Annotated in this window: 51 protein-coding genes and 2 pseudogenes (2 of these 53 running past the window's edge); 37 read left to right on the forward strand and 16 right to left on the reverse strand. The window is 72.5% G+C overall.

Translation table 11 applies throughout. From position 1 onward, the window contains the following. Positions 1-889 carry the 3' portion of a 1-phosphofructokinase family hexose kinase gene (locus ACZ6JS_RS23005; RefSeq protein ID WP_469300434.1) on the forward strand. 134 nt of this gene lie to the left of the window's left edge, so 889 of the gene's 1,023 nt are visible here — the last part of the coding sequence; the start codon falls outside the window, past its left edge; it ends in the stop codon at positions 887-889. 167 nt (positions 890-1,056) lie between these two features. Further along, positions 1,057-1,500, forward strand: coding sequence for an OsmC family protein (locus ACZ6JS_RS23010; protein WP_469300436.1), 444 nt, complete (start codon positions 1,057-1,059; stop codon positions 1,498-1,500). 93 nt (positions 1,501-1,593) lie between these two features. Here the strand turns inward: ACZ6JS_RS23010 and ACZ6JS_RS23015 are convergent, their stop codons facing one another. Then, positions 1,594-2,469, reverse strand: a complete 876-nt coding sequence (locus ACZ6JS_RS23015; RefSeq protein ID WP_469300437.1) for a universal stress protein — start codon at positions 2,467-2,469, stop codon at positions 1,594-1,596. A 248-nt stretch (positions 2,470-2,717) separates the two neighbouring features. Between ACZ6JS_RS23015 and ACZ6JS_RS23020 the strand changes: the two genes are divergently transcribed. Further along, positions 2,718-5,087 carry a phosphoketolase family protein gene (locus ACZ6JS_RS23020; RefSeq protein WP_469300439.1) on the forward strand — a complete coding sequence of 790 codons (2,370 nt, stop codon included), beginning with the start codon at positions 2,718-2,720 and terminating at the stop codon, positions 5,085-5,087. Between the two features lie 227 nt (positions 5,088-5,314). On the opposite strand, the gene ACZ6JS_RS23025 is transcribed toward ACZ6JS_RS23020, so the two are convergent. Beyond that, on the reverse strand, positions 5,315-5,773 hold the full coding sequence (locus ACZ6JS_RS23025) for an Imm21 family immunity protein (RefSeq protein ID WP_469300440.1): 459 nt from the start codon (positions 5,771-5,773) through the stop codon (positions 5,315-5,317). Positions 5,774-6,123: 350 nt separating this feature from the next. On the opposite strand from ACZ6JS_RS23025, the gene ACZ6JS_RS23030 reads away from it, so the two are divergent. Beyond that, entirely contained in the window at positions 6,124-6,318 is a 195-nt protein-coding gene (locus ACZ6JS_RS23030; protein ID WP_469300442.1) for a hypothetical protein, read from the forward strand. Between the two features lie 544 nt (positions 6,319-6,862). Here the strand turns inward: ACZ6JS_RS23030 and ACZ6JS_RS23035 are convergent. The 4 genes and pseudogenes from ACZ6JS_RS23035 to ACZ6JS_RS23050 all read right to left on the reverse strand — a co-directional run. Beyond that, positions 6,863-7,789, reverse strand: a complete 927-nt coding sequence (locus tag ACZ6JS_RS23035; RefSeq protein ID WP_469300444.1) for a universal stress protein — start codon at positions 7,787-7,789, stop codon at positions 6,863-6,865. Positions 7,790-7,969: 180 nt separating this feature from the next. Continuing rightward, on the reverse strand, positions 7,970-8,749 hold the full coding sequence (locus ACZ6JS_RS23040; RefSeq protein ID WP_469300445.1) for a sigma 54 modulation/S30EA ribosomal C-terminal domain-containing protein: 780 nt from the start codon (positions 8,747-8,749) through the stop codon (positions 7,970-7,972). Between the two features lie 222 nt (positions 8,750-8,971). Continuing rightward, entirely contained in the window at positions 8,972-9,676 is a 705-nt protein-coding gene (locus tag ACZ6JS_RS23045; RefSeq protein ID WP_469300546.1) for a CBS domain-containing protein, read from the reverse strand. A 125-nt stretch (positions 9,677-9,801) separates the two neighbouring features. Further along, positions 9,802-9,957, reverse strand: a pseudogene (locus ACZ6JS_RS23050) (zinc-dependent alcohol dehydrogenase); the annotation flags it as partial. Positions 9,958-10,161: 204 nt separating this feature from the next. Here ACZ6JS_RS23050 and gap point away from each other — a divergent pair. The 3 genes from gap (at position 10,162) to ACZ6JS_RS23065 (ending at position 15,934) form a co-directional block, all read left to right on the forward strand. Then, positions 10,162-11,190 carry a type I glyceraldehyde-3-phosphate dehydrogenase gene (gene gap, locus ACZ6JS_RS23055; RefSeq protein WP_469300447.1) on the forward strand — a complete coding sequence of 343 codons (1,029 nt, stop codon included), beginning with the start codon at positions 10,162-10,164 and terminating at the stop codon, positions 11,188-11,190. Positions 11,191-11,480: 290 nt separating this feature from the next. Further along, on the forward strand, positions 11,481-14,141 hold the full coding sequence (adhE, locus tag ACZ6JS_RS23060) for a bifunctional acetaldehyde-CoA/alcohol dehydrogenase (protein ID WP_469300448.1): 2,661 nt from the start codon (positions 11,481-11,483) through the stop codon (positions 14,139-14,141). Between the two features lie 68 nt (positions 14,142-14,209). Further along, a complete protein-coding gene (locus ACZ6JS_RS23065; RefSeq protein ID WP_469300449.1) occupies positions 14,210-15,934 on the forward strand; it encodes a sensor histidine kinase in 1,725 nt (574 codons plus the stop codon). A gap of 168 nt (positions 15,935-16,102) precedes the next feature. Here the strand turns inward: ACZ6JS_RS23065 and ACZ6JS_RS23070 are convergent, their stop codons facing one another. Then, the gene (locus tag ACZ6JS_RS23070; protein WP_469300451.1) at positions 16,103-16,567 is read right to left on the reverse strand and encodes a pyridoxamine 5'-phosphate oxidase family protein; all 465 of its coding nucleotides are present in this window, start codon (positions 16,565-16,567) and stop codon (positions 16,103-16,105) included. 374 nt (positions 16,568-16,941) lie between these two features. Here ACZ6JS_RS23070 and ACZ6JS_RS23075 point away from each other — a divergent pair, with 374 nt between their 5' ends. Further along, positions 16,942-17,667: a response regulator gene (locus ACZ6JS_RS23075; protein WP_469300453.1), complete on the forward strand. Its 726-nt coding sequence runs from the start codon at positions 16,942-16,944 to the stop codon at positions 17,665-17,667. Between the two features lie 237 nt (positions 17,668-17,904). Here the strand turns inward: ACZ6JS_RS23075 and ACZ6JS_RS23080 are convergent, their stop codons facing one another. Then, positions 17,905-18,774: a universal stress protein gene (locus tag ACZ6JS_RS23080; protein WP_469300455.1), complete on the reverse strand. Its 870-nt coding sequence runs from the start codon at positions 18,772-18,774 to the stop codon at positions 17,905-17,907. Between the two features lie 353 nt (positions 18,775-19,127). Between ACZ6JS_RS23080 and ACZ6JS_RS23085 the strand changes: the two genes are divergently transcribed. The 4 genes from ACZ6JS_RS23085 to ACZ6JS_RS23100 all read left to right on the forward strand — a co-directional run bounded on the left by ACZ6JS_RS23085 (position 19,128) and on the right by ACZ6JS_RS23100 (position 24,073). Further along, positions 19,128-19,991 carry a universal stress protein gene (locus ACZ6JS_RS23085; RefSeq protein ID WP_469300456.1) on the forward strand — a complete coding sequence of 288 codons (864 nt, stop codon included), beginning with the start codon at positions 19,128-19,130 and terminating at the stop codon, positions 19,989-19,991. 272 nt (positions 19,992-20,263) lie between these two features. After that, on the forward strand, positions 20,264-22,531 hold the full coding sequence (pflB, locus tag ACZ6JS_RS23090) for a formate C-acetyltransferase (protein WP_469300458.1): 2,268 nt from the start codon (positions 20,264-20,266) through the stop codon (positions 22,529-22,531). Next, positions 22,528-23,256, forward strand: coding sequence for a pyruvate formate-lyase-activating protein (gene pflA, locus ACZ6JS_RS23095; protein WP_469300459.1), 729 nt, complete (start codon positions 22,528-22,530; stop codon positions 23,254-23,256). Before pflB ends, pflA begins: the two co-directional genes overlap by 4 nt. A 232-nt stretch (positions 23,257-23,488) precedes the next feature. Beyond that, complete coding sequence (locus tag ACZ6JS_RS23100) at positions 23,489-24,073, forward strand: DUF5133 domain-containing protein (protein WP_469300461.1); 585 nt, start codon at positions 23,489-23,491, stop codon at positions 24,071-24,073. Between the two features lie 59 nt (positions 24,074-24,132). Here the strand turns inward: ACZ6JS_RS23100 and ACZ6JS_RS23105 are convergent, their stop codons facing one another. Further along, positions 24,133-24,537 (reverse strand): ATP-binding protein, encoded by a 405-nt coding sequence (locus ACZ6JS_RS23105; RefSeq protein ID WP_469300463.1) that lies wholly within the window; start codon positions 24,535-24,537, stop codon positions 24,133-24,135. Positions 24,538-24,668: 131 nt separating this feature from the next. On the opposite strand from ACZ6JS_RS23105, the gene ACZ6JS_RS23110 reads away from it, so the two are divergent. Beyond that, positions 24,669-24,971, forward strand: coding sequence for a hypothetical protein (locus ACZ6JS_RS23110; RefSeq protein ID WP_469300464.1), 303 nt, complete (start codon positions 24,669-24,671; stop codon positions 24,969-24,971). A gap of 309 nt (positions 24,972-25,280) precedes the next feature. Next, positions 25,281-26,501 (forward strand): PP2C family protein-serine/threonine phosphatase, encoded by a 1,221-nt coding sequence (locus tag ACZ6JS_RS23115; protein WP_469300466.1) that lies wholly within the window; start codon positions 25,281-25,283, stop codon positions 26,499-26,501. Between the two features lie 274 nt (positions 26,502-26,775). On the opposite strand, the gene ACZ6JS_RS23120 is transcribed toward ACZ6JS_RS23115, so the two are convergent. Next, positions 26,776-27,189 carry a CBS domain-containing protein gene (locus ACZ6JS_RS23120; protein WP_469300467.1) on the reverse strand — a complete coding sequence of 138 codons (414 nt, stop codon included), beginning with the start codon at positions 27,187-27,189 and terminating at the stop codon, positions 26,776-26,778. A gap of 296 nt (positions 27,190-27,485) precedes the next feature. Between ACZ6JS_RS23120 and ACZ6JS_RS23125 the strand changes: the two genes are divergently transcribed. The 16 genes and pseudogenes from ACZ6JS_RS23125 to rfaE2 all read left to right on the forward strand — a co-directional run bounded on the left by ACZ6JS_RS23125 (position 27,486) and on the right by rfaE2 (position 43,782). After that, a complete protein-coding gene (locus ACZ6JS_RS23125) occupies positions 27,486-28,115 on the forward strand; it encodes a DNA polymerase ligase N-terminal domain-containing protein (protein ID WP_469300470.1) in 630 nt (209 codons plus the stop codon). A 418-nt stretch (positions 28,116-28,533) separates the two neighbouring features. Beyond that, on the forward strand, positions 28,534-29,478 hold the full coding sequence (gene ligD / locus ACZ6JS_RS23130; RefSeq protein ID WP_469300472.1) for a non-homologous end-joining DNA ligase: 945 nt from the start codon (positions 28,534-28,536) through the stop codon (positions 29,476-29,478). Next, positions 29,475-30,122 carry an endonuclease gene (locus ACZ6JS_RS23135; RefSeq protein ID WP_469300473.1) on the forward strand — a complete coding sequence of 216 codons (648 nt, stop codon included), beginning with the start codon at positions 29,475-29,477 and terminating at the stop codon, positions 30,120-30,122. Before ligD ends, ACZ6JS_RS23135 begins: the two co-directional genes overlap by 4 nt. A 122-nt stretch (positions 30,123-30,244) precedes the next feature. Then, a pseudogene (locus tag ACZ6JS_RS23140) lies at positions 30,245-30,385 on the forward strand (DNA topoisomerase IB); the annotation flags it as partial. A 303-nt stretch (positions 30,386-30,688) separates the two neighbouring features. Then, a complete protein-coding gene (locus ACZ6JS_RS23145) occupies positions 30,689-31,435 on the forward strand; it encodes an SDR family oxidoreductase (RefSeq protein WP_469300548.1) in 747 nt (248 codons plus the stop codon). A 15-nt stretch (positions 31,436-31,450) separates the two neighbouring features. Further along, positions 31,451-32,260, forward strand: a complete 810-nt coding sequence (locus ACZ6JS_RS23150) for an SDR family oxidoreductase (RefSeq protein WP_469300475.1) — start codon at positions 31,451-31,453, stop codon at positions 32,258-32,260. Positions 32,261-32,550: 290 nt separating this feature from the next. Then, positions 32,551-33,522 carry a lactonase family protein gene (locus ACZ6JS_RS23155; protein ID WP_469300477.1) on the forward strand — a complete coding sequence of 324 codons (972 nt, stop codon included), beginning with the start codon at positions 32,551-32,553 and terminating at the stop codon, positions 33,520-33,522. Positions 33,523-33,807: 285 nt separating this feature from the next. Further along, positions 33,808-34,770, forward strand: coding sequence for an NAD-dependent epimerase/dehydratase family protein (locus ACZ6JS_RS23160; RefSeq protein ID WP_469300478.1), 963 nt, complete (start codon positions 33,808-33,810; stop codon positions 34,768-34,770). A gap of 80 nt (positions 34,771-34,850) precedes the next feature. Further along, positions 34,851-36,506, forward strand: coding sequence for a carbamoyltransferase family protein (locus ACZ6JS_RS23165; RefSeq protein WP_469300480.1), 1,656 nt, complete (start codon positions 34,851-34,853; stop codon positions 36,504-36,506). Between the two features lie 5 nt (positions 36,507-36,511). Beyond that, a complete protein-coding gene (locus ACZ6JS_RS23170) occupies positions 36,512-37,588 on the forward strand; it encodes a glycosyltransferase family 2 protein (protein ID WP_469300482.1) in 1,077 nt (358 codons plus the stop codon). Beyond that, positions 37,585-38,304: a D-glycero-alpha-D-manno-heptose-1,7-bisphosphate 7-phosphatase gene (locus ACZ6JS_RS23175; protein WP_469300484.1), complete on the forward strand. Its 720-nt coding sequence runs from the start codon at positions 37,585-37,587 to the stop codon at positions 38,302-38,304. The genes ACZ6JS_RS23170 and ACZ6JS_RS23175 overlap by 4 nt, the downstream gene beginning before the upstream one ends. Continuing rightward, complete coding sequence (locus ACZ6JS_RS23180) at positions 38,301-39,380, forward strand: glycosyltransferase family 9 protein (RefSeq protein ID WP_469300486.1); 1,080 nt, start codon at positions 38,301-38,303, stop codon at positions 39,378-39,380. Before ACZ6JS_RS23175 ends, ACZ6JS_RS23180 begins: the two co-directional genes overlap by 4 nt. Then, the gene (locus ACZ6JS_RS23185; protein WP_469300487.1) at positions 39,377-40,339 is read left to right on the forward strand and encodes a glycosyltransferase; all 963 of its coding nucleotides are present in this window, start codon (positions 39,377-39,379) and stop codon (positions 40,337-40,339) included. The genes ACZ6JS_RS23180 and ACZ6JS_RS23185 overlap by 4 nt, the downstream gene beginning before the upstream one ends. Continuing rightward, entirely contained in the window at positions 40,336-41,604 is a 1,269-nt protein-coding gene (locus tag ACZ6JS_RS23190; protein WP_469300488.1) for a glycosyltransferase, read from the forward strand. The genes ACZ6JS_RS23185 and ACZ6JS_RS23190 overlap by 4 nt, the downstream gene beginning before the upstream one ends. A gap of 136 nt (positions 41,605-41,740) precedes the next feature. Next, complete coding sequence (locus ACZ6JS_RS23195) at positions 41,741-42,388, forward strand: D-sedoheptulose-7-phosphate isomerase (RefSeq protein WP_469300550.1); 648 nt, start codon at positions 41,741-41,743, stop codon at positions 42,386-42,388. After that, positions 42,385-43,782, forward strand: a complete 1,398-nt coding sequence (rfaE2, locus tag ACZ6JS_RS23200) for a D-glycero-beta-D-manno-heptose 1-phosphate adenylyltransferase (RefSeq protein WP_469300490.1) — start codon at positions 42,385-42,387, stop codon at positions 43,780-43,782. The genes ACZ6JS_RS23195 and rfaE2 overlap by 4 nt, the downstream gene beginning before the upstream one ends. Before the next feature lie 68 nt (positions 43,783-43,850). Here the strand turns inward: rfaE2 and ACZ6JS_RS23205 are convergent, their stop codons facing one another. Continuing rightward, positions 43,851-45,119 (reverse strand): MFS transporter, encoded by a 1,269-nt coding sequence (locus ACZ6JS_RS23205; RefSeq protein ID WP_469300552.1) that lies wholly within the window; start codon positions 45,117-45,119, stop codon positions 43,851-43,853. 541 nt (positions 45,120-45,660) lie between these two features. On the opposite strand from ACZ6JS_RS23205, the gene ACZ6JS_RS23210 reads away from it, so the two are divergent. From ACZ6JS_RS23210 to ACZ6JS_RS23225, 4 genes are all read left to right on the forward strand, one after another. Further along, positions 45,661-46,680: a glycosyltransferase family 9 protein gene (locus tag ACZ6JS_RS23210; RefSeq protein ID WP_469300491.1), complete on the forward strand. Its 1,020-nt coding sequence runs from the start codon at positions 45,661-45,663 to the stop codon at positions 46,678-46,680. Between the two features lie 77 nt (positions 46,681-46,757). Further along, a complete protein-coding gene (locus tag ACZ6JS_RS23215; RefSeq protein ID WP_469300493.1) occupies positions 46,758-47,612 on the forward strand; it encodes an SDR family NAD(P)-dependent oxidoreductase in 855 nt (284 codons plus the stop codon). Positions 47,613-47,734: 122 nt separating this feature from the next. Beyond that, a complete protein-coding gene (locus ACZ6JS_RS23220; RefSeq protein WP_469300494.1) occupies positions 47,735-48,064 on the forward strand; it encodes a plasmid stabilization protein in 330 nt (109 codons plus the stop codon). 229 nt (positions 48,065-48,293) lie between these two features. Then, on the forward strand, positions 48,294-48,425 hold the full coding sequence (locus tag ACZ6JS_RS23225; RefSeq protein ID WP_469300495.1) for a hypothetical protein: 132 nt from the start codon (positions 48,294-48,296) through the stop codon (positions 48,423-48,425). Between the two features lie 190 nt (positions 48,426-48,615). Here ACZ6JS_RS23225 and ACZ6JS_RS23230 read toward each other — a convergent pair whose 3' ends face one another. Both ACZ6JS_RS23230 and ACZ6JS_RS23235 read right to left on the reverse strand, forming a co-directional pair. Further along, complete coding sequence (locus ACZ6JS_RS23230; RefSeq protein WP_469300497.1) at positions 48,616-49,029, reverse strand: CBS domain-containing protein; 414 nt, start codon at positions 49,027-49,029, stop codon at positions 48,616-48,618. A gap of 785 nt (positions 49,030-49,814) precedes the next feature. Then, a complete protein-coding gene (locus ACZ6JS_RS23235) occupies positions 49,815-50,891 on the reverse strand; it encodes an alcohol dehydrogenase catalytic domain-containing protein (RefSeq protein ID WP_469300499.1) in 1,077 nt (358 codons plus the stop codon). A 708-nt stretch (positions 50,892-51,599) separates the two neighbouring features. Between ACZ6JS_RS23235 and ACZ6JS_RS23240 the strand changes: the two genes are divergently transcribed. After that, positions 51,600-52,088, forward strand: a complete 489-nt coding sequence (locus ACZ6JS_RS23240) for an MBL fold metallo-hydrolase RNA specificity domain-containing protein (RefSeq protein ID WP_469300553.1) — start codon at positions 51,600-51,602, stop codon at positions 52,086-52,088. 153 nt (positions 52,089-52,241) lie between these two features. Here the strand turns inward: ACZ6JS_RS23240 and ACZ6JS_RS23245 are convergent, their stop codons facing one another. Beyond that, positions 52,242-52,574: a helix-turn-helix transcriptional regulator gene (locus tag ACZ6JS_RS23245; protein ID WP_469300500.1), complete on the reverse strand. Its 333-nt coding sequence runs from the start codon at positions 52,572-52,574 to the stop codon at positions 52,242-52,244. A gap of 127 nt (positions 52,575-52,701) precedes the next feature. On the opposite strand from ACZ6JS_RS23245, the gene ACZ6JS_RS23250 reads away from it, so the two are divergent. Beyond that, positions 52,702-53,241 carry a universal stress protein gene (locus ACZ6JS_RS23250; RefSeq protein WP_469300503.1) on the forward strand — a complete coding sequence of 180 codons (540 nt, stop codon included), beginning with the start codon at positions 52,702-52,704 and terminating at the stop codon, positions 53,239-53,241. Positions 53,242-53,256: 15 nt separating this feature from the next. Further along, a complete protein-coding gene (locus tag ACZ6JS_RS23255; protein WP_469300505.1) occupies positions 53,257-54,315 on the forward strand; it encodes a TerC family protein in 1,059 nt (352 codons plus the stop codon). Positions 54,316-54,472: 157 nt separating this feature from the next. On the opposite strand, the gene ACZ6JS_RS23260 is transcribed toward ACZ6JS_RS23255, so the two are convergent. Further along, complete coding sequence (locus tag ACZ6JS_RS23260) at positions 54,473-54,952, reverse strand: hypothetical protein (RefSeq protein ID WP_469300507.1); 480 nt, start codon at positions 54,950-54,952, stop codon at positions 54,473-54,475. An 860-nt stretch (positions 54,953-55,812) separates the two neighbouring features. After that, a protein-coding gene (locus ACZ6JS_RS23265; protein WP_469300508.1) for a PP2C family protein-serine/threonine phosphatase crosses the window boundary here: on the reverse strand, positions 55,813-56,816 show its 3' portion. 325 nt of this gene lie beyond the right edge of the window; 1,004 of the gene's 1,329 nt are visible here — the last part of the coding sequence; the start codon falls outside the window, past its right edge — the gene reads right to left on this strand; it ends in the stop codon at positions 55,813-55,815.

Here is a 56,816-nt window from a genome sequence, read left to right on the forward strand (position 1 = left end):
CGAACACCTGGAGGGCATCGGCAAGAACCGCGCGCGGATCAGGTCGGTGGCCGTCGGCGGCGGGGGGATCAACGTCGCCCGTCACGCCGTGCGGTTCGGAGGGCGGGCCACCGCCGTCCACACCGCCGGAGGCGAGGTCGGCCTGCGCCTCAACCGGCTGCTGGACGAAGAGGGCATCGACCACGTCGCCGTCGGCATCGGCGACGACACCCGCGAAGCACTCGTGCTGTTCGAGACCGGACCGCACCGCAGTTACCACATCGTGCCGCCGGGCCCGCGACTGAACGAACGCGAGGGACAGCGGTGCCTGGAAGCACTGGAGCGGTTCACCGGCAGTTGCCCGTACGTCGTGGCCAGCGGCAGCCTGCCGGGCGGCTTGCCTGACGACTACTTCGCGACCGTCGCCCGCCGCGTCAAGGAAGCCGGATCCCGACTGATCCTGGACACCTCCGGACCGGCTCTGCGAGCGGCGCTCGCGGCGGGCGTGTTCCTGTTCCGGTGCAACCGGACAGAGGCCGAGAGCCTGACCGGCCGCACCGTCGCCGGCTTCGACGACGCCCGCGCCCTCAACACGCACCTGCTCGCCACCGGGTCCGCCGAGATCGCGGTCACCACCCTCGGCGCGCTGGGCGCCCTGTGCTCCACCGCCGACGGCCACACCGAGCTCTACGCGCCGCCACTGCCCGGCGCGGCTTTGAGCGATGCCGGGGCGGGAGACAGCATGGTCGCCGCCCTCGCCACGGAACTGGCCTCCGGCAACGATCCCGTCAGCGCCTGCGCCCTGGGCGTGGCCACGGCCGCCGCGGCGATGCTCACCCCGAGCACCGAGCCCTTCGACGTGGACGTGGCGCGGTCCCTGCGCCCGCTGGTGAGGACGACCCGTGGCTGAAGGGCTCCGCGCCGCATCCGCGTCCTGCCGGGTGCGCATCCGGCGTCACGTTGCGGCTGCGAAGGGGTGAGGCCGCCCCGGGCCGGACAGCTGCCCGAAGAGCCCATGCCCGCGGCAGATGCATCGCCCACCATGACAGTGACGCACGGAAACCGGAGGTATCCGCCATGCCCGCCCCAACAGGAAAGACCGGTACGCGGCTGCAGGGAGAAGTGCACCGGCTCCATGTCGTCCACGTCGAAGGTGACGTCTACGCGGTCGACGTGCGCGGACACCAGCTTCGCGTCGACCAGCCCGCGGACGCGGGCGGCACCGACACCGCCCCCACGCCGACCGAGCTGTTCGCAGCGTCCCTGGCCACGTGCGTCGCCTTCTACGCGGGGCGCTACCTGCGGCGCCACGGCCTGCCGTGCGAAGGTCTGGGCGTGCGGGCGGAATTCGTCATGGCCACCGACCGGCCCGCCCGGGTGGCCACGGTGCGCCTCGCGATCGTTGCGCCCCCGCAGCTGCCCGAAGGGCGCCGCGCGGGCCTCCTCGCCGTCGCCTCTCACTGCACCGTGCACAACACGCTGCAGCGACTCCCGGAGATCGCGATCGAGCTCACGCCGTGATCACCTCGTGAATCTGGTCAGGTGGGTGAAGGTACCGAAAGGGGCCCGGGCCGTCCTGCGGGATGCGCCCGGTCCCCACCGCCCGGCGGCGGTTCAGCGGTGCGGCACGACGGCGACGGGGCAGGCCGAGTGGTGCAGGACGGCATGGGCCACCGATCCGGTACGCGGCCCCAGTGCCGACTCCCGGATCCGACGGCCGACGACGAGCAGTCGGGCGTCCGACGCGGCGGACAGCAGGACACGGCCGGCGCTGCCCTGCTCCACGTGCGCGACGACGTCCACCTCGGGATACTTCGCCTTCCACGGCTCCAGCGCCTGCTCCAGCGCGGCCTTCTCGAACGGCTCCAGCCCGCCGAGCTGCTCGGCGATCCACATCGACCCGGGGCTGTAGGCGTAGACCGGAGGCAGGCTCCAGGCGCGTACCACGCGCAGTGGCGCCCTGTGGGCCGCGGCCGCCTCGAAGGCGAAGCGCAGTACGTCGGCGGATTCCTCCGCGCCGCCCTGCTGGCCGACGACCACCTCGCCCTCGGCGGCCCCCGACGCAGCCGTGCCGGGCCGGGCACGGACGGAGACGACGGGGCACTCGGCGCAGGCGATCACTTCCTGTCCGCAGGAGCCCAGCAGGAAACCGGTGAGAGCGCTGTGTCCGCGCGTGCCGAGCACCAGCATCTCCGCTCCCTCGGCAGCGCGCAGCAGGGCGGGCACGGGGACGTCCGGCAGTACGTCCGCGGTGATCGCCAGCCCCGGGTGGCGACGGGCGAGCTCCGTTCCCGTCTCGTCCAGGACCTCCTGGGCCCGGCGCGCCCCGATGCCGCGGTCCCGCACGACCGGGACGGCCAGTGGCTGCCACAGCCAAGCGTGCACCAGGTGCACGTGCAGGTCGCGGCGCACGGCTTCGTCGGCGGCCCAGTCGGCCGCGGCCCGGCTCTCGGGGGAGCCGTCCACACCGACGACGAGGGTGCGCTTCACGGTGCTGTCCTCCGTACTGATGCGCGAGGCATCGGGGTTATTGGCCGGAACGGGTGGCGCCGGCCGGGGGAGGACCGGGCGCCACCGGGGTTCACCTTCCTCGGGCGGGGCAGGTGCGCGAAAGGGCCGACGGTCCCTCGCCGAGGGCCGGTCCTCCCCTCGCGGGCGGGCACGGGCGGCGCGCACCGTGTCGGTATCGGCTCAGTCGACGAACGTCCCTCGCCCTCGCCCTCACCCCAGGAGCGGACATGACCGCGTTGACCGCGCACTCCGTCTCGGAGCTGGACGCCCACTGGCGCGCCGCCAACTACCTGGCGGTGGGCCAGATCTACCTGATGGCCAATCCCCTGCTGACCGAACCGCTCAGGCCGGAGCACATCAAGCCGCGGCTGCTCGGCCACTGGGGCACCTCACCCGGTCTGAACCTGGTGCACACGCACCTCAACCGGATGATCAAAGAGCGTCCGCTGGAGGCCCTGTGCGTCTGGGGCCCTGGGCACGGCGGCCCCGCCGTGCTGGCCAACTCCTGGCTGGAGGGCACGTACAGCGAGAGCTATCCGGAGGTGACGCGTGACGCGGCCGGCATGGCGGAGCTGTTCCGGCAGTTCTCCTTCCCCGGCGGCGTGCCCAGCCATGTGGCCCCGGAGACGCCCGGCTCCATCCACGAGGGCGGGGAGCTCGGGTACGCCCTCGCCCACGCCTACGGAGCCGCCTTCGACCATCCCGGCCTACTGGTCGCCTGCGTCATCGGCGACGGCGAGGCGGAGACCGGGCCACTGGCCGCGTCCTGGCACGCGAACAAGTTCCTGGACCCGGTCCACGACGGCGCCGTCCTGCCGATCCTGCACCTCAACGGCTACAAGATCGCCAACCCGACGGTGCTGTCCCGGATCCCCGAGGCCGAGCTCGACGCGCTGCTGCGCGGCTACGGCCACGAGCCGCTGTACGTCACCGGCAGCGACCCCGCCCAGGTGCACCAGGCCATGGCGCGCGCGATGGACCACGCCCTGGACCGCATCGCCGCCATCCAGCGCGGGGCGCGGGCGGCGGGCACCGGCGCCGGTCGGGAGTACCCCCGTTGGCCGGTGATCGTGCTGCGCACCCCGAAGGGCTGGACGGGGCCCGCAAGCGTCGACGGCGACCCGGTCGAGGGCACGTGGCGTTCCCACCAGGTCCCGCTCGCCGGGGTGCGCGAGAACCCGGCGCACCTGGAACAGCTGGAGGACTGGCTCCGTTCGTACCGGCCGGAGGAACTCTTCGACGCGGAGGGCCGCCCGGTGCCGCAAGTCCTGGCCTGTGTCCCGGAGGGCGACCGCCGGCTGGGCGCCGTACCGTACGCGAACGGGGGCCGACTGCTGCGGCCGCTCCCCCTGCCCGCGCTCGAGGCGCATGCCGTCCCGGTCGACAAGCCGGGGCGCACGCTGCACGAACCGACCCGCGTCCTCGGGCACTTCCTCGCGCAGATCATGCAGGACACGGCCGGACGGAGGGACTTCCGGGTCGTCGGACCGGACGAGACCGCCTCCAACCGGCTGGACGACCTGTACGAGGCCACCGGCAAGGCGTGGCAGGGCATCACCGAAGCCACCGACCGGAACCTGTCGCGCGACGGCCGGGTCATGGAGATCCTTTCCGAACACGTCTGCCAGGGCTGGCTGGAGGGCTACCTCCTCACCGGCCGCCACGGCCTGTTCTCCACCTACGAGGCCTTCGCGCACATCGTCGGCTCCATGGCCGGCCAGCACATCAAGTGGCTGAAGACCTCGCGCGAACTGGCCTGGCGCGCGCCGATCGCCTCCCTCAACTACCTGCTCACCTCGCACGTCTGGCGTCAGGACAACAACGGCTTCTCCCACCAGGACCCCGGCTTCGTCGACCACGTCCTGAACAAGAGCCCCGAGGTCGTCCGGGTCTACCTGCCGCCGGACGCCAACACCCTGCTCGCCGTGGCCGACCACGCCCTGCGCAGCCGCGACCGGGTCAACGTGATCGTCGCCGGCAAGCAGCCCTGCTTCGACTGGCTCGCGATGGACGAGGCCCGCACGCACGTGGCGCGCGGAGCCGGCACGTGGCCGTGGGCCGGCAGCGACGACGGCGCACGCGAGCCGGACGTCGTCCTCGCGTGCGCCGGGGACGTCCCCACCATGGAAGTGCTGGCCGCCGCGGCCCTGCTCCGCGAGCACCTCCCCTCGCTGGCCGTGCGCGTCGTCAACGTCGTCGACATCGCCCGCCTGATGCCCCACGAGGAACACCCGCACGGCATGACGGACACCGAGTACGACGCCCTGTTCACCACCGACAGGCCGGTGATCTTCGCCTACCACGGCTACCCGTGGCTGATCCACCGCCTCGCCTACCGGCGCAGCGGCCACTCCCGCCTGCACGTGCGCGGGTACAAGGAGTCCGGCACGACCACGACGCCGTTCGACATGGTGGTCCGCAACGACATGGACCGGTACCGGCTGGTCATGGACGTCATCGACCGCGTCCCGGGCCTCACGGGCCGCGCCGAGGGGCTGCGCCGGTCGATGGCCGACCAGCGCATCCGCCATCATGACTGGATCCGCGAACACGGCACGGACCTTCCGGAGGTCACGAACTGGTCCTGGCCCTGCTGACCCCGCACCGGCGGCGCAGGTCAGGGGTTGGTCGGCCCCGCCCCGGCCCACGGCAGCATCCGGTCCCCGAGCCGACGACGGTTCACCGTCTGCCCGGCAGACCCCCGGGTCGGCACGGACGGTCCTCCCTGGAGCAGGATCTGACGGAACGTCCACCCCGTGCGACGCCGCCGAGCGGCTCACCGCCGCAGCGTGATCACCCATCACCCGCGTCGGACGGGAGGGGTTCAGATCGCGATCAGCCGCTCCAGCAAGAACTCTCCCATGGAGGGACTGATGAGCAGTGACTGCACCCGGTAGCGCCCATGGGGAAGATCCACTCGGAGCGCATCGTCCTCACCGACTTCGGCACCACTCACTCCGGAGTCCAGAAGAAGGTAGTGGCCGCCCAAGGTGATCTCGAAGGCGTCCTGCCACTCGTCCGAGTCCATGGCCTGCTCCACCGCGTCTTCCAGACCGGCCTCGTCATCGCAGCCGACCCATCGGACAAAGGTCATGGTCCTGTCCAGATAGGCCACCGGAAGTCCTTCCCCTCCCAGCGTGAGCACTTCCCCGTGGTCCGGCAGCACGACCTTCCCCACATACGCCTGGAAGACCTCGTCCGCCTCGGTGCCGCTCCAGGCCTTCAGGTACGAGGCCGGACACAGCGCGTAGTAGCCGAAGTCGGTCCCGTCGAGCCATTCCACTTACGGCCACCCCAGATCTGCGTATCGATGTCGGACAACCCGCAGCACGATAGACGCAGGCCGCTTGACACCCATGAGGCATCCCATCCCGCCGCCTCGCCCCCCGTCCACACCCCGCGCCCCACGCCCACGGCACCGCTGCCCGAGCTGAATCCCGTCCCGACGTCCCGGGCCGGCAGGCCGATTCCCGGCCTCGCCGGCCCCTCCCTGTGTCTACCGTGTCTGCGCGGTGCGGGCCCCATGGCCGCCCCGGACGGGCCATCAGGCCCCTGCGCGCCGCCCCACCGCTCCGCGACATTGAGATCCGGCAGGGGCAGGGAGCCCATCAGCCGTTCAAGGAGGTGTGCCGCATGCCCGGACTGCTGGCCATCGGAGCCATCACGTCGATCGGCCTCGGCGCGATTCTGGTATTCGCCGTCGACTGGCAATGGGACGGCGCCGACCGGCCACTGGTGGGGCTGATCATGATGGCGGTCGGAATGCTCGCCCTGGTCACCGCCACGAACATGTACCCCCACGACTCCGGTTCCGGGAAGAAACCGTGAGCCCGCGGGGCCGGTTCCGGACAGCAGCGTGATGTGCAACCACCGGGGCTGTGAGCGCTGCGGTGTCGGCCGGTCTGCCGCTGTCGGGCACGGACGGCCCTGCCCGGTTCCTGTTACGGGTCAGGTCGCATCGAGCCTCGCCCGCATCACGGCGGTCTCGGCGGTCTGTGAGGTGATGACGGTGTCGACAAGCGTCCTGGCGGGCCGTAGGGGCCTTGCCCCCAGCAGCCCGATCACGATGCCGAGGGCCGGGAGGGGAGCCGCAGCCAGGACGGCGGTCCTGGAGGGTGCACGGGGCCGGCCCCCGCCTCTGCGGCCCGGGCGGCATCTGCAGGCGGCACGGCTGCGCTTCCCTGCGTCCGTGGACGCCGCGGGCTCGGCGCGCGAGCGGGGCAGCACCGAGAACGTCAACCCCCGGGCCAGGGCCCGACCACCGCACCGGCAAAAGGCCGGGGCCCGGTGCGGCCGCTCCCCCGGAGGGAAGCCGCCGCACCAGGCCCCGGCAAACGCGGTCCAGCGCTGCCCTGCCGACTCCGATCAGGGGTCAGAGATGCGGCACCACCGCCACAGGCGCCGCAGCATGGTGCAGCACCGCGTGCGTGACCGGGCCGATGTGCGTACCGATCGCCGAGCGGCGTACCCGCCGTCCCACGACCACCAGCGAGGCGTCCTTCGAGGCGTCCACGAGGTGATCGGCCGCCCGGCCCACCACGCACTGCTCCTTGACGTCGACCTCCGGGAACTTGCCCCGCCACGGCCGCAGTGCGTCGGTGAGTGTGCTCGCTTCCCGCAGGCCCATCGCGACGCCGTGTCCGGGGTCGACGGCTTGGGGGTCGTATCCGAATACGATCGGGGTGTCCCACCCGTGGACGACTCTCAGCGCGGCCCCGCGTGCGGCGGCAGCGGAGAAGGCGTACTCGATCAGCTCGTCGCACGGCCTGGCGAGATCGAGGCCCAGCACCACGTCGCGGTACCGCGCCGGGCGGGCCGCGCCGTCCCCGGGCTGCCTTTCGTCCTCGCCCCGCTCGCCGGCCCGCACGACGACGACCGGACGCTCGGCGTGCGCGATGACGGACAACGACACCGACCCGGCCAGGAAGCCACGCACGGTACCCAGCCCTCGTGAACCCAGCACCAGGACTTCGCCCTTGTCCGCCGCGGAGAGCAGCACCTCGACCGGACGGCCGAAGACCTGCTCGACGCTGACGCGCAGGCCGGGGTGGCCTTCGCGCAGCCGGTCGGCCACGTCACGCGGGATGCGGTCCGCCCGGTGCCGGGTGACGGCCGTATCGACGGGCGCGATGTCCGCACCCGTGAAAGGGGCGTGCGCGAAGCCCGGCGACCAGTCCTGCCAGGCATGGGCGACGTGCAGGGGCAGACCGCGCAGGAGCGCCTCCCGGGCAGCCCACTCCGCAGCTGCCTGCGACTCGGCCGAGCCGTCGACAGCGGCGATGACGGTACGCAGTGACATGGAGAACCTCCAGGTGAAGTGACGTGTTCGTGGGGGAAGTCGGCCGCGGCGCGAGGCGAAGGCCGGGCCCTCGGCCGGGGCACGGCACCGGTCACGCGTCGGCATCCTGCTGCGGCCGGCAGTGGGCAGCCGAGGGCAGGGGCGGGTGGTCGGGAGGGTTGCGTCCAGCCGGGACGAGCTCTACCGGGCCGGGGTGATCAGCCCGTAGTGGCCGTCGTGGCGGTGGTGGAGCACGCTGCCCCGACCGGTAGCCGCGTCGCGGAAGAAGACGAACGGCAGCCCCGTGAAGTCCAGTCTCTGAACGGCCTCGGGCACCGTGCTCCGGGGCACGGGAACCGAGCTCACGCTCAGCAGCCCCTCTCCCTCCCGCTCCTGGCCCACGGGTCCCAACGAGGCCAGGCGGTGGCGGCCGGTGCGGGCGTCTCGGTAGACCACGCTGTCATATCCGGACGCCAGGTCCGTGAAGAGCCAGAAGTCCAGGTCCATCGAGTCCAGGTCGATCACGGCGTCCTCGGGCGTCTGACCGGCCGGGTTGAACAACTCCTGTCGCACGATGCGGCGCTCCTCGGCCGGCAGGTGCGGACGCCGTCCGTGCCCGGTGCCGTCCCGCCACGCCTCCCGGGCGCCGAAGAGCCCGCGCGGACCGCGGCCCCGTGCCCGGGCCAGCCGCGCGGCCAGACGCTCCTGCAGAAGGTCGACCGCCTCGAACATGGTGCTCGCGACCACGTGGGCGCGTACCAGTCGGCCATTCACGTCGACCACGGCCTGGGCCGCGGCGGGGCGAGCCCCCGAACCACCGGCTGCCTGGGTGAGCTTCACCTGGGCGGCCAGCACCGGCTCGCTCACATGGCCGAGGGTCGCGAGCAGCTTCTCCCGTGCGTAGCTGTCGGCGCCACGGGGCAGCTGTCCTCGGCTCCGTACTTGGACGTGGACTGCCTGGCTGGTCCTGAGACCGCTCATGGGAACTCCTCCTTGGTCTCTCTCAGCCTGTCCGGCGCCGACCGTCCCCGACAGAGCCGTCCGGCCCGCCCCCGCGGTGCGACCGGTACCCCGCGCCGCCCGTCGATCCGGGACGTACGGGCGTCCGCAGAAGGCCGTTCGGCCCGACCCGCGGACAGGGGCAGCGCAGGGACGGGGCCCGGGGATGCGGCGGGGCGCACCCCGACCGCGCCGGCCCAACCGCTACGCCCCGCTGCGCGGTAGGTACGCGGCGTCGTACCGGTCCGGCACCGCCCGGCTGACCACGCCGACGACGCCGTCGACCCGCCATGCCTCCCGTACCAGCGCCGTGGTGCTGATCGCAGGTCCGGTGGCGCCCTCGATGGTGACGATCCCGTCCGAGACATCGATGCTCAGGTCGACGGCGTCGTCAGCGGGTGTGTGGAGGCGGACGGCGTCGGCCACGTCTTCGCGGATCTCCTCGTCCGTGCGCAGGAAGACGCGCAGGAGGTCCCGGCGTGTGGTGATGCCGATGAGACGGTCTTCCTCGTCCACCACGGGCAGCCGGTCGATGTGGCGGCGTTCCATGATGCGTGCCGCGTCGACCACGCGCTGTTCGGGATGCACGGTGACCGCAGGGCTGGACATCAGCCCGCCCGCCGTCAGGGCGGGTGGCACGGTGGGGTGGGCGCGGGCGACCCGCCACAGGGTCCGTAGCACGCGGCCCCGGCCGGAGCCGGTCCTGCCGCGCGCCGCCTGTCGCCGGGTCAGGTCGGTCTGCGAGACCACGCCCATGACCTTGTCGTCGTCGTCCACCACCGGCAGACCGCTGATGTGGTGGGCCGTGAGCAGGCGGGCCAGCTCCTTGAAGGGGGTGTCCGGGTACGCCCGGACCACTTCGCCGGTCATCACTTCGCCCACGGTCCGGTGCTTCACCACGGTTCTCATCTCCATTCGCTCGCGCGGTTCTCGGACGTCGCCCCGACAGCCCCTTCGTTGCCGGCGCGCCTCGTATCCTCACGTCGCGACCGTCGGACGCCGAGGCGGCCCACCCGCGGGCGACGCGGGGCGCTTCACATGTCGAAGACGATGCCGGCCTCGACCCGGCCCTGAAGGACCTCGTCCGTGCACTCGTTGAGCGACGACAGGGGCCGGGTCTCGTGGACCACCCGGGTACGGCCGGCGGCGTGCAGCCGGAACACCTCGGCCAGGTCACCGTCGCTTCCCACAGTGGTGCGGGGCGCAGGGAAGGGGCAGAACCGGTCAGCACCTGTACGGCGGGCCGTTCGGCCCGCGAACTGCCGGGCCGCTCGGCGGGCCGGCGACGAGGGCCCAACGGCCCTGGGACGCCACCGTTCGACCCCTGCCGCGGCCATGCGGGAGGCCGCACGCTGGCGCCACCTGCATCGGCACCCCTCGGGAGGGCGGCGGACATGACCGTACGCACGGCAATCAACGGCTTCGGGCGCATCGGGCGCAACTACCTGCGCTGCGCCATGGAACGCGCGGAGGCGGCAAGCGGTACCCCGGTGGAGGTGGTGGCCGTCAACGACCTCGCCCCTCCGGCGACGCTGGCCCACCTGCTCACCTACGACTCCACCCACGGCCGGCTGGGCCGCACCGTCGAGCACGACGACGAGTCCATCACGGTGGACGGGCACCGCATCGCCGTCACCTCCGAGCGCGACCCGGCCGACCTGCGCTGGGACGCACTGGGCGTGGACGTGGTCATCGAGGCCACCGGCCGTTTCCGCACGAGGGAGGAAGCCGGCCGGCACATGAGGGCGGGTGCGCGCAAGGTCCTGCTGTCGGTCCCGGGCAAGGGCGTGGACGCCACCGTCGTCATGGGTGTCAACGAGGACACCTACGACCCGCGGCTCCACCACGTGATCTCCAACGCGTCCTGCACCACCAACTGCGTGGCGCCGATGGTGAAGGTCCTCAACGAGCGTTTCGGGATCGTCAAGGGCCTGATGACCACCATCCACGGCTACACCAATGACCAGGTCGTGCTCGACGGCCCGCACAAGGACCTGCGCCGGGGCCGTACGGCCGCGGTGAACATCATCCCGACCAGCACCGGTGCCGCCCGAGCCGTCGGCCTGGTTCTGCCCGAACTGGCGGGCACCCTGGACGGCATCGCCGTGCGCGTGCCGGTCGAGGACGGCTCGCTGACCGACCTCAGCCTGGTCCTCGAACGGCCGGTGACGGCGCAGGACGTCAACGACGCGTTCCGCGAGGCCGCCGACGGGCCCCTCAAGGGCGTCCTGCGGGTCAGTGACGCCCCGATCGTCTCGCGCGACATCGTCGGCGACCCCGCCTCGTGCATCGTGGACGCCCCGTTGACCCAGGCGCACGGGAACCTGGTCAAGGTCTTCGGCTGGTACGACAACGAGTGGGGCTACACCAACCGCCTCCTCGACCTGACCCAGTACGTCGCGGCCCTTCTGGACCCCCGATGAGCACGGGGCGCCCGGCCGACCGATGAGAGGAAGGGGCCACGGTGCGCGTCAGGAGGGTGCGGCTGCGGCCGGGGCGCCGCAGTGCGCAGGGGCCGGCCGGGAACGGTCCCGGGTCGCCCCCGCGCGGGACGGCAGGTACGCGTGAACCACGAGTGGCGGAGACCATCGGGCCCCTCACCGGGACCTTCGGGACCTTCGCCGCGGTCGTCTCCGGCTCCAGGCTGGAACCTGACACAACGAGCGGCCACCGCCGGTGACCGGCCGATCCACCCGCATCCAGGGAGCCATCCATGACACAGGTGACCAGTGACCGCCGCGAAACCTCCGACGGGGACGTCCCCTCCGACACGCGGATCGCCGTGGACCGACTCGTCGACAACGCTTCCAAGGCCCTCGCAGACTTCGAGTCCCTCACCCAGGAGCAGGTCGACCACATCGTCGCCAAGGCGTCCGTCGCCGCTCTGGACCAGCACACCGCCCTGGCACGGCTGGCGGTGGAGGAGACCGGTCGCGGGGTCTTCGAGGACAAGGCCGCGAAGAACATGTTCGCCTGCGAGCACGTCACCCACAGCATGGCCCGTACCAGGACGGTCGGCGTCATCGCGCGCGACGACATCGAGGGCCTCGTCGAGATCGCCGAACCGGTCGGCGTGCTCTGCGCGATCACCCCGGTCACCAACCCGACGTCCACCACCGTCTTCAAGGCTCTTCTGGCGCTCAAGACCCGCAACCCCGTCGTGTTCGCCTTCCACCCCTGCGCACAGGCCTGCAGCGCCGATGCCGCCCGGATCGTGCGGGACGCCGCCGTCGCCGCCGGAGCACCCGAGCACTGCGTGCAGTGGATCGAGACGCCCTCCCTCGAGGCCACCGGCCTCCTCATGCACCACCCGGGCGTGGCCCTGATTCTCGCGACCGGCGGGAACAGCATGGTCAAGGCCGCCTACTCGGCCGGCAAGCCCGCCGTCGGCGTCGGCGCCGGCAACGTCCCCGCCTATGTGCACCACAGTGCGGATCTGCGCCGGGCGGTCAACGACCTGGTGCTGTCCAAGTCCTTCGACAACGGCATGATCTGCGCCTCCGAACAGGCCGTCATCCTCGACACCGAGATCTATGACGAGGCCCTCGCCGAGTTCCGGCGCCTGCACGCCCACGTCGCGACCGCCGAGGAGAAGCGCAAGCTGGAGACCTACCTCTTCCCGCCGGACCCGTCCGGCCGGCAGGGCCGGGTGAACCCGGCGGCCGTGGGCCAGAGCCCCGACCGGATCGCCGAGCGGGCCGGTTTCGCCGTCCCTGCCGAGACGTCCGTCATCCTGGCCGAGGCAAGCCGTGTGGGACCCGACGAGCCGCTGACTCGGGAGAAGCTCTGCCCGGTCCTCACCGTCCTGCGGGCCGGCTCGACCGACGAGGGCTTCGACCTCGCTGCCGACATGGTCGACTTCCACGGCCAGGGCCACACCGCGGTGATCCACACAGGTGACCCGGCCCTCGCCGAACGCTACGGCCGCCGCATGAAGACCGTGCGGGTCATCGTCAACTCCCCCTCCTCCCAGGGTGCGATCGGGGGCATCTACAACCGTCTGCTGCCCTCCCTCACCCTGGGCTGCGGCTCCTGGGGCAGCACCTCGGTCTCCGACAACGTCTCCGCCGCCCAACTGCTCAACATCAAGCGGGTCACCACCCGGCAGAACAACCTGCAGTGGTTCAAGGTCCCGCCGAAGATCTACTTCGAGCCGCAGGCCATCCGCTACCTCGCCTCGATGCCCGACGTGCACCGCGTCACCGTGGTCACCGACGCCACCATGACCCGGCTCGGCTACGTCGACCGCGTCAGCCGCGTCCTGCAGCAGCGCGAGCACCCCGTCACCCTCCAGGTCATCGACGACGTCGAACCCGAGCCGAGCATCGCCTCCGTACAGCGCGGCGCCGCCCTCATGCGCGACTTCCGCCCGGACACCATCATCGCCCTGGGCGGCGGATCTCCCATGGACGCGGCGAAGGTGATGTGGCTGCTGTACGAGCAGCCGGACGTCGACTTCGCCGACATGCGCCAGAAGTTCTCCGACATCCGCAAGCGCGCCTTCCGCTTCCCGGTGCTCGGTGAGCGGGCGCGCCTGGTCTGCGTGCCCACCACCTCGGGCACCGGCGCCGAGGTCACCCCCTTCGCGGTGATCTCCGACCCGGCCACCGGCAAGAAGTACCCGCTCGCCGACTACGCCCTCACCCCGAGCGTCGCCATCGTCGACCCGGCGCTGACCGCCGACCTGCCCTCCGCGCTCGCCGCCGACAGCGGCTTCGACGCCCTCACCCACGCCACCGAGGCGTATGTGTCGGTCTATGCCAACGACTTCACCGACGGCCCGGCTCTGCACGCCATCAAGCTGGTCTTCGCGAACCTCGAGGCCGCGGTCGGCGGTCAGGGCGCCCAGCGGACCCTGGCCCGCGAGAAGATGCACAACGCCGGCACCATCGCCGGCATGGCCTTCGGAAACGCCTTCCTCGGCATCGTCCACGCCATGTCCCACACCCTGGGCGCCACCTTCGACATCGCCCACGGCCGGACCAACGCGATCCTCCTTCCGCACGTGATCCGCTACAACGGTTGCGTCCCCACCAAGCTGACGGGCTGGCCCAAGTACGAGAGCTACCGGGCGCCCGAACGCTTCCTGGACATCGCCCGAGCCCTCGGCCTGCCCGCCTCCACCCCCGCCGAAGGCGTCGCCGCCTACGCCGCCGCCGTGGAACGCCTGCGCGACGCCGTCGGTATCGAGCCGTCCTTCCGCGCCCTGGGCATCGACGAGACGGCTTTCATCACGGCTCTTCCCGGGCAGGCGCTGAACGCCTACGAGGACCAGTGCGCCCCGGCCAACCCGCGCATGCCGATGCTCGACGACATGGAGGACATCATGCGCGCGGCGTACTACGCCGGTCCCCGGCCACAGCCGTTGATCTGATCCTCCGACCACCCGCACGGCCGTTAGGCTGTTCCCGGTACGGGCGGGTGATCGACGGAGGAGGCCCAGTGGGCGTGCAGGAGCCGCTGTCGCGGATGCCTCAGATGCGGCTCGACGAGCTGCTGGAGGAGCTGCAGGCGCGTATCAACGCCGCGCGCGGCACCCGGGACCGGGTGCACAGCCTGCTGGAGGCGGTTGTGTCGGTCGGTCGCGAGCTGGACCTCTCTCAAGTGCTGCGGCGCATCGTGGAGGCCGCCGCCCTGCTCGTCGACGCCCAGTACGGGGCCCTCGGAGTGATCGGCCCCGACGGCAAGACCCTGTCGCAGTTCCTCACCGTAGGACTGACGGAGAAGGAGATCGCCGGGATCGGGCACCTGCCGGCCGGGCACGGCATCCTCGGCGAGCTCATCCGCCGCCCCGAACCGCTCCGCCTGACCGATCTCGGCGCCCATGAGGCGTCCTACGGCTTCCCCTCGGACCACCCGCCCATGCGCACCTTCCTCGGCGTGCCCATCCGCGTGCGCGACGAGGTCTTCGGCAACCTCTACCTCACCGACAAGCACGGGGGGCAGGACTTCGACGCCGAGGACGAATCGGTGATCTCCACCCTGTCCGTCGCCGCAGGTGTGGCCATCGACAACGCCCGGCTCTACGAAGCCTCGCAGCGCCAGCACCGCTGGCTGCAGGCCAACGCGGAGATCACCAACAGCCTGCTCTCGGGCAGCCCGCGACTGGCGGTCCTGGAACTCATCGCCCGTCGCGCCCAGGAGATCACGGGGGCAGCCCTCGCCGACGTGTCCGTGCCCGTGGCCGGGACGGACGACCTCGTCGTCGAGCTGGCCATCGGCGCCGACGTCGAGACGCGCCGAGGCCTGGTGGTACCGGTCGAAGGCACCCTTTCCGGCGCCGCCTACAAAGCCGGCGCGCGCGTGACCACCGTCGGCCTCGCCGAGGACGACCGGTACAGCGCCGGGACCCGCCGCTTCGACGGCCTGGGCCCGGCGGTCGCCGTACCCCTGGGCAGCGCGGCCAAGGACACCCGGGGCGTGCTGCTGCTGGCCCGCCACCGGGGAGAGCCGGTCTTCACCGAAGCCGAGCTGGAGCCGCTGCTGGCGTTCGCGGGACAGGCCGCGCTCGCCCTGGAGCTCGCCGAACGCCGCAGCGACGCCGAGCACCTCGCACTCCTGGAGGACCGCGACCGCATCGCCCGCGACCTGCACGACCTGGCCATCCAGCGATTGTTCGCGACCGGCATGACCCTGCAGAGCGCGGCACGACTCGTCCAGCACGAGGGCGCCGCCGAGCGGGTCTCGCGCGCCGTGGCGGACCTCGACGAAACCATCAAGATCATCCGCTCCACGATCTTCGGCCTGCGTGCCCGCGAGGAGGACACCGGGCCGAGCCTGCGCGCACAGGTGGCCCGCACCGTGGGCGAGACGGCGACCACCCTCGGTTTCCCGCCCCGCTTGAGCATGGAGGGCCTGCTCGACACGGACGTCCCCCCGCAGGTTGCCGATCACGTCACGGCTGCCCTGACCGAGCTGCTCAGCAACGCCGCCCGCCACGCACACGCCACGCGGGTCGAGGTCGCCCTGCAGGCCACCTCCGACGAAGTCGTCCTCACCGTGACGGACAACGGCCGTGGAATCCCCGCCGACGGCAGGCGCAGCGGCCTGAGCAATCTCGAGGAGCGGGCCCGCAGCGTGGGCGGCACCCTGAGGATCGGGCGTCCGGCCGAGGGCGGCAGTCGGCTGGTGTGGCGCGCGCCCCTCCCCTCCGGCTCCGCGGAGTGACCGCCGGCCTTGCGGGCGGCGCACATCCGGATCCGGTCCGGTGTGCAGGGCGGGACGATGCCGTGGCCGCGGCCCGGCCCGGCGTGCCGGGGGCGGCCGTGGGGGCAGGAGCCCGCGGTCGCGCCGGCAGTGGCACGGCCGTCGTCCGTCACCGGCGGCAGGGCAGCCCTACACGCTGAGCTGCAAGCCCGTCACCAGGTCCGGCCGGATACTCAGTGCGGAGTTGAGGGCAGGGTGCTGCACCCACGGGCGCAGACGGGCTGCGAAGCGCGCGAGTTCCCGCTCGTCGGTGACCAGGTGGGCGTATCCGGTGACCACCACGCTCCAGCCGATGTGGGTCTCGGGGTCGATGGCGTCCGCCTGGTAGGCCACCACGACACCCGTGGCCTGGGTGGGCGCGACGATGGTGGCGAGCGTGGCGCCGTCGTGCAGCTGGACGATGATGTCCTCGCCGTCCATGAGGTGGTTGACCGGGCGGATGGCCGGCAGGGCCTGGTGCGTGAAGACGATGCGCCCGAGGGAGACGCTGCCGAGCAGCCGCAGGGCCTCGGCGCGGTCGAGCTGACCCATCCGCCGGGGCGCCACCGCCTCACCGTGGTCCTCCACCGTGGTGTGCGTGGCTTCGTCCTTCATCGTGCCCACCTTCTGCTCCAGCTTCGTCCTGGGCGACTTCGCTGCCTCCGTCCAGCGTCTCCCGTTGCACGCAGCCCGAGTAGGGCCGAACGGACCTTTCGGCCTGCCGGATCCGCCACCGCCGCAGGCCGGATCTCCGGTTGGTGCGACGCCGGAGCGGTCCCGGGAGGGGACGTCCGCCCGGCGGAGCAGCAGTGCGCGCCCGGTCCGCCGTGCGAGGTGGTCCACTGCGCCTCCCTGCGCGTGCGGTCCCCATGTGCGCTCCGAGGCCGGGATATGAGGGCCATCCGGCCCTGGGCGAAGGTCCCGCTCCCGCGGCACGATGCACGGGGAGCCCTTTCGGGGCGGAGAATTCGGCGAACACGGAGCGTGCGATGACAGACAGCAGCGGCGGCCTCACCGAGAAGGAACCGGTCCGGGTCTTCCTTCTCGACGACCACGAGGTGGTGCGCCGCGGTGTGCACGATCTGCTGGACGCCGAGCCCGACCTGACCGTGGTCGGCGAGGCCGGCACGGCCGAGCAGGCCCTGGTGCGGGTGCCGGCGCTGCGCCCCCAGGTCGCCGTCCTCGACGTGCGTCTGCCCGACGGGGACGGCGTGAGCGTCTGCCGGGAGCTGCGCTCCCGCATGCCCGACCTGGCCTGCCTGATGCTGACGTCGTTCGACGACGAAGAGGCGCTGCTCGACGCGATCATGGCCGGTGCCTCCGGATACGTCCTCAAGCAGATCACCGGCACCGACCTGGTCACCGCCGTCCGCACCGTCGCCTCCGGCCAGTCCATGCTCGACCCCGGCGCGACGGCCCGTGTCATGGCTCGCCTGCGCGGGGGCTCCCCCCGGGATGAGCAGCCGCAAGGGCTTCCCGGCCTGACGGACCGGGAGCGGGAGATCCTCGCTCTGGTCGGGGAAGGGCTGACCAACCGGGAGATCGGCAAGCGGCTCTTCCTCGCGGAGAAGACGGTCAAGAACAACATCTCCCGTCTGCTGGCCAAGCTCGGCGTGGAACGCCGCGTGCAGGCCGCCGTCATCGCCACCCAGGCCCTGGCCACCCACGACGGCCAGGTTGCTTCGGCCGGGCGGGAGGGCCGCCCGCGGAGCTGACGCCGGGCCCCGCGCACGACGTCACAGCCCCGCTCGGTGCCCCGCAGGAGCCGAGCACGAACTGCTGCGGTGTGCGTCCCCTGGGTACGAACGGCAGAACCGGCCCGGCAGCGAACTGCCGGGCCGTTCACGTATCGGCCGTCCAGCGGGCTCGGCGCGCACCGTCCGCGCCGAGGCGCGCGTCGGCGGTGGGTGGTCTCACGACCGTATCCCCGCGCCCCGGTCCTCGGGCCCCGGTCAGTCGTGCGGTACGACAGCCACGGGGCAGGGCGCGTGGTGCAGAGCGGCGTGGGCGACCGATCCGATGCGGGTACCGACGGGCGAGCGGCGCGTGCGTCGGCCGACCACGAGCAGCTGCGCGTTCGAGACGGCCGACAGGAGAACCTGGCCCGCGCTGCCGATCTCGACGTGCTCGGTGACGGGGACGTCGGGGAACCGCTCCCGCCACGGGGCGAGCGCTTCGGCGAGCGCCTTCCTCTCGAAGGGCTCCAGTCCGCCCGCCTCGTCCAGCAGGCGCATCGAGCCGGGGCTGTAGGCGTGGATCGGCGGCAGGGTCCAGGCCCGTACCGCCCGCAGGGCCGTGCCCCGTGCGGCTGCCTCCTCGAAGGCGAAGCCGAGCACCGCGTCGCTGTCCGCCGGTGTGCCCTGCTGCCCCACGACGACCTCGCCGCCCTCCGCCTGCGTCTGCCCCTCTCGGGCGCGCACGGAGACGACGGGCCGTTTCGCGGCGGCGATCACCTGCTGACCGTAGGAGCCGAGGAGGAAGCCGACGAACGCCCCGTGCCCCCGTGAGCCCAGCACCAGCATTTCGGACGCTTCGGCCTCCCTCAGCAGAGCGGCGACAGCGGTGTCGTGGACGACTTCGGCGGTGACCGTGAGATCCGGATGACGGCCGGCGACGTGTGTCTCGGCTTCGCGGAGTACGGTGCGGGCGGACTTGGCCTGCGTCTCCCTGTCCTGGACGACGGGGACGTCCAGCGGCTGCCAGAGCCAGGCGTGCACGATGCGCAGCGGCATCCCGCGCAGTCCTGCTTCGCGTGCCGCCCAGTCGGCCGCTGCCAGGCCCTCCGCGGAACCGTCCACTCCTACGGTGATGGCGCTGGTCATGGGGGTGCCTCCGTACGGTTCGACGGGGACGGCCGCTTCGGCCGCCCCTTTCCTGACCTCAGCATCCGTGAGGGCGCGGCGTTCCACCGAGGGCCCATCGGCCCTGTCTCCCGGCCATTCGGTCACCACGTCACCGCCGTCCGGCCGGTGGTACGCGGCCGTGAGGTCCACCGGCCCGCGACCGGGACCTCCGGCCCCCTGCGCAAACCGCCCGGGGGCGACCACTGTGTGAGGGCAGGCCCGGCGCAGGGTGCCCCGGAGTGCCGGACGGCCGACTCCCCGGGCACCCACGTGAAGGCCGATCCACGTATGCCGCATCCGGCCCTCCGGGCCGCCAGACTTACGGAGTCCCCATGTCCCGCATCGTCACCGTCGGCCTCGACGGATCCAAGGAAAGCCTCACCGCCACGCAGTGGGCCGCCCAGGAAGCAGTGCGCCGTGCGGTGCCGCTGCGCCTGCTGCGGGTATGGAGCGGCGACGAGGACCGCACGCGGGTCGACCCGGCGACGGCACGCGGATGGGGCGAGCGCACGCTCGCCACCGCCGAAAGGCGCCTGCGGCGCCGCCACCCCGGCCTGGACGTCGAGACGCAGTGGGTGGCCGGCGACCCGGTGGAGGAGTTGTGCGCCGCCGCCGAGGAAGCGGCACTGCTGGTGCTCGGCTCCCGCGGTCTGGGCGGCCTGGCCGGTTTCCTCGCAGGGTCGGTCTCCTTGGCCGTGCTCGCCCGCACGCGGCGACCTGTCGTCCTCGTCCGCCCGCACGACCCCCTGCAGCCCGAGCCCGACCGCGCGGGAGATGTGGTGGTCGGTCTGGACGTGTCCGCCCCCGCCGACGAGGTGCTCGCCTTCGGCTTCGCCGCGGCCGCCCAGTACGGCTGCGGCCTGCGGGTGGTGCACAGCTGGGCCGTTCCCGCCGTCTACGGACCCGCCATGGGCGGCGCACTGCCGCTGCTCATGACGGAGGTCGCCGACGACGCGCGACGGGCGCTCGACGAGGCGCTGGCCCCCTGGACCGAGAAGTTCCCGGACGTAGTGGTGGTGCGCGACTGCCGGCAGGGCCGGCCGGCGCAGGACCTGATGGAGCTGTCTCACGACGCCCGGCTCGTCGTCGTCGGCCGCAGGATCCGGCGCGCGCGGGTCGGCACCCACATCGGAGCCGTCACCCACACGGTCCTGCACCACTGCCTGGCCCCGGTCGCGGTCGTCCCGCACGACTGAACGGACCCCACGACCGCGCAGCGCACACCGACTCTGCCTGCCGGTCCGGCATCTGCCCGGGCGACGACGAAAGGCGTCGGGTCGCCGCGGGGAGGGCGGAAGGTCCCCCCTGCCGCCGGACCACCGGCCTCCCTCTCCCGGCGCGACAGGGCCGGTCGGCGGCTTCGCGCAGCCCGGCCGGCTCTGGGCCGGCGGCCGGCGGGCCGTGACCATCGAAGAACAGGCCGGCCCCTCGCCCACGCTGCCGGCCGCCGTCCCTTGGAGATGACGACATGACCGTGACCGTCCACCCTTCCGCCGATACCGGTGCCGCCGACTCCGCATGGCGCGGTTTCGCCGGTGAGCAGTGGCAGCAGCGCGTCGACGTGCGGGCCTTCATCCAGGCGAACTACACGCCGTACGACGGTGACGCCGCGTTCCTGGCCGGTCCCACCGACCGGACCCTGGCCGTGTGGCACGCCGTCGCCGCCCTCTTCCCCGAGGAGCGCAGCAAGGGCGTGCTCGACGTCGACACCGCGACGCCCTCCACCATCACCTCCCACGCGCCGGGTTACATCGACCGCGACCGTGACCTGATCGTCGGATTGCAGACGGATGCGCCGCTGAAGCGGGCGATCATGCCCAATGGCGGGCTGCGCACGGTGGAGAACGGGCTGCGCGCGTACGGATTCGAACCGGACCCGTTCGTCACGACCGTCTTCGGTACGTATCGCAAGACCCACAACGACGGCGTGTTCGACGCCTACACCCCCGAGATGCTGCGCGCCCGCAAGGCGGGCATCATCACGGGCCTGCCCGACGCCTACGGACGCGGCCGGATCATCGGCGACTACCGCCGCGTCGCCCTGTACGGCACCACCCGCCTGATCGAGGCCAAGCGCGCCGAGCGGGCCGGCCTGGACGGGATCCCGTCCACGGCCGACGTCGTCCGCGACCGCGAGGAACTCGCCGAGCAGATCCGAGCGCTGGGCGAGCTCGAACGCATGGCCGCTTCCTACGGCTGCGACGTGTCCCGGCCCGCCGCCACCGCGCACGAGGCCGTCCAGTGGCTGTACCTCGGTTTCCTCGCCGCCGTGAAGGAGCAGAACGGCGCGGCGATGTCCCTGGGCCGCACCTCCACCTTCCTGGACGTCTACCTCCAGCGGGACCTCGACGACGGGCGCATCGACGAGAGCCGCGCCCAGGAGCTCGTCGACGACTTCGTGATCAAGCTGCGGATCGTGCGGTTCCTGCGCACGCCGGAGTACGACGCACTGTTCTCCGGGGACCCGACCTGGGTCACCGAGTCCATCGGCGGCATCGGGGAGGACGGCCGGCCGCTGGTCACCCGCACCTCCTTCCGCTTCCTGCAGACCCTCTACAACCTCGGCCCCGCCCCCGAGCCCAACCTGACCGTCCTGTGGTCGCCCCGGCTGCCCGCCGGGTTCAAGCGGTTCTGCGCCCGGGTTTCCATCGACACCAGCTCCATCCAGTACGAGTCCGACGACCTCCTTCGCCCCCGCACCGGCGACGACACCGCCATCGCCTGCTGCGTCTCCGCCATGGCCGTGGGCCGGCAGATGCAGTTCTTCGGCGCCCGCGTCAACCTCGCCAAGGCCCTGCTGTACGCGATCAATGGGGGCCGCGACGAGATCACCGGCGAACAGGTCGCACCCGCCGCGGCCCCGCTGACCGGCGATTATCTGGACCACGACGAGCTGGCGGCCGCCTACGACCGGATGCTGGACTGGCTCGCAGCGACGTACGTCAACGCCCTGAACGTCATCCACTACATGCACGACAAGTACGCCTACGAGCGCATCGAGATGGCCCTGCACGACCACCCGGTCCACCGCACCATGGCCTGCGGCATCGCCGGCCTGTCGGTGGCCGCCGACAGCCTCTCGGCCGTCAAGCACGCCCGCGTCAAGGTCGTCCGGGACACCGCCGGGCTCGCCGTCGACTACCGGGTCGAGGGCGACTACCCGGCCTACGGCAACGACGACGACCGCGCCGACACCATCGCGGTCGACCTGGTCCGCTCCTTCATGGCCAAGGTGCGCCGCCACCCCGCCCACCGGGGCGCCGAGCACACTCAGTCGGTGCTCACCATCACCTCCAACGTCGTGTACGGCAAGCACACCGGCAACACCCCCGACGGCCGGCGGGCCGGTGCCCCCTTCGCCCCCGGCGCCAATCCGATGAACGGCCGCGACCGGCACGGCCTGGCCGCCTCCGCCCTGTCGGTCGCCAAGATTCCCTACGACCAGGCCCATGACGGCATCTCGCTGACCTCGACCATCACTCCCGAGGGCCTGGGCCACGACCCCTGCGAACGCGCCGGGCACCTGGTCGGCCTGCTCGACGCCTACACTGCCGAGGGCGGCTTCCACATGAACGTCAACGTCCTCGACCGCGCCACCCTGGAAGACGCCATGGAGCACCCGGAGAAGTATCCGGAGCTGACCATCCGCGTCTCCGGATACGCCGTCAACTTCGTCCGCCTCACCCGCGAACAGCAGCTCGACGTCATCACCCGCACGTTCCACGGTGCCCGATGACCTCCGGCCGCATCCACTCCTGGGACCTGTCCACCGGCGTGGACGGCCCCGGCACCAGGTTCGTCCTCTTCCTCAACGGCTGCACGCTGCGCTGCCTGTACTGCGCCAACCCCGATACCTGGCACCTGCGCGACGGGCAACGGGTCACCGTGGACGAGGTGATGACCCTCATCGAGCGGTACCGCCGGTTCACCGACCTGGCCGGCGGCGGAGTGACCGTCACCGGGGGCGAGCCCCTGCTGCAGCCCGGTTTCACCGCCGAAGTGCTGCACCGGTGCCGGGAACTCGGCCTGCACACCGCCCTGGACACCTCCGGCGCGCTCGGCGCCCGTGCCGATGACGCGCTGCTGGCCGACACCGACCTGGTCCTGCTCGACATCAAGTCCTTCGACGCCGCCGCATACCGCCGCCTGACCGGTGGCCGTCTCGCCCCGACACTCGACTTCGCCACCCGCCTGAACCGGCTGGCCGTCCCCGCCCGGATCCGCTACGTCCTTGTCCCCGGCTGGACCGACGACCCCGCAGCCATCGACGACCTGGCCGGCTTCCTTACGACGTTGGACAACATCGACCGGGTCGACGTCCTCCCCTTCCACAAACTCGGTGCACCCAAGTACGACACGCTCGGCATACCCTTCCCCCTCCGGGACAACCCCGTACCGGACGGTGCTGCTCTCCGGCGCGTGCGCGACCAGTTCCGCGGCCACGGCCTCCGAGCGCTGTGAGGGCTGGAACCGGGGAGGGCCGAGGCCGGCGGGCGGTGGCTTTGCGCCTGTAGGGAAGCGGACCATGGTCGAGTCCCCGAGGCGGTCTCGAGGCGGCCTGCGGCGGGCGGGGCGCTGCGTCCTCCCCGCCCGCCGGGGCTCGGGTGCAGGACCGGGACGCGTGGCGCGGGCCCGGGCGGGCAGACTGCTTGCAGGTCGAGCACCCGGGGTGCCCTTGCCGGAGGTGATCGCCATGGCTGCCGGTACGCCTGCCGCCCATCCCGAACCGGAGCACGAAGGCACCCGCCCTCGTGGGTCCGGAACGGGTACCGACCCGCTGCGACCGCTGCTGCGCGATCCTGCCGTCGCTCGGGCCGTGGGCATGCTGATGGCGACGATTCCCGGTCCGGCCCGGTTGGCCGAGGACACCCTGACGGCGGCTGCCGAACGCGCCGGGGTGAGCGTGGCGGCCTTGGCCCACGCCATGACCGCCGGGGTGACCATGGTGGACATGGCAGACGCCGTGACCGCCGGACCGCACGGCGGCCGGGGCACAGCGGTGCCCCGTGTCGAGCGGGCCCTGCGCCATGCCGTGCGGGCCGCCCGGGAGGCGGCCACCCCGCCTCCATCCCGGTGGCCGCGTCTGCTGCCCGGCAGGCGGGACGCCGAGCAGGCCCTCGCCCGCTTCTTCGACGCCCGCGTCCGGCTGAGCGCCGTACCGGATGACGACGACGCATGCCGCGCGGTGGAGGACGCGCTCTTCACCCTTTGCGTACTGATGGCACAACCGTCCGCCTATGCCGCGGTTCGCGACGCGGTCCAGTACGTCGATTTCTGACGGCGCGCACCTCCCCGGCCGGGGAAACGCGAGGGCCGGCCGCCCGTCCTCGAGAATGTCTAACAGCAGGACAGATGGACGTGGATGGTCTTGCCGCGCTGCTCACCGAGGGGACGCACGTGGACCTCGGCGCCGAGCCGGTTGACGAGGTGCCATCCCCATCCCCCCTCACCCCGCTGCCCGGGTCGTCGGGGCCGGGGTGCCTCGCTGCTGGTGTCGCTGACCTCGACGTCCAGTCCGCCGTCGGGTGTCCGGCGGAGTTCCAGCACGCAGCCTCCGGACGTGTGGCGCACGGCGTTGGTGACCAGCTCGCTGATCACGAGCAGGGCCGCGTCGAGTGCGACGGGCGTGAACGCGGGGACGCTGGTCGCGGACGCTGCCACGAAGTCGCGCGCCGCGTGTCTGGCATCTGCCGGAGCGCCCGGTCCGTTCAGCTCCAGGTGGAGGATGGGGAGGAGGGGCATGGATCGGCTCCGCGGGCCTCGGGTCGAAGGGCGCGCCGTACAGCGCCCTCCGGTGTGCGTCTGCCCCCTCCTGTCCGGTTCAGTCACATATCTGCGGACGGGGAGGCCGGGCGGAGGCTGCCGTCTCACCCGTGTCCGACGCGTCGGCCAGCACTTCGTCCATCGCCCTGCGGCGGTACGGACGACGCCACGGCGTGACGGTGCTCGTGTACAACCGGCAGCCTCAGCCCCTGCAGCTGCTGCGCGCCCTGACCCGCCTGGACGAGCGCTGCGACGACGACCTGCAGGCCCTCCGCGAGCTCCTGAGCGAGCACACCGAGGCCCAGATCGCCCTCGGCGTCACCGCCGCCATGCCGCGTACACACCGGCCGACGCCCCCGGACCCCCGCCGTCCGGACACTGACCCGGACACCCCCGCGGCGGGCGACCGCTGAGCCCACCGCAATGGAGGTACCTCGCGCGGGGCTGCGTCCCGCCGGGCCGACGCCCGCCCGTCGGGGGCACCCGGCGGAAGCCGGCGGCTCCACGCCGGCGCCGTGCCCCGCACCCCGGAGCGTGGTTTATCCCCCAGGGCCGCGTCGACCGGCTCCCCCCGGCGCACCGCCCGCCCCGGCACCACCCCAGGACGCGAGCCGCCCTGGCGGTCGCCCCGGCGGCCGGGAAGGACCACGATGGGACATAAGGGCCGAACCATGAGGATCGAGGCGCGTCGTGGAGCGTGAAATGGCGCAAGCGGGCCTGCTATGACGGCGGCGACCGGACCGGCGGCGCCGGAGGGCCTGGGGCCCGTTCTGGCGTGGGTGCTCGAGCGCTCCCACGATGCGTCCGCACTCCAGCTGGCGGGTGTCATCGGTGACGCGGCCCGTCGGCTCGGAATCCCGCGGACCCGCCTCTACCTGGCCGATCTGCAACAGCAGCGGCTGCTGCCGCTGCCCCAGCCCGACCTCACGACCGAGGAACGCCGAGGTCTCGGTGTCGACGGCTCCCTCGGCGGTCTGGCCTACCGCACCCAGGAAGTGCAGTCGACGCGCGACGGGGACACGACGTGGTTCCCCATGGTCGACGGCATCGAGCGGATCGGCGTCATGCAGGCCGTCACCCCGGGAACCGTCGCCGACGCCGGCCTGCTGGAGGCCGGCGGAGCACTGGCGAGCCTGGCCACCCTCCTGGTGGTATCGAAATCCACCCACCACGACCCGCTCGTCCAGGGCCAACGCACCCGGCCGATGACCCTGCAGGCAGAACTGCTCTGGGCGTTCCTGCCCCCGCGCACCATCGGCACCGACCTGGCCACGTCCTCCGCGGTGCTGGAACCGGCGTACGACATCGGAGGCGACGCCTTCGACCACAGCTTCATCGGCGAGGTCCTGCACCTGACACTGGTCGACGCGATGGGTCACGACCTCGCCGCCGGGGGCGCCAGCGGAGCCGCCCTGGCAGCGTGCCGCTCCACCCGCCGCTCGGGCGGCGACCTCACCGACATCGTCTCCGCCATCGACCGCACGCTCGCCCAGTGGATCCCGGACCGCCTCATGACCGCCGCCATCGCCGAACTCGACACCGCTCAAGGGGACTTCACCTGGATCAACTGCGGCCATCCGCCGCCGCTCCTCATCCGCGACGGCCACGTGCTGCAGAACGCCCTCGAACGCCCTGCCCACCTCCCCCTCGGGTACGGCTTCCACACCGCCGATCCCCCGGCACAGGAACACGTCCGGCTCCAACCCGGCGACCGGGTCCTGCTGTACAGCGACGGCATCACCGAAGCTCGCTCCCCCGATGGCGACCTCTTCGGCGAACAGCGCCTCGCCGACACCGTCATCCGCTCCACCGCGTCCGGCGAGAAGGCTCCCGAAGCACTGCGCCGCCTCGTCCAGAGCCTCCTCACCCATCACCAGCACCACCTGCGCGACGACGCGACGATCCTGCTCGTCGAATGGCACCCCTACGGCCGGGCACACTGACCTCCCCGCGCACAGGCCCGTCCCGCCGCCCCAGGCACAGGTCACGGCCCGCGCCCGCCGGGTTCGCGGGCGCGTGATGCCGCGCAGCGGTGAAGTGGACCGGCGACCGGGGCCGGTCGCGGGAAGCCGCGTCCGCGATCAGCACGGGGACGTCGCGCCCGGGCCCCTCGTAGCCGACGCCGGCGTCGGGCATGCCCTCGTCCCGGTCGCGGGTGCCTCGCCCTCCCCTCGCCCGGGCGGCCGGAGCTCTTCACGAGCCGCCCGGGCGTGATCATCAGCTGGAGAGGGCTTCGAGGAGCTGGCCGACCTGCGGGTCGGGGAGAGAGCGTGCGACGTCTGCCTGGGCGACGACGCCGACGAGCGTGTGACCGTCGATCACAGGCAGGCGCCGCACCTTGTGCTCGGTCATGGTCCGCAGGATCTCGGCGGCGTCGTCGTCGGCGCCGATGGTGACCGCCTCGCCCTGGGCGAACTCACCGGCCGTGCAGGTGGCGGGGTCCTTTCCTGCGCCGAGGACCTTCACGACGATGTCGCGGTCGGTGAGCATGCCCTTCAGGAGTTGATCGCTGCCGCAGATCGGCAGCGCGCCCACCCCGAGGTCGGTCATCTTCTTCGCCGCGTCCAGGATGCTTTCGCCGGCACCGACGCAGGTGGCGTCCGGCGTCATGATCTCGCGTGCGGTGGTCACGATGGATCTCCCGAGTCTCGTCGGCCACGCGGCCGGTCCCGGTGGCCTGGTATCCGTGCGCCTTCCCTCTTCCGGATCCGCCAAGCAGCCCACACCCGGCCCATTCGGCACGGCGCGTTGGGCTGATGGGTGAAAGGACGCCCCGGCGGCACCGCCCGTCCCCGCGAGCCTCCTGGCGGAAGGGCCCACCCGCCGCTCTCCGCGGGTCTTCGACACAGGGCTGCTGCGGATGACGGCCGGCAGGCCGGGTAGCCGCTTCGGTAGGGTCCGTCGCCCGACGCTGTGAGGAGGCTGCGATGACAGCCAGGAGATCATTGGCTCGCTACCACCGGCGACGTGACTTCTCCAGGACGGCCGAGCCCGAGGGAAGGGTCGCGGAACCGTCCGGCGAGCAGCCCTCGTACGTGGTGCAGATCCACGACGCCCGCAGCATGCACTTCGACTTCCGGCTGGAGGCCGACGGCGTCCTGAAATCCTTCGCCGTGCCCAAGGGACCGTCCAACGACCCCCACGACAAGCGCTTCGCGACACCGACCGAGGACCATCCGCTGGAGTACCGCGACTTCGAGGGCACGATTGCGGAAGGCGAGTACGGCGGGGGCACGGTGATCGTCTGGGACCGGGGGACGTACCGCAATGCCACCTGCGACCGGGACGGCCGCGAGATCCCGCTCGCCGAGGCGTTGGAGCGGGGGCATGCCTCGTTCCGGCTCGAGGGGCGCAAGCTGCACGGCGGCTACGCGCTCACCCGGATCCGTGACGGCAGAGACGGCGGGAAGGAGGCCTGGCTGCTGGTCAAGCAGGCCGGCGGGCGGACTGCCGCCACCGGCACACCCGACCCCCGGCGGGCGAGGTCGGTCCGGACCGGCCGGACGCTCAACCAGGTCGCTGCGGACGCTCGCCCGAGGCAGGACGAACACCCGTGACCCCGTCCCTGGACCGCCTTCCGCAGGAGCGCCGTCGCCCGTTGCGCCCGGGCTCCGCCGTGCCGGCCGATCCCATGCCGGCCGACCTCGGCGCACGCCGCGACGTCGGCGAAGGCCGGGTACACGCACGAAGGGCGGACGGCGTCCGGGTGCTCGCCTCCCGCCGCCCCGGAGGACCCCGGCTGGGTTCCCGTAGCGGAAGGCCACTGACCGCCATCCACCCGGAGGCCGTCGGAGCGGTTGGGGCTCAGGACCGTCCCGGCTTCACGGTGGACGGCGAACCGGTCGCCCTGCGGTGCGGCCCTACGGACTTCGCGCTCCTTCGGCAGCGCACGGGGCTCACCGCCCCGCCACCAGGGACCGCGCAACGACAGACCGGCGGCCGAGGTGATCCGCGAGCACCGGCCGGGAGGGCCAGATGACCCCGAAGAACCGGCCCACGCCGCCGGAGCGCATGCGAGCCGGCCGCCACACCGTGGAAATCAGCCGCCCGGACAAGGTCCTCTTCCCCGGCGAGGGCATCACCAAGGCCGACCTCGCCGGCTACTACCGCACGGTCGCCCCGCGCATGCTGCCCCACCTGCGCGGACGGCCCCTGATGCTGGAACGGCATCCAGACGGGATCGACGGCCCGGCCTTCATGCAGAAGGACGCCCCGGACCACTTCCCGGATTGGATCCACCGCGCCGACCTGCCCAAGAAGGACGGCACCGTCACCTATGTGATCTGCGACGACACCGCCACCCTGCTCCACCTCGCCGACCAGGCGTGCACCACCCCGCACCGCTTCCTGTCCAAGGCCGACCGGCCCGACCATCCCGACCGGCTGGTCTTCGACCTCGATCCGGCGGGCGAAGACTTCACTGCCGTGCGCGCCGCCGCGCTCGGGCTCCGCCGGCTCCTGCACGAGCTGGAACTGCCGTCCTTGCCCATGACCACAGGCTCCCGCGGCCTCCATGTCGTGGTTCCCCTCGACCGCCGCACGCCCTTCGGCGACGTACGCGACTTCGCACGCGGTGTCGCCGACGTCCTGGCCGCCCGCCACCCCGACCGGTTCACCACCGAGCCCAGGAAGAAGGACCGCCACGGACGCCTCTACCTCGACATCGGGCGCAACGCCTACGCCCAGACCGCCGTCGCCCCCTACGCCGTCCGCGCCCGCCCCGGCGCCCCCGTCGCCGCCCCACTGGCCTGGCGCGATCTCGACGACCCGGACCTCACCGCCCGCCGCTGGACCCTCCCCGCCGTCGAGGATCTGCTCAAGGAGGACCCGTGGCGGGACCCTCCCCGTCCCCGCTCCCTCCGCAGGGCCCACGACCTGCTCACCGCACTGACCCGTGACGAAACGAACCCGATGCCATGACACAGCGACCACGCACGACCGTACGAAGGCTGATCGACGTGTACGGGCGGACCCATACCGAGGAAGCCGGCATCACGCTGCGGAACACGCCCGCGCCCCTCTACCAACTGCTCACCCTCTGCGTGCTCTTCTCCGTGCGCATCAAGGCGGAGATCGCGGTGGCAGCCGCCCGCGAGCTGTTCGGAGCCGGGATGCGGACGCCCCGGGCGATGGCGGACTCCTCCTGGCAGGCCCGGGTGGACGCACTCGGCCGTGCCCACTACCGCCGCTACGACGAGAGCACGGCCACCGCCCTGGGCGCCGGAGCGGAACTCGTCCTCGACCGCTACGGCGGCGACCTGCGCCGCCTCCGCGACGCCGCCGACGGGGACCCCGACCGGATCCGCGAACTGCTGCGGGAGATCCCGCGGATCGGGCCGGTGGGAGCGAACATCTTCTGCCGCGAGGCCCAAACCATATGGCCGGAGCTGCGCCCGTCGTTCGACGACCGCGCACAGGAGGCCGCCGCCAAGCTCGGCCTCCCGACAGCGCCGGACCGCCTCGCACGCCTGGTGGACACCGAGACCCTGCCACGGTTGGCAGCCGCCCTGGTGAGGGTCGAACTGTCCAAGAACGCCGCCGACGACCTCCTCGGAACGGGTTGAGCCGCACGCAGCACCACCGCGGATAAGTGCGAGCACGTCCTCCTCGGCCGAGAACCTCCGGCGGGACCACTTGTGCTGTGCGCCCTGCTCAACACCCCCTGCGAGCTGCGGGCTGGCGGCGCGTGCGCCACGGCCGGGGCTTCCACTACCCGGGCACCGACGGCCGGCCCCTTCCCGGATCGGACCGGGAGCGGGCCCGTGCCCTGGTGATTCCCCCCGCGTGGCAGGACGTCTGGATATGCCCATGGCCGAACGGCCACATCCAGGCCGTCGGGAAGGAACGCGCGCCGTGCGCGAGGTGGCCGTCCTGGAACTCCTGCAAGCAGACCCCGTATGACGAAACCACGAGCCGACGGGGTCGCGCCGCGTCCGTACGGGCACCGGACCCGCCACGGCCGGGGAAACGGCGGCACCTGGAAGGGGGCGGACGCGCCACCCGCTGGCCTAATACCGCGCGCCGGGTACCCGGCCCTTGCCCAGAGTTGGTCCCACACGATGCGTCGGCGCCCCCCTCCCTTCCAGTGGGGGGAACCGGCCGCCGGAACCGAGGGAAGGCAAGGCACAGCATGGACAGCGCGACACAGTTCGACCTGTCGGGCAAGCAGGCTCTGGTCACCGGCGGCGCCCGGGGCTTGGGCGCCGCCATCGCGCGGCGACTCGCAGCGGCCGGCGCCTCCGTCCTGGTCGCCGACGTACGCAAGGACCTCGCGCAGGAGCTCTGCGCGGACCTCGTCGTGATGGGCGGGCGCGCCCGCTTCGTCGAGATGGACGTGTGCGACCCCGACGCGGTCGCGGCGGTCCTCGGGGACGTCGAGTCGGAGGGGGGTCGCGTGGACATCCTCGTCAACAACGCGGCCGTCGACGTGTCCAAGTCCGCCGAGCACCTGACCGCGGAGGAGGTCAGGCACGTGGTGACCACCAATCTGCTGGGGCCCATGTACCTGTGCCTGCAGTCCTACCGGCGCATGGTGGCCGCGGGCGGGGGCCACATCGTCAACATCCTGTCCACCGCCGCGAACCGGACCTGGACGGAAGCGGGACCGTACGCGGCGAGCAAGTCCGGGCTACGGGCCTTCACGCACACCCTCTTCAAGGAGGCACAGCGGGACTGCACCGGGATCGGCGTCACCGGGATCATCGCCGGCGGAATGGAGACCGCCTTCATCCTGGACCGGTTCCCGGACGCCGACACCGCTCTGCTGCAGAGCCCGGAGATCGTGGCCGACACCGTCATGTACGCGCTGTCCGTACCCGCCGGGAGCGTGATCGGCGAACTGGTCGTGGTGCCCCGCCGGGAACCGTCCTGGCCCTGACGGGAGGCCCCTACCATGATCAGTCCCCTGGACTTCTCCCCCTCGGCGGCGGTGGTCACCGGTTCCGACTCCGGAATCGGCCGCGCCACAGCCGTGCGACTGGCCACGGCGGGACTGGACGTCGGCATCACCTGGCACCAGGACGAGGCGGGGGCCGAGCGCACGGCCGAGGAGGTGCGGGCCTGCGGCCGACGCGCCGTTCTCGCCCGCCTCGACCTCACGGACCTGCCCGCCGCCGCCGACGTCATCGACCGGCTCGCCGACGGGCTCGGGCGCATCGACGTCCTCGTGAACAACGCGGGCACCGGAACCGCCACTCCTTTCCTGGACCTGGACCTGACCACCGTTCGCCAGGTTCTGGACGTCGACCTCGTGGGCCCCCTGTTGTGCGGTCAACGGGCGGCCCGGCACATGATCCGACAGGGCACCGGCGGCCGGATCGTCAACGTCACCTCGGTCCACGAACACCAGCCGCGCGTCGGCGCCGGCCCCTACTGCGCCGCCAAGGGCGGACTGGGCCTCCTCACCCAGGTCATGGCACTCGAACTCGCCGAACACAACATCACCGTGAACGCGGTGGCACCGGGCGAGATCGCCACCCCCATGACCGGCCAGGAGGACGAGGACGTGCGTACGGAACCCAGGCCGGGCATTCCCGCGGGCCGGCCGGGCGACGCCCATGAGGTCGCCGCCGTCATCGCCTTCCTGGCCGGACCCTCGGCTTCGTACGTCACCGGCGCCTCCTGGACGGTGGACGGGGGCATACTGCGAATGGGACCCATGGCCGGCTCGCACATGGACCACGACCGGTGGCGCCGGCCATGAGGGGCAGCCACTCGTCGCCATGCCGGGCAACGCCGCTGGGACCTGTGCTCCGCCCGATATGCCGTCCGGTCCGCACCCGCCGTGCCGCCCGGCGGCTGAGGCCGCCGGCTCGCGGCGGCCCTGTCGGTCCGGGTTCGCGGCAGTCGGCTGTTACCTTCACGCGGTAGCGGCGGAGACGGCGAAAGGACCACCCGGTGGGCGGCGCGGGAAGCAGGTACCGGGGCGCCGGACGGCACGCTCACATCGGTTCGTTCGCCTCCGGTGGCGGCCGCGGGATCACGACGGCGACCGTGGACCCCGTCACCGGGGCGCTCACCGCACTGAACGCCGTGGACGACTTCCCGGACGCCCCGTGCCTGGCCCTGTCCGTCGACCGGCAGGTGCTCTACGCCGCCGGGGGTACCGATCACGGCCTCGCGGCGGCGTACCGGATCACCGCCGACGGTCTCGCTCCGCTCGGACGGCCCGTCCCCGTGGACGGCCTCGGCCCCACGCACCTGAGCGTGGTCGAAGACCGGCTGCTGATCGCCAATTACACCTCCGGCAGCGTGAGCGCTCTCCGAATCGCGGGCGACGGCAGGCCGCAGGGGCCCGCCGCCGTCCTCGCCCACCGCGGCCGCGGGCCCGATCCCGAACGACAGAGCGGCCCGCACGCCCACCACGTGGCCCCCGATCCGAGCGGCCGCTGGGTGCTCGGCGTGGACCTCGGCACGGATTCGGTGCGCGTGTGCGTGCCCGATCCGGCCGGCGGGCCCCTCCGTGTGCGTGCCGAGACACCGCTGCGGGCCGGGAGCGGTCCCCGTGAGATGGTCTTCCACCCCGGCGGGGAGGTGGCGTACGTGATCCACGAGCTGGAACCGCAGCTGACCGTGTGCCGATGGGACGCGGGCTCCGGGCGCCTGCACCCGACCGGTGAGGTGCCGCTGGGCTCGGCCGAGGCCACGTCGGACACCAGGGAGTATCCGTCGGTCGCCCTCGTCTCGGGGAACGGCCGCTTCGTCTGGGCGGCGGTCCGGGGCAGCAACCTGATCACCACCCTGTCGCTGTCGGACGGCCCCGAGAAGCCACGGATCACGGATGTCGTGGACTGCGGTGGTCAATGGACGCGACATCTGGCGGCCGACCCGTCGGGGCGTCATCTGTACGTGTGCAACGAATGGTCCGGAGACGTCACCTGGTTCGACACCGATCCCGAGAGCGGACGCCTGCACCCAGCCGGCAAGCTGGATGTGCCGGCCGCCGCCTGCCTCGTCCTCGCCTGACGCAGCCCGCCGGACCGGAGTTCGGGGCGGTCCACAGTACCGGCCGGTCCGTCGGCGTGCCTCGACGCGCCGTGACAGGGCTCGCGCCGGGGGGGTGCCGGTGGCCACGGCCGCGGCGGCCGCCCACCGCGCCCTCACCCGATTGCCCGCTCCCCCGTGCCGCTCCGTCCCGGCTCCGGCAGGCTGGGGCCGTCCCTGCGGGGCGCCTGCCGTGTGAGCGGGCCCAGCTGTCTCCCCTCCCGGCTCCCGAGTCCCGCGCTGCCCCTGTCGCACAAGGAGATCACCATGAGCTCGTCGCATGCGCCGCGCTGGGAGCACGCCCTCGTCACCGGCGGTGCGGGCTTCGTGGGCTCCCACCTCTGCTCCGCCCTGCTGGCCGCGGGAACCGCCGTCACCTGTGTCGACGACTTCAGCACGGGGCGGCGCGAGAACATATCGGAGCTGGTCGGCCATCCCGGATTCGCCCTGCTGGAGACGAACGTCTCGCGGCCCTTTACCGTAAGAGGGGACCCGGACCTCGTTCTGCACCTGGCCTCCCCCGCTTCCCCCGCCGACTACCTCCGGCTGCCGCTCCACACGTTGGAGGCCGGAAGCCTGGGCACGCGCAACGCCCTGGAACTCGCGCACCGCAGCGGGGCCCGCTTCGTCCTCGCCTCCACCTCCGAGGTCTACGGTGATCCGGAGGAGCACCCCCAGAACGAGCGGTACTGGGGGCACGTCAATCCCGTCGGCCCTCGTAGCGTCTACGACGAGGCCAAGCGCTTCGGGGAGGCGCTGAGCGCCGCTCACGCCTCTGCCCTGGGCACGGACGCGTGCATCGTGCGGCTGTTCAACACCTACGGTCCGCGGATGCGGGGCTACGACGGTCGCGCCGTACCCACGTTCATCCGCCAGGCGCTCGCGGGTGCCCCGCTGACCGTCACCGGCGACGGTCTGCAGACCCGTTCGCTGTGCTACGTCGACGACACCGTCGCCGGTATCCTCGCGGCGGCCGACCACGGGATGCGGGGGCCCGTGAACCTCGGCAACCCCGCCGAGCTCACCATGCTGGAGCTCGCACGCCGGATCATCGAACTGACCGGTTCGTCCTCGGACATCACCTTCATCGAGCGGCCCACCGACGACCCCACAGTGCGCTGCCCGGACATCACGCTGGCGCGGGACAAGCTGCAGTGGGAGCCGCAGGTGGCGGCCGAGGACGGGCTGGGCCGCACGATCGCCTGGTTCCGGGCGGAAGTCGACGACTGACCCCTTCGGCTCACTCGTGCTTCACCGGTGGCCGTGCGCGTGCTCGGCCCCGCCCTCTCAGCCGAAAGGCCCCTTTCGCGATGCGCATTCTCGGAATCAACGCGCTCTTCCACGATCCTTCCGCGGCACTCGTCGTCGACGGCCGTACGGTCGCCGCCGCCGAGGAGGAGCGGTTCTCCCGTCGGAAGCACGGCAAGCGGCCGGTCCCCTTCTCCGCCTGGGAGCTGCCGGAACAGGCCGCGGCCTGGTGCCTGAAGCGGGCCGGCCTGCGGCCCCAGGACCTCGATGCCGTGGCGTACTCCTACGATCCGGATCTGGCGCGGCCGGCCGACGCCATGGGTCTCGACGACCCGTGGGACCACCTGCGCCAGAAATACGCGCGTGAGGCCCCGGGGTTCCTGGCGACGGCACTGCCCGGCCTCGACCGCGGCCTCGTGCGCTTCGTTCCGCACCACATGGCCCATGCCGCGTCCGGCGCCTTCGCGGCCGACGGCGCGGACCGCAGTTCCGTCCTCGTCCTCGACGGACGCGGTGAACGCGCTTCGCACCTGGCGGCCCGGCGGAGGGGCGACACGCTGGAGCCCCTGTACGCGCAGGACCTTCCTCACTCGCTCGGACTCGTTTACGAGGAACTGACCGAGCACCTGGGCTTCTTGAGGTCGTCGGACGAGTTCAAGGTGATGGCACTCGCCTCCCACGGAAGCCCGCGGATGCTGCCCGAGCTGCGCCGCTACGTGTACCCGACGGGCGACGGCGGGTTCCATGCCGTCGGCGTCCCCTGGACCGAGTTCTGTCCGCCCCGCGGCGCGGACGAGCCGTGGACCGGCGCGCACGCCGATCTCGCCGCGAGTGCCCAGGCCGTCTTGGAAGAGACGCTGCTGGACCTGGTCCGCTGGCTCCACGGCCGCACCCACGACGACGTGCTCACCCTCGCCGGGGGCGTCGCACTGAACTGCGTGGCCAACTCCCGCATCGCACGCGAGGGTCCGTTCTCGCGCGTGTGGGTCCAGCCGGCCGCCGGAGACGCGGGAACGGCACTGGGTTCGGCGCTGCTCCTCGCCGCAGGGGCGGGGGACGCACCCGAGCCCATGGCCGGCGCGGACCTGGGCCGCGACTGGTCGGACGCCGAACTCGGCGCCTGGCTCAAGACGGCAGGAGTCCCATTCGAACGGCCCCCGGACATCGCGTCCACCGTTGCGGAGGCGCTCGCCTCCAATGCCATCGTGGCCTGGTTCCAGGGCCGTTCGGAGTTCGGGCCGCGGGCCCTGGGACATCGCTCGCTGCTGGCGCATCCCGGACACGCGGGGAACCTGGAGCGTCTCAACGACGTCAAGGGCCGTGAACAGTTCCGCCCCGTTGCCCCGATGGTGATCGCCGAACGGGCGGCCGAGATCTTCGACGGACCGCTGCCCAGCCCGTACATGCTGTTCGTGCACGACGTGGCCTTCGATTGGCGCGAGCGCATCCCCGCGGTGGTCCACGTCGACGGCACGGCCCGCATCCAGACCGTCGACCGCGAGCGGGAGCCCCTGGTGGCACGGATGCTCGCCGAGTTCGAACGGCGCACCGGACTGCCGGTCGTCGTCAACACGAGCCTGAACACCGCCGGCCGGCCGATGGTCGACGACCCCCGGGACGCCCTGGAGTGCTTCGGCTCGTCGCCGGTGGACCTGCTGGCCATCGGGCCGTACGCCGTCCGCCGGGACGGCATCTTCCGTTCCGCTGAGGAAGGTTGACCGCGATGCCCCAGGCTTCGGCGCTGCCGCCGCCGTACGCGATCGTCGTGCCCACCCTAGGCCGGCCCAGCCTCAGGGCCTGCCTGGACGCCGTGGCGGACGCCGCGGCCGCAGGGCGCGGGCCCGTGCGGATCGTTCTCGTGCACGACCGTCCCGGGCCCGACGGAACTCCGCCCGCCCTGGACGTTCCCCCGGCGCTCCGCCCGATCACCGCCGTCGTGGCCGGCCGGGCCCGGGGGCCCGCGGCCGCCCGCAACACGGGGAGGCTGGCGGCGGGTCCGGTGCCCTGGATCGTGTTCCTCGACGACGACGTGGTGCCGGGACAGGGCTGGGGCGAGGACCTGGCGCGTGATCTGCTGTCCGCTTCCCGCGACACGGCGGCCGTCACGGCCCGCATCGAGGTCCCCCTTCCGCCCGGCCGCCGTCCCACGGACTGGGAGCGCAACACGGCGGGGCTCGCCACCGCCCGCTGGATCACCGCCGACATGGCTTTCCGCCGGGAGGCGTTGGACGCCGCCGGCGGCTTCGACGAGCGTTTCCGGCGTGCCTTTCGCGAGGACGCCGACCTGGCCCTGCGCCTGATCGGGGGCGGCTGGGTCCTGGCCCCCGGAACCCGCCGCACCACGCATCCGGTCCGGCCCGCCGACCGTTGGGTCTCGGTTCGGCTCCAGGCCGGCAACGCCGACGACGTACTGATGGGCCGGCTGCACGGGCCCGACTGGTGGGGGCGGGCGGGTGCCCCCCGCGGGCGGCTGCCGCGCCATGTCGCCGTGACTGCTGCCGCCGCCGCGGCCGTGGGCTGTGCGCTGGCCGGCCGCAGGGGCGCCGCCGCCCTGTGCGCGGCCGGCTGGGCGGCGGGCACCGCCGAGTTCGCCGCCGCCCGGATCGCACCGGGCCCGCGCACCCGGTCCGAGGTCGTCACGATGGCGTTCACGAGCACGGTCCTCCCTGCTGTGGCGGTCTGGCACTGGCTGCGCGGGACGGCCGTGCACCGCCGGATCCGCCGAGCGGATCCGGCGGCGCCGCCCGGGAGCCGCTCGCCGGACCCGCAGGAGACTCCCCGCGAGCAGGTGCGGTCGTGAGGCACCGGCCGGTCGGAGAGAGCTCCGTCGGCGGAGCCTCCGCCGCGGCCGTCCCCTGGCTGTGGGAAGCCGCCGGTCCAGTCCGCAGTCGTCGACTGTCGGGGAAGGCCGGCCGGATTCCGGAAGCGGTCCTCTTCGACCGTGACGGCACGCTCGTCGTCGACGTCCCGTACAACGGCGATCCCGCCCGCGTCTCCCCCATGCCCACGGCGCGGGCCGCCGTGACCGCGCTGCGCGAACTCGGGATTCCGGTCGGTGTCGTCACCAACCAGTCGGGCGTCGCCCGCGGGCTCCTGACGCAGCAGCAGGTGGTTGCGGTACGCCGGCGCGTGGACGCACTGTTCGGGCCGTTCGACGTGTGGGCCGTGTGCCCCCACAGTCCTGCGGACGGCTGTGGCTGCCGCAAGCCCGCACCGGGCCTGATCCTCGCCGCGTGCGAGCGGCTGGGCGCGGCCCCCGAACGCACTGTGGTCGTCGGGGACATCGGCGCCGACGTGCGGGCCGCCTCCGCGGCGGGGGCACGCGGGGTGCTGGTGCCGACGCCCGCGACCCGTCTCGAAGAGGTCGCGGAGGCCGGCGAGGTGGCCCGCGACCTGTGCGCCGCCGTCCGGCTGGTCTCGTGCCCCGCCGGCTCCGCAGCCGGCCGTGGCGGCACGGACGCCGTGCCGGCGCGGGGGCGGCCGCGCGGTGCCGACGGGGGCGGCGGTGCCGGATGAACGCCCCCCGCAGTGTCGTCGTACGCCTCGACAGCGCCGGGGACGTACTGCTGGCCGGTCCTGCCGTGCGCGCGGTGGCGGCCGGCTCGTCCCACACCACGCTGCTCTGCGGGCCGCAGGGCGTTGCCGCGGCGCGGCTGTTGCCCGGTGTGGACCAGGTGCTGGTGTACGAGGCCCCCTGGGTGGGGCTGGAGCCGCGCCGCACCTCGCGCGAGGAGTGCGGCCTGCTCGTCGACGCCCTGGCAGCCGGCCGCTTCGACCGTGGCGTGATCCTCGTGTCCCATCACCAGAGCCCGCTGCCGGCGGCGCTGCTGCTCGCGCTCGCGGGAGTGGAGCGGGTCGCGGCCGATTGCGAGGAGTACCCGGGATCCCTGCTCGCGCTGCGCCACCGTCGGCTGCCGGGACGCCACGAGGCTGACGCGGCCCTCGACCTGGTGCGCGACTTCGGTTTCGCGCTGCCCGACGGCGACGACGGTGCACTACGCGTGTGCGTCCCACCCGACACGACGCGGTTGACGGGTCCCGAACCGTATGTGGTGCTGCACCCCGGAGCCGCAGTGTCCGCCCGTGCCTGGAGCGCCGCCAGGGCTGCCCGCGCCGCGGCCGCCCTCCACCTGGCGGGCCATCGGGTGGTGGTCACCGGCAGCCCTGCGGAGAAGGGGCTGACCGCCGAGGTGGCCGGCCGCCACGGACTGGACCTGGGCGGCGCCACGGGCGACCTGCACGAGCTGGCCGGTGTCCTGGCCGCCGCGCAGGTCGTGGTGGCGGGCAACACGGGTCCGGCCCATCTGGCCGCCGCCGTGGGCACGCCCGTGGTGTGCCTGTTCGCACCCGTGGTGCCGGCCGACCGGTGGCGCCCGTACCGGGTGCCGCACGTGCTTCTCGGCGATCAGCGGGCTTCGTGTGCGGGCAGCAGGGCGAGGGTCTGCCCTGTGGCCGGACACCCCTGCCTGGATTCGGTGGACGACGACGAGGTGCTGGCGGCCGTCGCCGGACTCCTCACGGACGGCCCGCCGGGCGGCCGCGGACCGCGACCGCCCGAGCCGAGCCAGACCGATGGAGGAGTGACCGTATGAACATCCTGCTGTGGCACGTGCACGGTTCCTGGACGACCGCCTTCGTCCAGGGGCCGCACACCTACCTCGTACCGGTCACCCCGGACCGTGGACCCGACGGGCTGGGGCGCGCCCGCACCTTCAGCTGGCCCGGCTCCGTGCGGGAGGTCACGCCGGCCGAACTGGCCGACGCTCCGGTGGACCTCGTCGTGCTCCAGCGGCCCCACGAGATGGAGCTGGCCGAGCGCTGGCTGGGCCGCCGCCCCGGGCGCGACGTTCCCGCCGTCTATCTGGAGCACAACGCACCGGACGGCGACGTGCCGCGCACCCGCCACCCCTGCGCCGACCACGGGGACCTGACGCTCGTCCACGTCACCCACTTCAACAAGCTCTTCTGGGACAGCGGTGCCACCCGCACCGAGGTCATCGAACACGGCATCGTCGACCCCGGGCACCTCTACACCGGTGTGCTCCCCCGCGCGGCGGTGGTCACGAACGAACCCATCAGGCGGGGGCGTCACACCGGAACGGACCTCCTGCCCGATCTGGCCCGGGCGGCGCCGTTGGACGTCTTCGGCATGGGCACCCAGGGCCTCGCCGAGCACCTGGGGCTTTCCGCGCAACGGTGCCGCTCGTATGAGCTCCCCCAGCGCCAGCTCCACGCGGCGATGGCGGAGCGCCGCCTGTACCTGCATCCCGTTCGCTGGACCTCACTGGGGCTGTCGCTCCTGGAGGCCATGCATGTGGGCATGCCCGTCGTGGCACTGGCCGCCACGGAGGCCGTGGAGGCCGTCCTGCCCGGCACCGGGGTGTTGTCCACCCGGCCCGAGGTGCTGGCCCGGGCAGTCGTCCACTATCTCAACGAACCCCAGGCCGCTGCCGAGGACGGCGCGCGCGCCCGGCAGGCCGCGCTCGAACGCTATGGCCTCAAACGCTTCCTGGCCGATTGGGAGCGCCTGATGACGGAGGTACGGTCATGACGCCCCCCGCCGCCCGTCCGGTACGGTCGCCCCACCGGCTCCGGCCCCTGTCGCTGGCCCTGGTCTCCGAGCACGCCAGCCCCCTGGCGACACTCGGCGGTGTCGATGCCGGCGGCCAGAACGTGCACGTGGCCTGCCTGGCCGGGGCGCTGGCCGACCGAGGTCACAGCGTCACGGTGTACACGCGGCGGGATTCCCGGGACCTCCCGACCATCAGCCGATGGCGGCGGGGTGTGACGGTCCACCACGTGCCGGCCGGGCCTGCCGAACGGTTGCCGAAGGACGAACTGCTTCCGCACATGCGGGAGTTCGCTTACTACCTGATGCACCACTGGCGGCAGACCGGTCCGCCCGACCTGGTCCACTCGCACTTCTGGATGTCCGGGGTCGCCTCGCTGGCGGCGGCACGGGAACTCGGCCTGCCGATGCTGCACACCTATCACGCGCTGGGAACCGTCAAGCGGCGGCACCAGGGTGCCGCCGACACCAGTCCGCCCTCGCGCATCGGCTGCGAGCGCGAGGTCGGATTCGGCTGCGACCGGGTCGTGGCCACCTGCCGCGACGAGGTCACCGAACTCGCCCGGATGGGCCTCCCCGAGACCAAGGTCGACGTCGTTCCGTGCGGCGTGGACACCGAACGGTTCCGGCCCGACGGACCGGTCCCCGAGCGCGGGACCGCCCACCGCCACCGGCTGCTCCAACTGGGCCGGCTCGTCCCCCGCAAGGGGGCGGCCCTGTCCATCGCCGCTCTCGCCCACCTGCCGGGCGTGGAACTCCTGATCGCCGGCGGCCCGGCCCCCGACCGCCTCGACGCCGACCCCGAGGTGCGGCGGCTGCGCGCCGTCGCCCGGGGAGCAGGCGTCCTCGACCGCGTGCACTTCGTCGGCGCGGTGCCCTGCGACGGCGTGCCGACCCTGTTGCGCAGCGCCGACGTCGTGCTGTGCCCCGCGGACTACGAGCCGTTCGGCATCGTGCCCCTGGAGGCCATGGCCTGCGGTCGGCCCGTGGTGGCGAGCGCCGTCGGCGGCCAGCAGGACACCGTCGCCGACCGGGAGACCGGGCGGCTGGTACCGCCCGGAGACGTACGCGCGCTCGCGTCCGCCACTTCCGAGCTGCTGGCCGACGACACCGTACGCCGTGCGTACGGTGCCGCCGGCCGGCGGCGCGTCCTGGACCTTTACGGCTGGTCCCAGGTGGCCGCCGCGACGGAACGGTCCTACCGTTCGGTGCTCGCCGGGCGGCTCGTGGTCGCCGGGACGCCATGACCCAGCGCTGCCCGTCGTCCGTATGCCTTCCGCCCGATGCCTCCGGCCGGCCAGGACCGGGCCGGCCCCCGCGCAGTACCGATCGCCCGAAGGAGGTGGGGTGCGGCGCGCTCCCCCCGGCAGCCGCACCGACGCCATGAGCCGATCTCCCGCAATCACCGGAGCCCAACAGCACTGCCAGGCGCTCGAGGACGCGCTGAGACGTCTGCGCGTCCACGGTCTGGACCAGCTCGCCGGCTGGGGTCACCGGCTCGCGGCGGTGCTCCCCGCCGGAGGCCGCCTCCTCGCGGCCGGCAACGGCGGCAGTGCGGCCCAGGCGCAGCATCTGACGGCGGAGCTGGTCGGCCGCTACCGCGAGGAGCGGCCGGCCTACTCGGCGATCGCCCTGCACGCCGAGACCTCCAGCGTCACCGCGATCGGCAACGACTACGGATTCGAGCAGGTCTTCGCCCGGCAGGTCGCGGCGCACGGCCGGGACGGTGACGTCCTGGTCCTGCTGTCGACGTCGGGGCGCAGCGGCAACCTGCTGGCGGCCGCGATGACGGCCCGTGCGGCGGGCGTGGAGGTCTGGGCCCTGACCGGTGCCTCTCCCAACCCGCTGGCGGAAGCCGCCGACCAGGCCCTGTGTATCGACGCGGCCTCCACGGCGACCGTGCAGGAGGCCCACCTGGTGGCCGTGCACCTGCTGTGCGAGTCCTTCGACACAGCCCTCGCCGCCTCCGGTACCGCCGCAGTGAACTCGGCGCCCCGGCGCGCCGTCGCCCGTGTCCGGAGCACGCGATGAGCGGCCGCGAACCGCTGGTCGTGGTCGGTGACGTCCTGCTGGACCGCGACGTCCGAGGCGTCGTGTCGCGTCTTGCTCCGGACGCCCCGGCGCCCGTCGTCGACGTCACGGACGACTTCTCACGGCCCGGAGGCGCCGGATTGGCCGCCGTGCTGGCCGCCGGTTCGGGCCGCGAAGTCGTCCTGGTCACGGCACTGGGCGAGGACAGTGCCAGCGACCGCGTGCGGGAGGCACTGAGCGGCCGTGTCCGGCTGGTGGAGCTTCCTCTGGAAGGCTCCCTGCCGGTCAAGACGCGAGTACTGGCCGACGGCCGCCCCCTCGTCCGGATCGACCGGGGCGGCGGCGAGGTCGGCCCCGTCAGCGCTGCCGTGGCCCGGGCACTGGCCCATGCGCACGCCGTCCTGGTCGCGGACTACGGCAGGGGCACGGCGGAGGCACTCCGGCCCCTGCTGACCGGCACCGCGCGCCGCGTCCCTCTGGTGTGGGACCCGCACCCGCGGGGCGGACCTCCGGTGCCCGGCGCACGTCTGGTGACACCGAACGCGGCGGAGGCGACCGTGTTGTGCCCCGATGACGGAAGCTCCTTGGCGGCGCACGCCCGGCGCGGCGCGGAGCTGGCGCAGCGCTGGGGCGCCGCTGCCGTGGCCGTCACCCTCGGCGAGCGGGGGGCCCTGCTCACCCGGCCCCTGTCCACGGCGCCGATGCTCGTACCCTCCCCCTACCGGGCCGTGGGCGATCCGTGCGGAGCGGGCGACTGCTTCGCCGCCGTGGCGGCCTGCGCACTCGCGGACGGGGGCCTCCCGGAGGAGGCGGTACAGCTGGCGGTGGCGGCTGCCGCGGCCTTCGTGGCGGCCGGCGGGGCCGGTGATCCCGCCCTGTGGCGAACAGCCGCCGAGACCGGCCTCGTCCGCCCTCCGGGCGGCGACGCTTTCGCGCTGGCCGCCGGCGTACGGGCTCGCGGCGGCACGGTGGTCGCCACGGGCGGCTGCTTCGACCTGCTGCACGCAGGACACGTCGGCCTGCTGGACAGCGCGCGGCGGATCGGTGACTGTCTGATCGTCTGCGTGAACTCGGACGACTCACTGCGACGGCTCAAGGGGCCGGGGCGCCCCCTGAACCCGTTGGAGGACCGGGTACGGGTGCTGGCGGCCCTCGGCAGTGTCGACGCCGTCGTGGCCTTCGAGGAGGACACGCCCGAGACACTGCTGGGCCTGCTACGGCCGGACGTGTGGGTCAAGGGCGGCGACTACTCGGCCGACGATCTCCCCGAGGCGCGGGCGCTGCGCGCCTGGGGGGGTCAGGCCGTCGTCCTGCCCTATCTCGACGGCCGTTCCACGACCGGTCTCGCCGATCGCGCGGCCCGGGCCGCCTCGGTGGCCCGGCCCGGGCCCTGAGCGTGCCGGGACGGCACGCGCCCGGTCCCGGTCGCAGCCGGGCCTCGTACGCCTCGCGCCCGCGGTGATCAGGCCGCGGTGCTCAGCCGGGCACGGGCGGGCACGACCGCATCGGGCACGGAAATGAACGCCCCGCTGCGGGGCCTGCGGCCTCTCAGCAGATATCCCGTGGTCACGAACGTGGCGACGGCCAGCCCGCCCGCGATCAGCGTGACCCGGACGCCGGCCAGCTCCATGAACAGTCCCAGCATCGGCGGCGCCGCCAGGCCCCACACGGTGCGGATGCTGGACCAGGCACCGAGTACCCGGCCCCTCATCTCGGCGGGCGGGTCGGTCTGGAGCACGGTGGACTGTGCGGTGTCCCCGACTGATTCCGCCACCGCCATGGGCAGGACCAGGACCAGCAGCACCAGGAGGGAGGGGGCCAGTCCGGCGAGAATCTGCAGGAGCGCCCCGGCCAGGGTCAGGACGGCCACCATGCGGACGCTGGGCTTGCGCAGCCGGGCGCCCAGGATCGCACCGACGATCCCGCCGGCGGCCAGCACCGTGGAAACCTTGCTGAAGGAACCCGCGTCACCGGCGAGGGGACCGGTGACCAGCACCACCAGGGTGAGGGAATAGTTGCGGCCGAACAGTGCACTGACCCCGTTGAGCGCGGCGAGGGCGACCAGTCGGGGACGCCGCATGAAGAACGCGAGTCCCTCCCTGGCGCTCATGCCCCGAGCCTCAACCGCTTCCGGCGCCGGCTGCGCGGCGGGAGCGGGTACCCCCGACCCGGTTGCCGCCAAGGGGCGTGCCGCCTTGAGGAAGGGGATCACACAGGCGACGAAGAGGAACGACACCCCGTTGGCCGCGTAGGCCGCCGCCGTCCCCAGGAAGCCGACGGCCACGCCGGCGAGGGCGGCGCCCGCGAGCCGCCCGGCGCTGTGGACCAGCGAGCCCACTCCGATGGCGGACGGCACGTCCGGGGCGGGAACGAGATCGTTGCCGAGCAACGCGCACGCGGGACCGTCGACCGTGGCTATCAGTCCGGTCACCGCGGCGAGCGCCAGCAGCACCGGGAGGTCGAGGCGGCCCAGCGCGACGAGCACGGCCGTCACCAGCGCCACCGCACCGAGCAGGGCCTGAGCGACGGCGGCGGTCAGCTTGCGGGGCCAGCGATCGACGGCCGCGCCGCCTGCCAGCCCGAGGAGCAGGCCGGGTGCCATCTGGATGGAGACGGACAGACCGGTGGCGGCGGCCGATCCCGTGATCTGGAGGACCAGGAGGTTCTGCACCGTCAGCTGCATCCACGTGCCCGCGTTGGACACGAAGTTCGCGACGGCCCACCAGCGCATGCTGCGGTAGCGGAGCGACCGCCACGGAGAGCGGTCGTGGCTGGGGGCGGAGGAGGACGCGGAGGAGGGCGCGGAGACAGTGACAGACACAGGCGGGACCCAGGACGGAGCGCGAAGCGCAAGAGGCGGAAGGCGGGGCGGGGAACGGGCGCTCCGCACCGCCGGCGCGCGCGGCGACGCCCGGCAGCAGAAGGGGGAGGAACGGTTCCGCGGACCATGGTGGCAGAACCTGTTGCCCGCGCGGGCGGCCTGAGACGTCCGGCGGCCCGTTCGCGGGGCCCGCGCCCTGGACTGCCAAGGCCGAGGGGGCAGCCGGTGTGTTTGCTCACAGCGGCCGTCCCGAGCCGGCCGCACACCTTGCGGACCAACCCGGCGTGCCCCGCAGGACCGTCCTCGGGACAGTGGAGTGCGGCAGCCGCGCGACGCGGCTTCCCGCGGTCGCAGCCGCCCTGCGGCGACGCGGGTGGGAGGCCGCAGGTGCAGATCTTCATCCTGGCGACAGCAGCCGGGCGAGCGGCCCTGCCAGCTGGGGAAGGACCTCATGAGTGCGCACGACGCAGCGGGCCCCGCTCAGGCGCGGCGGGTGCCCGCGGACGGCCGCCCGCAGCTGCTGGTCCTGCGGGCCCTGGGCCTCGGCGACCTGCTGACGGTGGTGCCCTGCCTGCGGGCGCTGCGCAGGAGCATGCCGGGGTGCGACATCGTCCTGGCGGCACCCGCCCGGCTGACCACCGTCGCGGTCGCCACCGGCCTCGTGGACCGTGTGCTGCCCACGACCGCGCGAGGCCGCGGCGTTCCCTCCGAACTGAGCTGGCCGGGACCGCCTCCTGAGCTGGCGGTGGACCTGCACGGGAACGGGCCGCCCAGCCATCTGCTCCTCCAACGGCTGCGGCCCCGCCGGCTCCTTGCCTACCGGCACGCGCAGACCCCGGAGGTCGTCGGCCCCGAGTGGCGCGACGACGAGCACGAGCGGGAGCGCTGGTGCCGCCTGCTGCGCTGGTACGGCATCGACGCCGACCCCATGGACCTCTCGATCGCCGCCCCGCCGTGTGCCTCACCCGTCCCGGGTGCCGTCGTCGTCCACCCCGGGGCCGATGCCGGTTCACGCCGGTGGCCCCCGGAACGGTTCGCAGCGGTCGTACGTGCCCTGCGCCGGGCGGGCGAGGACGTGGTCGTCACAGCCGGCGCGGGCGAGGGGGCGCTGGCGCGGCGGGTGGCGTGTGACGCCGGGCTGCCGCGCGAGGCGGTGATCGGCGGCTCCGGTGACGTGCCCTTCCACGAGCTCTGCGCGCTGGTGGCCGGCGCGCGATGCGTCCTGGTGGGCGACACGGGTCTGGCGCACCTCGCCACGGCCCTGGGTACACCGTCCGTCGTCCTCTTCGGCCCTGTGGCCCCCCGCCTGTGGGGCCCGCCGCCTCACGCGAAACACCGGGCGCTCTGGTGTCCCCGCGCGGGCGAGGACCCGTTGCGGCCGGGCGACGCACACGCCCCGCTGCCCGACGCCCGACTCCTGCGCATCACCGTCGGCCAGGTGGTCGAGGCGGTTCTCGGCCACTGCCCGTGAACGGTCGGGCAAGGTGGCGGCGCCGAATCAGGTGGCGGAGAACCGGTTGGACGGGCCTGCCCGGGTAGGCGCCCGACATGGACGCGGTCAACCCCCTGGCAGTGGTCACCGGCGCATCGAGCGGCATCGGATACGAGCTGGCCAGACAATTCGCCGAACACGGCTATGACCTGGTCATCGCGGCGGAGGACGCCGCCATCGCCTCCGCCGCCGCCACGCTGCGCAAGCAGGGCACGGGCGTGGAGGCCGTCCGGACGGATCTGACCACCGGGGAGGGCGTCGAGCAGCTCCACCGTGCCATCACGGCCACCCGACGGCCCGTCGCGGCTGCGGCGCTGAACGCCGGTGTCGGGCAGGGCGGCCCCTTCCTGGCAACCGATCTGGCGGACGAATTGAAGATCATCGACCTGAACATCACGTCCACGGTCCGCCTGGCGAAGCGGCTGCTGCCGGACATGGTGGAGGACGGTGAGGGGCGGATACTCATCACATCATCGGTCGCGTCGACCATGCCCGGCTCCTTCCAGGCCGTGTACAACGCGAGCAAATCGTTCCTCCAGTCTTTCGCACAGGCACTCCAGAACGAGTTGAAAGACACCGGAGTCACGGTCACCTCGCTGATGCCCGGTCCGACCGAGACGGAGTTCTTCGAACGGGCCGACATGCTGGACACCAAGGTCGGCCGGTCGGACAAGGACGATCCCGCCCAGGTGGCCGCTCAGGGCTTCGAGGCGATGATGGCCGGCAAGGACAAGGTCGTCGCCGGCTCCTGGAAGACGAAGGCGCAGGGCTTGGCCCAGCGCGTCCTGCCCGACCGCGTCAAGGCAGAGGTCCACCGCGCCATGGCGGACCCGGGTTCCGCAGGCAAGGGCTCAACCGGCGATGGGAAGCACCCCGCACGGCCACAGCGAGGTGTCGGCTTCGGAGGATGAACGCCGGCGATCGCCTTTCCCGGCAGCGCATCGGGACGCCCGCTCGGCCCGCGCGAGATGCGGCACGATCGTGTCACCCGCACCATGACCGTGACACCGGATCGTCGATGAAGGGTTACGTCGTGCCTCGAGGATCAAGCCCCAAGCGCGAGCGCCAGTACGAGCACATCAAGGAGTCGGGTGAGAAGCGCGGTATGTCGGAGGGCCGTGCGAAGGAGATGGCCTCCCGCACGGTGAACAAGGAGCGCGCACGCTCGGGGGAGAGCAAGACGGCGAGCCGCAGCTCCACTCAGGGCAAGTCCGCCTCGCAACGGGGCGGTGAGAAGTCCCGAGGCAGCGGCAGCTCCTCCGAACGCACCAAGGACGACCTCTACCAGGAGGCGAGGAAGCGAGGCATCGAGGGCCGCTCGACGATGACCAAGCAGCAGCTCAAGAACGCTCTGGGCCACTGACGGCCAGAGGGAGTTGTCCCTTCCCCCGGCGGTTCGCGGCGCCGCGCCGCCGAGAGGAGTCAGCCGGGTGGGGGCGCCCGTGCGGCGCGCACGCCGCACCGCCGCTCCACCCGCCTCGAGCCCGTCCTGCCCCCACCCATCTGACGGCTGTACGGCCGTCGTCGCGCACGTACGCCCCCGAGCGAGGGGCCGCCCGGCCGAAGGCCCCTCCCCGGTCCTGGAGCTGGACGTGGAAGCGGGCCTGACCCGTCCCGAGATCTGCTGCGCCACCCCGAGCAGCTTCGAGCGGCTGATGGTTTTCCGGATGCCTCCCGAGGCCGACGGGCAGGAGGAGGCGTACGTCGGGGCCACGCCACCCTGAAGAGAGGTCCCCTCACCCACGTCCGCGTCCACCTCACGGCGCTCGGCGGCATACGGACAGCCGGCCTGCCCGAGGCCCGTCGCCCCGGCCGGCTGAGGCCCGCGCACGGCGGCGGCCGGACGCCCGAGCACGCCGACTGGCCGCCGGCCGGGTTCCCGGTCGGCGGCAGCCGACTGCTGCGGTACCCCCGTCAGACGGAAAGGGCTTCGAGGAGATCGCCGACCTGCGGATCGGGCAGCGAGCGGGCGACATCGGCCTGCGCGACGATCCCGACGAGAGTGTGGCCGTCGATGACCGGCAGACGGCGGACCTGGTGCTCGCTCATGGTCCGCAGGATCTCATCGGCCTCGTCGTCGGCGCCGATCGTGACCGCTTCTCCCTGCGCCAGTTCGCCGGCCTTCACCTGCGCGGGGTCCTTGCCCGCGGCGAGGACCTTCACGACGATGTCCCGGTCGGTGAGCATCCCCTTCAGCTTCTGGTCGTCCCCGCAGATCGGCAGCGCGCCGACTCCGTGCGAGGCCATCTTCTTCGCCGCCTCCAGCACCGTCTCCTGCGCGCCGATGCAGGTGGCATCCGCTGTCATGATCTCCCGGGCGGTGGTCACGGTGATCCCTCCTCGTACCTCGGATGACTTGTCAGTGGCTGTAGGGCGCCTGCCCGGCCGACCCGTCCGTACACGACCCGGAGGCAAAGCGCTCTGTCCGTTTCGTGGCGGGGGTTCCGACGACGATGCCCGCTGGTCAGGATGCGGCGCCCACGCTCACAGGTCCGGCGCCTGATCACGTAAAGGCCTGCGAGGGCCAGGGCAACGAACAGGAAGCAAAAGGCCGCAGGCATCGCCCAGTGGGTGGCGTCGGGGGCGTGTGGTCAGTGGATCCGAAGGCCAGGAGCACGAAGAGGCCGCCTCGGCCGCGAGAACGGCAGCGATCTGCCGCTGAGAGCGCCTCAGCCGCAGATCGCTGCGCGCCCACTGGTCTTCCGAACCGTCGTGTGCCGGTCCGGCGCTCACGTCCAGCAGCCGGGCGTGCCACTTGCGAGCGGCGGTCATGCCGGCCGACTCCCCTTTCGCAGGTCCAGGACGTGCGGCTGCTGCGCGTAGGGCGACCCGGCCAGTGGCCCAGGATCGTGAGCGGGGTCCGTGCCGGCCAGGGCATCGACGGTGGTGTCGAGCGCGTCCGCGAGGCGGACGAGCGTCCCGACCGAATGTCGGACTGGGCCCCGCCCGAGCCGCTCAGCAGGGCCGGTCGGCCCCCACGCGCCGACGCCGTGCCGAGCGGCCTACGGCTTCGAGGCAGAGAGCGGGGCCGGCTTTCCCGGCGGGGCCAGTGCGGCTGCGTCCTGACCGTCCAGCACGGCGTCGAAGAAGACTCCGAGGTCCGCGGCGTGCACTCACTGTTCCTGGGGCGGTACGACGACCGTGTCGTGCTGCGGTCCGCCGAGCACGACCTTGAGGGCGCCGGTTTCGCCGGCGTGCGAGAAGACGTCGTACGCCTCTTCCATCTGGTCGAGCTCGAAACGGTGGGTGACCATCGCGGTGCCGGGGAAGCGGCCGGCGGCCATCATGCGCAGCAGCATGGGCGTGGAGGAGGTGTCGACGAGGCCGGTGGTGATGGTGACGTCCTTGATCCACAGGTCTTCGAGGTGGAGGACGGCGGGCTTGCCGTGGACGCCGATGTTGGCGACATGTCCGCCCGGGCGGACCATGCGGGTGCACATCTCGAACGACTCGGGCACACCGACGGCCTCGATGACGACGTCCGCGCCGATCCCGCCGGTGAGGTCCTCCACCAGTTGCTCCGGCGCCTCCTGGGCGCTCACGGTCGCATCGGCCCCCAGATCCCGGGCTGCTGCCAGGCGGGAGGCCGCGAGGTCGACGGCGACGATGCGGAACGGGCTGTAGAGCTGTGCCGTGGCGATGGCGGCCAGCCCGATGGGTCCGGCCCCGACCACGACGACCGTGTCGCCGGGGCGCACGGCACCATTGAGGACGCCCACCTCGTACGAGGTGGGGAAGATGTCCGCGAGCAGGACGGCCTCGTGGCCGGCCAGAGCGCTGGGAAGCGGGTGGACGGAGAAGTCGGCGAAGGGAACGCGTACGTATTCGGCCTGGGTGCCGTCGATGGTGTGGCCCAGGACCCAGCCGCCGCCTCCGCGGCACTGTCCGTAGTGCCCTTCGCGGCAGAAGCGGCAGCGGCCGCAGGCGGAGATGCAGGAGATCAGGACGCGGTCGCCGGGACGCACGCTGCGGACGTCGCCGCCGGTCTCGACGACGGTGCCCACGGCCTCGTGGCCCAGGATCCGTCCGGGAGCCACTTCGGGGACGTCGCCCTTGATGATGTGCAGGTCGGTGCCGCAGATGGTGACGGCGTCGACCCGGACGATCGCGTCGGCGGCGTCCTTGACGGAAGGGTCCAGGACGTCCTGCCAGGATGTCCGCCCCGGGCCTTCGAAGACGAGTGCCTTCATGGCTGCGGCCTCTCTGTGCTGGGCGATATGGGGTCACAGCCAGGCTGCGTCCCCGCGCCTCCGCAGCGCTTGGGCCGGTCGGCCCCTACCTAGGGGCCCGGTCGGGTCTCGTGGGCGCATCGTGGCGGATGGGTCGGTGGAAGCAGGCATCCGTCCCCGGAAGGAGGGCCGCTGCCATGTCCCAGCCGGCCCCGTCTCCATCTCCCCGCCCTGCTCTGCTGAGGTTCCTAGGCGGGTGTCAGGACGGTCACCGGCAGCAAGTTCCTCGTCGAGAGCGACCACGCCCGGATCCTCGTGGACTGCGGCCTCTTCCAGGGGTGTCGCGGACCTGCGCCGCCGCAACTGGGCCAAGCTGCCCTGCGACGCCGCGGACATCCACGCCGTCGTCGTCACCCACGCCCACCTCGACCACTGCGGCTACCCGCCCCGCTTGGTCCGACACGGCTTCCGCGGACCCATCCTGACCAGCGCCGCCACCGCCCGCCTCGCCGAGATCGTGCTCCGCGACAGCTCGAAGTGGCAGATGGAGGCTGCCGAGCACGCCAACCGGCACGGCTGGTCCAAGCACCGGCCCGCCAAGCCGCTCTACGTCGATGACGATGTCGACCACGCCGTGAGCGACGGACCGAGGTCGTCCTGCACGAACTGGCTGCCCTCGACGTCTACCGCGACGCCGTACGGGCGCACTCCCCCGAACTGCGCCCCGAGATCCTCGCCGCCGGTCAGGCCGCCATCAGCCCGGAGCCGTTCCTGGCCGCGCGCACCGTCCAGGAGTCGATCGACATCAATAGCACCAGCGGCCCAGCGATCATCGTCTCCTCCGCCGGCATGGCCACCGGCGGCCGTATCCTGCCCCACCTCCACCGGACTCTGCCCGACCCCCGCAACGCGGCCGTCATCGTCGGCTTCGCCGCCGAGGGCACGCGCGCCTGCGACCTGGTGGACGGTGCGCGGGTGTTGAAGATGTTCGGCGAGTACGTCCCCGTGCGAGCCGAGATCGCCGACGTCCCGCACTTCTCCGCGCATGCCGACGCCGGCCAGGTCATCGACTGGCTGCTGGCCGCCCCCGCCCCGCGCACCGCTTACCTGGTCCACGGCGAGGAGACCGCCGCTGAAACCCTGCGGGACCGCATCGACCACGAGCTGGGCTGGACGGCCGTCGTACCCAGGCCCGGGGAGACCGTCCTGGTCCGCTGACCGGGGCCGGGCGGCCCCTGCGGTGTGCACCCGAGGCCGGGCCCGACGCACCGTGAGGGGGAAAAGTGCTCCGCGATGTCGGCCCCGGGGCCGAACCCGCGACGGCACGCACCGCAGGACTGACCGCCGGTCACACGGCGTCCGGCCCCGCCTTCAGGGACCGGCCTGCGGTTCCACCTCGGGGGCGGCTTCGCGGTGCAGGAAGGCGCCCAGGAGGTCACCGACGGGATGGTCGGCCTCGTGGGGGTGTCGCAGGGCCTGGGTGATGTCGATCGTGTAGTGGTTGCGGCGCCCGACGCGGGTGCGGGTGAGGTATCCGGCGCTGACGAGGTCGGCGACGATCAGCTGGACGGCGCGCTCGGTGATGCCGATCGCGGTGGCGACATCACGCAGCCGGGCCTCGGGGTCGCGGGCCAGGCACAACAGGACACGGGCGTGATTGGTCAGGAAAGTCCAGGTGTCGCTGCGGGCGGAGGGAACACTCATGAGATTCACCCTACCCTTTCACCCGAACAATGATTGACGAAAAACTTTTCGCGTAAAGATTGACGCGCATTCTTGTTCGGGTGATGCTGGAGGTGTCGCACCGCCCCTCCTCGAAGGCGTGATCGCCATGAACCACCTCCTCCGCCCCCATCGCGACAGCGTTCACCGCCCGGCCCGGGCGGGTCTCGTCCAGCCGGTGGCGGCAGTACTGACCGACCGGCTCGACGATGTGGCGGTGGCCGAGGCCGCAGCCCGCATGGCGCTGGCTCGCCGCGTTCCGCTGCTGCTGATCGCCGTGATACCCCCGCATGTGCGCCGCTCCTCCCTCGGCCCGGCCTCCGCGTCCGTGCGAGCGGTCCTGGCCCGCGTCATGCCGAAGGTCGGCCCGCAGGCCACCGGCTACATCCCCGAGGTCTACCACCTGCCCGCCGGCAACGGCTCGCGGCTGGCCGCGGCGAACCAGCTGCTGGCGCTGGCCTCCCGCCACCGGGCCGCGGACCTGGTGGCCGCCCGCCGCGGCCCGCACGGGCTCGACGCGTACGCCCTGATCGAGGCCGCGGCCCTGCGCGGCGGCCCCCACGTCCACGCCGTGGCCCCCGCCACCTGGACACCCCTGCGCCCGGCCCCGTCCGAGCCCTCCCGCTCGTGCCCCACCCTCCGGTCCTGAGAGGAATGTTCAGCGATGAATGACCTGACCTTCCCGGTCCCGCTGTGGGTATGGGGTGCGGTCACCGTCGGCATCTGCGTGATGCTCGCCGTCGACCTGATCGCCCACCGCGACAACCACGTGATCGGCTTCAGGGAGGCGGCGATCTGGTCAGGCGTGTGGATCGCCATCGGCCTCGGCTTCGGACTCATCCTGCTGGCCTGGCAGGGCGGCGAGGTGTCCTCCACCTACTACGCCGGCTACCTGATCGAGAAGGCGCTGTCGATCGACAACGTCTTCGTCTTCGCGCTGGTCTTCTCCTTCTTCGCCGTCCCCGACGCCTACCAGCACAAGATCCTGTTCTGGGGCGTCCTCGGCGCACTCGCAGCCCGGCTGCTGTTCATCTTCGTCGGCGCCGAACTGCTCCAGGTGTTCTTCTGGACCGCCTACCTCTTCGGTGCGTTCCTGATCTGGACCGGCTGGAAGATGGCCGTCTCCAAGGACGCAGAGGTCCACCCCGACCGCAACCTGATCGTCCGCCTGGTCAAGAAGCTCATCCCCACCGACCCCAAGTTCCACGGCGACAAGTTCTTCATCCGCGTCAACGGCAAACGCGCGGCCACCCTGCTGTTCGTCGCCCTGGTCGCGATCGAGGCCACCGACCTGATCTTCGCGATCGACTCCGTCGCCGCCGTCCTGGCCATCACCACCAACACCTTCCTGGTGTGGACCGCCAACGCCTTCGCCGTCCTGGGCCTCAGGAGCCTGTACTTCTGCCTGGCCGGACTCCTGCGCCGCTTCGCCTACCTCCACTACGGCCTCGCGGTCCTGCTCGCCTTCGCCGGCGTCAAGCTCATCCTGTCCGAGACGCCGGTCGGCAAGCTCCCCATCCCCCTCACCCTGTCCGTCATCGCCGTCACCATCACCGTCTCCATCGCCTGGTCCCTGATCGCCACCCGCCAGACCGGCACCGAGGTGACCGCGGACGGCGACACCCCGGCGACCGGCGCCGCCGGGGCCGATCCCGCCGGACACCGCTCCGCTTCCCCGGCCGCGCCCCGTACCGGGAACCACACGCAAGGACCGCCGTCATGATCACCCTGAGCCTGGACGGCACCCACCCGTCACCACGCCCCGGCCATCGTGCACGTCCACAACGTCACTGCAGATCAGTCGCGTTGCGGCGACGCGCCTTCATCGCCGCGGCCGGCACCTGTCTTGATGGCCCGATGGGCCCTCTGCACACGGATGATCAGGAGCGGAGGAAGGCGGCTCCGATGACAAGCAGGAGTTCGAGCCCGAGCAAAATGGCGCCCTTGCGATACCACCAGCCGCAGAAGTTCAGGTGCATCGAGTTGACCGTGTCGGCCGCGTTTGCCATGTAGGCGGCCTCGGCCGCCTTCATGGCGGTGTCGGATAACAGCCCGGAGCTGAGGATTGCATGTGCGCGAGCCCCATGGGCCCAGCTCTCCGGGGTCGGCTGGAGCACGATCACAGCGCAGACTCCTACGCCGAGGAACACCAGCCCCAAGAGAAGGACCAGCAGCGGTTCGGGCTCCGCGGCCGGGTCGAAGAGGCCTGTGTCAGCGGAGAAGGTGATGACCAGGGCAGCCACGGAGAGCAAGGCGGTGGCCCTGGTGCGGATGCCTTCCAGCCGGGCGCGCTGCTCTGTCAGCCGGTCCGCTGCCGCGGTGTATGCAAGATCGACGAGGGAGTCACTATGAGCGTGCACCTCGGTGACAAGGGTGAGCGGGAGGGCGTCTTTGCAGCGGCGGGGGGGTCGCCACCAGCGGCCTCGCTGCGGGCCAGTGGACTCCGAGCCACTGGGGTTCTTCGGGGGCACGCTCATAGGACCAAGCTCGGCTACGATCCGTAGCTTCGCACCCCGCGACAACCCGTGAGGGTGATGGCATGTGGCTGCGAGCACCTACGGGGCGATGCAGCGAGGCATTCATCGCGGTGGGCGGGGGTGTCGGCTGCTCGTCGTCGTTGACTGGGCCGAGGGGATTCGTCGGCTGTCGAAGGTGGCCAGCGCCTCGCGGTGTCGGGCCCTGCGCACCGCCCAGGATCAGGCCGGGGTGTCACAGGGCGTCGGAAGGGCTGGGTAACCGGATCGAGCGCGAGCGCCTGGAGACCGGCGGCGATTCGCTTCCTCTCATGTGCCTGAACTTTTCGTTCTCCTGCATGTATGTGTTCCGGAGTTCGTCCTGGACAACCGTGGCCTTGCCGTTCACCGGAACCACCGAGAGGTCGTCGGTCAGGTAGCGGACCTCGTACGTCCACCCTTCCGGCAATTCCAGGCGGTTGCCGAGGTTGGGCAGGTCGCCCCACGGTCAGAGCGGGGTCGACGATGCGGCTGGGCCTGCATGGCGAAGCGCCCCTGAATGCGTCATGCCGATGGAAACGTCAGCACCGGCTTGCAGCGCTGCCTCTTGGCAGTGCGCCTACCGCGCGGCCGGAGGCCGGAAGAATACCCGTCAGCCTCAAGAGCCTCGGGAACGGAGGGGCCGTTTCGGAGCGTGACGTTTTCACGCAGGGTGACTCTCTTGAATGGCAAATGACCAGTTGCGGGAGTTCGGCGAGAGCCCCGGGTCAGGTGTTCGGGGTGCGGAGGGCGAGGATGGCCATGTCGTCGTGGCCGTCGCTGGGGTGGCGGTCGGCCAGCACGTTCACAAACTCCTCAAGAGGCAACCCGATGTGCGTGCTGGCGAGTTCGGCGAGCTGGGCCAAGCCGTCGTCGAGGCTGTGGGCGGGGTGTTCGACGAGCCCGTCGGTGTAGAAGACCACGGTGGCCCCGGGCGGCAGGGGGTGGGTGTGGTCGGGGCGGTGCTGTTCGGTGCTCACGGCCAGCGGCAGCCCGGGCTCGGCATAGAGGTACCGCATGCTCCCGTCTGCGTTGATCAGGAGCGGCGGGAGGTGGCCGGCGGTGCTCCAGTGCAGGGTCCAGCCGTCGTCCGCGGTCTCGATCCGGGCGAGGCAGGCGGTGGTGACGGGCGGGTCGGTGATTGCGGCCAGAGCGCGGTCGAGCCGGTGCAGGACGGCGCTGGGCGGGGTGAGGCGGTCGAAGAGCAGGGCGCGGAGCATGCTGCGCGTCTGGGCCATGGCGGCGGCAGCGTGCAGGTCGTGGCCGACGACGTCCCCGATGACGGCGGCGCAGGCGTTGTCGGGAAGCCAGATGGCGTCGTACCAGTCGCCGCCGAGTCGACCGGGCGTATCGGCGGGGCGGTAGACGGCGGCGCCGGTGAAGGGGTGCAGGTCGGGCAGGGTGGGCAGCAGCAGGCGCTGGAAGTGTTCGGCGCTTGCGCGGTGCGCTTCGAGCAGGCGGATGTTCTCGATCGCGATACCGGCGGCCCCGGCGAGGGTGATGACGATGGCTTCGTCGTCGCGGTCGAAGGGGCGGCCGTCATGGCGTTCGGAGAGGTAGAGGTCGCCGTAGATCGTGCCGCGGACGCTGATGGCGACACCCAGGAGGGTGCGCATGTGCGGGTGATCGGGCGGAAACCCGACGGAGGACGGATGGGCGGCGATGTCCTCGACGCGCAGTGGTTGGGGGTGGTGGATCAAGTGGCCGAGAACGCCGTGGCCGCGGGGGAAGG

Source organism: Streptomyces sp. NPDC046349 (assembly GCF_055587885.1).

Coding starts and splice junctions, on each gene's coding strand:
- pflA (WP_469300459.1), top strand. CDS start 22,528: ATGACCTCCGGCCGCATCCACTCCTGGGACCTGTCCACCGGCGTGGAC.
- ACZ6JS_RS23145 (WP_469300548.1), top strand. CDS start 30,689: ATGGACAGCGCGACACAGTTCGACCTGTCGGGCAAGCAGGCTCTGGTC.
- ACZ6JS_RS23080 (WP_469300455.1), bottom strand. CDS start 18,774: ATGACCAGCGCCATCACCGTAGGAGTGGACGGTTCCGCGGAGGGCCTG.
- ACZ6JS_RS23185 (WP_469300487.1), top strand. CDS start 39,377: ATGAACATCCTGCTGTGGCACGTGCACGGTTCCTGGACGACCGCCTTC.
- ACZ6JS_RS23075 (WP_469300453.1), top strand. CDS start 16,942: ATGACAGACAGCAGCGGCGGCCTCACCGAGAAGGAACCGGTCCGGGTC.
- ACZ6JS_RS23100 (WP_469300461.1), top strand. CDS start 23,489: ATGGCTGCCGGTACGCCTGCCGCCCATCCCGAACCGGAGCACGAAGGC.
- ACZ6JS_RS23085 (WP_469300456.1), top strand. CDS start 19,128: ATGTCCCGCATCGTCACCGTCGGCCTCGACGGATCCAAGGAAAGCCTC.
- ACZ6JS_RS23010 (WP_469300436.1), top strand. CDS start 1,057: ATGCCCGCCCCAACAGGAAAGACCGGTACGCGGCTGCAGGGAGAAGTG.
- ACZ6JS_RS23070 (WP_469300451.1), bottom strand. CDS start 16,567: ATGAAGGACGAAGCCACGCACACCACGGTGGAGGACCACGGTGAGGCG.
- ACZ6JS_RS23180 (WP_469300486.1), top strand. CDS start 38,301: ATGAACGCCCCCCGCAGTGTCGTCGTACGCCTCGACAGCGCCGGGGAC.
- gap (WP_469300447.1), top strand. CDS start 10,162: ATGACCGTACGCACGGCAATCAACGGCTTCGGGCGCATCGGGCGCAAC.
- ACZ6JS_RS23170 (WP_469300482.1), top strand. CDS start 36,512: ATGCCCCAGGCTTCGGCGCTGCCGCCGCCGTACGCGATCGTCGTGCCC.
- ligD (WP_469300472.1), top strand. CDS start 28,534: ATGACCCCGAAGAACCGGCCCACGCCGCCGGAGCGCATGCGAGCCGGC.
- ACZ6JS_RS23210 (WP_469300491.1), top strand. CDS start 45,661: ATGAGTGCGCACGACGCAGCGGGCCCCGCTCAGGCGCGGCGGGTGCCC.
- ACZ6JS_RS23235 (WP_469300499.1), bottom strand. CDS start 50,891: ATGAAGGCACTCGTCTTCGAAGGCCCGGGGCGGACATCCTGGCAGGAC.
- ACZ6JS_RS23125 (WP_469300470.1), top strand. CDS start 27,486: ATGACAGCCAGGAGATCATTGGCTCGCTACCACCGGCGACGTGACTTC.
- rfaE2 (WP_469300490.1), top strand. CDS start 42,385: ATGAGCGGCCGCGAACCGCTGGTCGTGGTCGGTGACGTCCTGCTGGAC.
- ACZ6JS_RS23165 (WP_469300480.1), top strand. CDS start 34,851: ATGCGCATTCTCGGAATCAACGCGCTCTTCCACGATCCTTCCGCGGCA.
- ACZ6JS_RS23205 (WP_469300552.1), bottom strand. CDS start 45,119: ATGCGCTGGTGGGCCGTCGCGAACTTCGTGTCCAACGCGGGCACGTGG.
- ACZ6JS_RS23030 (WP_469300442.1), top strand. CDS start 6,124: ATGCCCGGACTGCTGGCCATCGGAGCCATCACGTCGATCGGCCTCGGC.
- ACZ6JS_RS23105 (WP_469300463.1), bottom strand. CDS start 24,537: ATGCCCCTCCTCCCCATCCTCCACCTGGAGCTGAACGGACCGGGCGCT.
- ACZ6JS_RS23045 (WP_469300546.1), bottom strand. CDS start 9,676: ATGAGAACCGTGGTGAAGCACCGGACCGTGGGCGAAGTGATGACCGGC.
- ACZ6JS_RS23035 (WP_469300444.1), bottom strand. CDS start 7,789: ATGTCACTGCGTACCGTCATCGCCGCTGTCGACGGCTCGGCCGAGTCG.
- adhE (WP_469300448.1), top strand. CDS start 11,481: ATGACACAGGTGACCAGTGACCGCCGCGAAACCTCCGACGGGGACGTC.
- ACZ6JS_RS23150 (WP_469300475.1), top strand. CDS start 31,451: ATGATCAGTCCCCTGGACTTCTCCCCCTCGGCGGCGGTGGTCACCGGT.
- ACZ6JS_RS23135 (WP_469300473.1), top strand. CDS start 29,475: ATGACACAGCGACCACGCACGACCGTACGAAGGCTGATCGACGTGTAC.
- ACZ6JS_RS23160 (WP_469300478.1), top strand. CDS start 33,808: ATGAGCTCGTCGCATGCGCCGCGCTGGGAGCACGCCCTCGTCACCGGC.
- ACZ6JS_RS23195 (WP_469300550.1), top strand. CDS start 41,741: ATGAGCCGATCTCCCGCAATCACCGGAGCCCAACAGCACTGCCAGGCG.
- ACZ6JS_RS23245 (WP_469300500.1), bottom strand. CDS start 52,574: ATGAGTGTTCCCTCCGCCCGCAGCGACACCTGGACTTTCCTGACCAAT.
- ACZ6JS_RS23255 (WP_469300505.1), top strand. CDS start 53,257: ATGAATGACCTGACCTTCCCGGTCCCGCTGTGGGTATGGGGTGCGGTC.
- ACZ6JS_RS23215 (WP_469300493.1), top strand. CDS start 46,758: ATGGACGCGGTCAACCCCCTGGCAGTGGTCACCGGCGCATCGAGCGGC.
- pflB (WP_469300458.1), top strand. CDS start 20,264: ATGACCGTGACCGTCCACCCTTCCGCCGATACCGGTGCCGCCGACTCC.
- ACZ6JS_RS23040 (WP_469300445.1), bottom strand. CDS start 8,749: ATGAGCGGTCTCAGGACCAGCCAGGCAGTCCACGTCCAAGTACGGAGC.
- ACZ6JS_RS23115 (WP_469300466.1), top strand. CDS start 25,281: ATGACGGCGGCGACCGGACCGGCGGCGCCGGAGGGCCTGGGGCCCGTT.
- ACZ6JS_RS23190 (WP_469300488.1), top strand. CDS start 40,336: ATGACGCCCCCCGCCGCCCGTCCGGTACGGTCGCCCCACCGGCTCCGG.
- ACZ6JS_RS23020 (WP_469300439.1), top strand. CDS start 2,718: ATGACCGCGTTGACCGCGCACTCCGTCTCGGAGCTGGACGCCCACTGG.
- ACZ6JS_RS23250 (WP_469300503.1), top strand. CDS start 52,702: ATGAACCACCTCCTCCGCCCCCATCGCGACAGCGTTCACCGCCCGGCC.